General features: G+C 70.5%; 53 protein-coding genes, 1 pseudogene and 1 riboswitch (2 of these 55 only partly in view). Of the genes and pseudogenes, 30 read left to right on the top strand and 24 right to left on the bottom strand.

Annotation, left to right across the window (positions count from 1 at the left end):
• On the top strand, nt 1–274 hold the 3' end of the coding sequence (locus tag EER30_RS36770; RefSeq protein WP_240670531.1) for an aldo/keto reductase. It extends 719 nt beyond the left edge of the window; the window shows 274 of its 993 coding nt (coding positions 720–993); its start codon lies off the left edge, out of view; its stop codon occupies nt 272–274.
• Between the two features lie 4 nt (nt 275–278).
• On the opposite strand, the gene EER30_RS36765 is transcribed toward EER30_RS36770, so the two are convergent.
• Complete coding sequence (locus tag EER30_RS36765; protein ID WP_127505696.1) at nt 279–2339, bottom strand: sensor histidine kinase; 2061 nt, start codon at nt 2337–2339, stop codon at nt 279–281.
• An 86-nt stretch (nt 2340–2425) separates the two neighbouring features.
• Here EER30_RS36765 and EER30_RS36760 point away from each other — a divergent pair, with 86 nt between their 5' ends.
• Nucleotides 2426–3388, top strand: a complete 963-nt coding sequence (locus EER30_RS36760) for a LacI family DNA-binding transcriptional regulator (protein ID WP_127505694.1) — start codon at nt 2426–2428, stop codon at nt 3386–3388.
• 24 nt (nt 3389–3412) lie between these two features.
• Here EER30_RS36760 and EER30_RS36755 read toward each other — a convergent pair whose 3' ends face one another.
• Nucleotides 3413–3952, bottom strand: coding sequence for a snapalysin family zinc-dependent metalloprotease (locus tag EER30_RS36755; RefSeq protein ID WP_127505692.1), 540 nt, complete (start codon nt 3950–3952; stop codon nt 3413–3415).
• Nucleotides 3953–4031: 79 nt separating this feature from the next.
• The gene (locus EER30_RS36750) at nt 4032–4682 is read right to left on the bottom strand and encodes a TetR/AcrR family transcriptional regulator (RefSeq protein ID WP_127505690.1); all 651 of its coding nucleotides are present in this window, start codon (nt 4680–4682) and stop codon (nt 4032–4034) included.
• 109 nt (nt 4683–4791) lie between these two features.
• On the opposite strand from EER30_RS36750, the gene EER30_RS36745 reads away from it, so the two are divergent.
• Entirely contained in the window at nt 4792–7080 is a 2289-nt protein-coding gene (locus tag EER30_RS36745) for a putative bifunctional diguanylate cyclase/phosphodiesterase (RefSeq protein WP_127505689.1), read from the top strand.
• On the opposite strand, the gene EER30_RS36740 is transcribed toward EER30_RS36745, so the two are convergent.
• Both EER30_RS36740 and EER30_RS36735 read right to left on the bottom strand, forming a co-directional pair.
• Entirely contained in the window at nt 7058–8458 is a 1401-nt protein-coding gene (locus EER30_RS36740) for an Nramp family divalent metal transporter (protein WP_127505687.1), read from the bottom strand. The two genes, EER30_RS36745 and EER30_RS36740, sit on opposite strands and share 23 nt — an antisense overlap.
• A gap of 17 nt (nt 8459–8475) precedes the next feature.
• The gene (locus EER30_RS36735) at nt 8476–9297 is read right to left on the bottom strand and encodes a shikimate dehydrogenase (RefSeq protein ID WP_127505685.1); all 822 of its coding nucleotides are present in this window, start codon (nt 9295–9297) and stop codon (nt 8476–8478) included.
• Nucleotides 9298–9390: 93 nt separating this feature from the next.
• Here EER30_RS36735 and EER30_RS36730 point away from each other — a divergent pair, with 93 nt between their 5' ends.
• A complete protein-coding gene (locus tag EER30_RS36730) occupies nt 9391–9738 on the top strand; it encodes a DUF1304 domain-containing protein (protein WP_127505683.1) in 348 nt (115 codons plus the stop codon).
• Here the strand turns inward: EER30_RS36730 and EER30_RS36725 are convergent.
• Entirely contained in the window at nt 9693–10208 is a 516-nt protein-coding gene (locus EER30_RS36725; RefSeq protein WP_127505681.1) for a winged helix-turn-helix transcriptional regulator, read from the bottom strand. The two genes, EER30_RS36730 and EER30_RS36725, sit on opposite strands and share 46 nt — an antisense overlap.
• 573 nt (nt 10209–10781) lie before the next feature.
• On the opposite strand from EER30_RS36725, the gene EER30_RS36720 reads away from it, so the two are divergent.
• Genes EER30_RS36720 through EER30_RS47500 form a run of 6 tightly spaced genes read left to right on the top strand, consistent with a single transcriptional unit; the run spans nt 10782 to nt 15899 of the window.
• Nucleotides 10782–11930, top strand: a complete 1149-nt coding sequence (locus tag EER30_RS36720) for a protein phosphatase 2C domain-containing protein (RefSeq protein ID WP_164842605.1) — start codon at nt 10782–10784, stop codon at nt 11928–11930.
• On the top strand, nt 11927–12997 hold the full coding sequence (locus tag EER30_RS36715; protein WP_127505677.1) for a hypothetical protein: 1071 nt from the start codon (nt 11927–11929) through the stop codon (nt 12995–12997). Before EER30_RS36720 ends, EER30_RS36715 begins: the two co-directional genes overlap by 4 nt.
• Before the next feature lie 22 nt (nt 12998–13019).
• The gene (locus tag EER30_RS36710; protein WP_127505675.1) at nt 13020–13691 is read left to right on the top strand and encodes a vWA domain-containing protein; all 672 of its coding nucleotides are present in this window, start codon (nt 13020–13022) and stop codon (nt 13689–13691) included.
• Nucleotides 13691–13930: a hypothetical protein gene (locus tag EER30_RS36705; protein WP_127505673.1), complete on the top strand. Its 240-nt coding sequence runs from the start codon at nt 13691–13693 to the stop codon at nt 13928–13930. The genes EER30_RS36710 and EER30_RS36705 overlap by 1 nt, the downstream gene beginning before the upstream one ends.
• Before the next feature lie 12 nt (nt 13931–13942).
• Nucleotides 13943–15544, top strand: coding sequence for an AbeC-like domain-containing protein (locus EER30_RS36700; protein WP_127505671.1), 1602 nt, complete (start codon nt 13943–13945; stop codon nt 15542–15544).
• A 4-nt stretch (nt 15545–15548) separates the two neighbouring features.
• Nucleotides 15549–15899 carry a hypothetical protein gene (locus EER30_RS47500; RefSeq protein WP_164842604.1) on the top strand — a complete coding sequence of 117 codons (351 nt, stop codon included), beginning with the start codon at nt 15549–15551 and terminating at the stop codon, nt 15897–15899.
• A gap of 72 nt (nt 15900–15971) precedes the next feature.
• On the opposite strand, the gene EER30_RS36690 is transcribed toward EER30_RS47500, so the two are convergent.
• A complete protein-coding gene (locus EER30_RS36690; protein WP_127505669.1) occupies nt 15972–16691 on the bottom strand; it encodes an alpha/beta fold hydrolase in 720 nt (239 codons plus the stop codon).
• A gap of 150 nt (nt 16692–16841) precedes the next feature.
• On the opposite strand from EER30_RS36690, the gene EER30_RS36685 reads away from it, so the two are divergent.
• The 5 genes from EER30_RS36685 to EER30_RS36665 all read left to right on the top strand — a co-directional run bounded on the left by EER30_RS36685 (nt 16842) and on the right by EER30_RS36665 (nt 21306).
• Complete coding sequence (locus EER30_RS36685) at nt 16842–17711, top strand: RNA polymerase sigma-70 factor (protein ID WP_127505667.1); 870 nt, start codon at nt 16842–16844, stop codon at nt 17709–17711.
• A 75-nt stretch (nt 17712–17786) separates the two neighbouring features.
• The gene (locus tag EER30_RS36680) at nt 17787–19121 is read left to right on the top strand and encodes an NAD(P)/FAD-dependent oxidoreductase (RefSeq protein WP_127505666.1); all 1335 of its coding nucleotides are present in this window, start codon (nt 17787–17789) and stop codon (nt 19119–19121) included.
• Between the two features lie 14 nt (nt 19122–19135).
• A complete protein-coding gene (locus EER30_RS36675; RefSeq protein ID WP_127505664.1) occupies nt 19136–19489 on the top strand; it encodes a sigma-70 family RNA polymerase sigma factor family protein in 354 nt (117 codons plus the stop codon).
• 81 nt (nt 19490–19570) lie between these two features.
• The gene (locus EER30_RS36670; RefSeq protein WP_240670530.1) at nt 19571–20470 is read left to right on the top strand and encodes an SDR family oxidoreductase; all 900 of its coding nucleotides are present in this window, start codon (nt 19571–19573) and stop codon (nt 20468–20470) included.
• 2 nt (nt 20471–20472) lie between these two features.
• On the top strand, nt 20473–21306 hold the full coding sequence (locus EER30_RS36665) for a helix-turn-helix transcriptional regulator (RefSeq protein WP_127505660.1): 834 nt from the start codon (nt 20473–20475) through the stop codon (nt 21304–21306).
• A gap of 130 nt (nt 21307–21436) precedes the next feature.
• Here EER30_RS36665 and EER30_RS36660 read toward each other — a convergent pair whose 3' ends face one another.
• On the bottom strand, nt 21437–22177 hold the full coding sequence (locus EER30_RS36660) for an SDR family oxidoreductase (protein ID WP_127505659.1): 741 nt from the start codon (nt 22175–22177) through the stop codon (nt 21437–21439).
• A 223-nt stretch (nt 22178–22400) separates the two neighbouring features.
• Here EER30_RS36660 and EER30_RS36655 point away from each other — a divergent pair, with 223 nt between their 5' ends.
• On the top strand, nt 22401–22820 hold the full coding sequence (locus tag EER30_RS36655; protein WP_127505657.1) for a cupin domain-containing protein: 420 nt from the start codon (nt 22401–22403) through the stop codon (nt 22818–22820).
• A 521-nt stretch (nt 22821–23341) separates the two neighbouring features.
• On the opposite strand, the gene EER30_RS36645 is transcribed toward EER30_RS36655, so the two are convergent.
• Nucleotides 23342–23953, bottom strand: a complete 612-nt coding sequence (locus EER30_RS36645; RefSeq protein WP_127505655.1) for a TetR/AcrR family transcriptional regulator — start codon at nt 23951–23953, stop codon at nt 23342–23344.
• A 107-nt stretch (nt 23954–24060) separates the two neighbouring features.
• Here EER30_RS36645 and EER30_RS36640 point away from each other — a divergent pair, with 107 nt between their 5' ends.
• Nucleotides 24061–24414, top strand: a complete 354-nt coding sequence (locus EER30_RS36640) for a DUF1330 domain-containing protein (RefSeq protein WP_127505653.1) — start codon at nt 24061–24063, stop codon at nt 24412–24414.
• Nucleotides 24415–24734: 320 nt separating this feature from the next.
• Entirely contained in the window at nt 24735–24935 is a 201-nt protein-coding gene (locus tag EER30_RS36635) for a hypothetical protein (protein ID WP_127505651.1), read from the top strand.
• A gap of 77 nt (nt 24936–25012) precedes the next feature.
• Here the strand turns inward: EER30_RS36635 and EER30_RS36630 are convergent, their stop codons facing one another.
• The gene (locus EER30_RS36630; protein WP_127505649.1) at nt 25013–25522 is read right to left on the bottom strand and encodes a hypothetical protein; all 510 of its coding nucleotides are present in this window, start codon (nt 25520–25522) and stop codon (nt 25013–25015) included.
• 252 nt (nt 25523–25774) lie between these two features.
• On the opposite strand from EER30_RS36630, the gene EER30_RS36625 reads away from it, so the two are divergent.
• A complete protein-coding gene (locus EER30_RS36625; protein WP_127505647.1) occupies nt 25775–26287 on the top strand; it encodes an acyl-CoA thioesterase in 513 nt (170 codons plus the stop codon).
• A gap of 30 nt (nt 26288–26317) precedes the next feature.
• On the opposite strand, the gene EER30_RS36620 is transcribed toward EER30_RS36625, so the two are convergent.
• Together EER30_RS36620 and EER30_RS36615 are read right to left on the bottom strand one after the other, a co-directional pair.
• Nucleotides 26318–26836, bottom strand: coding sequence for a hypothetical protein (locus tag EER30_RS36620; RefSeq protein WP_127505644.1), 519 nt, complete (start codon nt 26834–26836; stop codon nt 26318–26320).
• A gap of 53 nt (nt 26837–26889) precedes the next feature.
• Nucleotides 26890–27504, bottom strand: coding sequence for a lytic polysaccharide monooxygenase auxiliary activity family 9 protein (locus tag EER30_RS36615; protein ID WP_240670529.1), 615 nt, complete (start codon nt 27502–27504; stop codon nt 26890–26892).
• A gap of 226 nt (nt 27505–27730) precedes the next feature.
• Nucleotides 27731–27908, top strand: a riboswitch (cobalamin riboswitch).
• 29 nt (nt 27909–27937) lie between these two features.
• Here EER30_RS36615 and EER30_RS36610 point away from each other — a divergent pair.
• The 4 genes from EER30_RS36610 to EER30_RS36595 all read left to right on the top strand — a co-directional run bounded on the left by EER30_RS36610 (nt 27938) and on the right by EER30_RS36595 (nt 31180).
• On the top strand, nt 27938–28906 hold the full coding sequence (locus tag EER30_RS36610; protein WP_127505640.1) for an ABC transporter substrate-binding protein: 969 nt from the start codon (nt 27938–27940) through the stop codon (nt 28904–28906).
• The gene (locus tag EER30_RS36605) at nt 28903–29886 is read left to right on the top strand and encodes an iron chelate uptake ABC transporter family permease subunit (RefSeq protein ID WP_127505725.1); all 984 of its coding nucleotides are present in this window, start codon (nt 28903–28905) and stop codon (nt 29884–29886) included. The genes EER30_RS36610 and EER30_RS36605 overlap by 4 nt, the downstream gene beginning before the upstream one ends.
• Complete coding sequence (locus tag EER30_RS36600) at nt 29886–30647, top strand: ABC transporter ATP-binding protein (protein ID WP_127505638.1); 762 nt, start codon at nt 29886–29888, stop codon at nt 30645–30647. The genes EER30_RS36605 and EER30_RS36600 overlap by 1 nt, the downstream gene beginning before the upstream one ends.
• A gap of 188 nt (nt 30648–30835) precedes the next feature.
• On the top strand, nt 30836–31180 hold the full coding sequence (locus tag EER30_RS36595; RefSeq protein WP_127505636.1) for a PepSY domain-containing protein: 345 nt from the start codon (nt 30836–30838) through the stop codon (nt 31178–31180).
• Nucleotides 31181–31265: 85 nt separating this feature from the next.
• Here the strand turns inward: EER30_RS36595 and EER30_RS36590 are convergent, their stop codons facing one another.
• Nucleotides 31266–31778: a GNAT family N-acetyltransferase gene (locus EER30_RS36590; RefSeq protein WP_127505634.1), complete on the bottom strand. Its 513-nt coding sequence runs from the start codon at nt 31776–31778 to the stop codon at nt 31266–31268.
• Nucleotides 31779–32223: 445 nt separating this feature from the next.
• Between EER30_RS36590 and EER30_RS36585 the strand changes: the two genes are divergently transcribed.
• Nucleotides 32224–32760 (top strand): hypothetical protein, encoded by a 537-nt coding sequence (locus tag EER30_RS36585; RefSeq protein WP_127505632.1) that lies wholly within the window; start codon nt 32224–32226, stop codon nt 32758–32760.
• 846 nt (nt 32761–33606) lie between these two features.
• Here the strand turns inward: EER30_RS36585 and EER30_RS36580 are convergent.
• Nucleotides 33607–33918: a hypothetical protein gene (locus tag EER30_RS36580; protein WP_205650573.1), complete on the bottom strand. Its 312-nt coding sequence runs from the start codon at nt 33916–33918 to the stop codon at nt 33607–33609.
• Between EER30_RS36580 and EER30_RS50095 the strand changes: the two are divergent.
• Both EER30_RS50095 and EER30_RS49045 read left to right on the top strand, forming a co-directional pair.
• Nucleotides 33910–34860 (top strand): annotated as a pseudogene (locus EER30_RS50095) (rhamnogalacturonan lyase family protein); the annotation flags it as partial. The gene EER30_RS36580 and the pseudogene EER30_RS50095 sit on opposite strands and share 9 nt — an antisense overlap.
• Nucleotides 34861–34948: 88 nt before the next feature.
• Entirely contained in the window at nt 34949–36028 is a 1080-nt protein-coding gene (locus tag EER30_RS49045; protein WP_349290906.1) for an ATP-binding cassette domain-containing protein, read from the top strand.
• Here EER30_RS49045 and EER30_RS36570 read toward each other — a convergent pair.
• Together EER30_RS36570 and EER30_RS36565 are read right to left on the bottom strand one after the other, a co-directional pair.
• Nucleotides 36002–38737 carry an AAA family ATPase gene (locus EER30_RS36570; protein WP_349290905.1) on the bottom strand — a complete coding sequence of 912 codons (2736 nt, stop codon included), beginning with the start codon at nt 38735–38737 and terminating at the stop codon, nt 36002–36004. The two genes, EER30_RS49045 and EER30_RS36570, sit on opposite strands and share 27 nt — an antisense overlap.
• 81 nt (nt 38738–38818) lie before the next feature.
• On the bottom strand, nt 38819–39424 hold the full coding sequence (locus EER30_RS36565) for a sigma-70 family RNA polymerase sigma factor (protein ID WP_127505628.1): 606 nt from the start codon (nt 39422–39424) through the stop codon (nt 38819–38821).
• Between the two features lie 195 nt (nt 39425–39619).
• Between EER30_RS36565 and EER30_RS36560 the strand changes: the two genes are divergently transcribed.
• Together EER30_RS36560 and EER30_RS36555 are read left to right on the top strand one after the other, a co-directional pair.
• Nucleotides 39620–43117: an ATP-binding protein gene (locus EER30_RS36560; RefSeq protein ID WP_205650571.1), complete on the top strand. Its 3498-nt coding sequence runs from the start codon at nt 39620–39622 to the stop codon at nt 43115–43117.
• A 47-nt stretch (nt 43118–43164) separates the two neighbouring features.
• Entirely contained in the window at nt 43165–45621 is a 2457-nt protein-coding gene (locus EER30_RS36555) for an excinuclease ABC subunit UvrA (RefSeq protein WP_127505624.1), read from the top strand.
• Between the two features lie 142 nt (nt 45622–45763).
• Here EER30_RS36555 and EER30_RS36550 read toward each other — a convergent pair whose 3' ends face one another.
• The 4 genes from EER30_RS36550 to EER30_RS36535 all read right to left on the bottom strand — a co-directional run bounded on the left by EER30_RS36550 (nt 45764) and on the right by EER30_RS36535 (nt 49352).
• Nucleotides 45764–46063 (bottom strand): hypothetical protein, encoded by a 300-nt coding sequence (locus tag EER30_RS36550; protein WP_127505622.1) that lies wholly within the window; start codon nt 46061–46063, stop codon nt 45764–45766.
• Between the two features lie 67 nt (nt 46064–46130).
• Nucleotides 46131–47255, bottom strand: coding sequence for a hypothetical protein (locus EER30_RS36545; RefSeq protein WP_127505620.1), 1125 nt, complete (start codon nt 47253–47255; stop codon nt 46131–46133).
• Between the two features lie 200 nt (nt 47256–47455).
• Nucleotides 47456–48361 (bottom strand): hypothetical protein, encoded by a 906-nt coding sequence (locus EER30_RS36540; protein ID WP_127505618.1) that lies wholly within the window; start codon nt 48359–48361, stop codon nt 47456–47458.
• A 40-nt stretch (nt 48362–48401) separates the two neighbouring features.
• On the bottom strand, nt 48402–49352 hold the full coding sequence (locus tag EER30_RS36535) for a winged helix-turn-helix domain-containing protein (protein ID WP_127505616.1): 951 nt from the start codon (nt 49350–49352) through the stop codon (nt 48402–48404).
• Nucleotides 49353–49477: 125 nt separating this feature from the next.
• Here EER30_RS36535 and EER30_RS36530 point away from each other — a divergent pair, with 125 nt between their 5' ends.
• Nucleotides 49478–50332 (top strand): CE1 family esterase, encoded by an 855-nt coding sequence (locus tag EER30_RS36530; RefSeq protein WP_240670525.1) that lies wholly within the window; start codon nt 49478–49480, stop codon nt 50330–50332.
• 12 nt (nt 50333–50344) lie between these two features.
• Here the strand turns inward: EER30_RS36530 and EER30_RS36525 are convergent, their stop codons facing one another.
• Genes EER30_RS36525 through EER30_RS36510 form a run of 4 tightly spaced genes read right to left on the bottom strand, consistent with a single transcriptional unit; the run spans nt 50345 to nt 55257 of the window.
• Entirely contained in the window at nt 50345–52243 is a 1899-nt protein-coding gene (locus EER30_RS36525) for a glycoside hydrolase family 127 protein (RefSeq protein ID WP_127505614.1), read from the bottom strand.
• A 7-nt stretch (nt 52244–52250) separates the two neighbouring features.
• Nucleotides 52251–53069: a carbohydrate ABC transporter permease gene (locus EER30_RS36520; RefSeq protein WP_127505612.1), complete on the bottom strand. Its 819-nt coding sequence runs from the start codon at nt 53067–53069 to the stop codon at nt 52251–52253.
• A gap of 3 nt (nt 53070–53072) precedes the next feature.
• Nucleotides 53073–53963, bottom strand: a complete 891-nt coding sequence (locus EER30_RS36515) for a carbohydrate ABC transporter permease (RefSeq protein WP_127505610.1) — start codon at nt 53961–53963, stop codon at nt 53073–53075.
• Nucleotide 53964: 1 nt separating this feature from the next.
• Nucleotides 53965–55257, bottom strand: coding sequence for an ABC transporter substrate-binding protein (locus tag EER30_RS36510; RefSeq protein WP_240670524.1), 1293 nt, complete (start codon nt 55255–55257; stop codon nt 53965–53967).
• 185 nt (nt 55258–55442) lie between these two features.
• Here EER30_RS36510 and EER30_RS36505 point away from each other — a divergent pair, with 185 nt between their 5' ends.
• Nucleotides 55443–55941: the 5' portion of a LacI family DNA-binding transcriptional regulator gene (locus EER30_RS36505; RefSeq protein WP_127505608.1), read on the top strand. 506 nt of this gene lie beyond the right edge of the window; the window shows 499 of its 1005 coding nt (coding positions 1–499); its start codon is at nt 55443–55445; the stop codon falls past the right edge of the window.

The following is a 55941-nucleotide window of genomic DNA, read 5'->3' as shown; positions in this document are numbered from 1 at the left end:
GGCCAACGAGGCCGTGGTCGACCTGCTGCGCCGCAAGGCCGACGACAAGGGCGCCACCCCCGCGCAGATCGCGCTCGCCTGGCTGCACGCCCAGCAACCCTGGATCGTCCCCATCCCCGGCACCCGACGGCTTTCGCGGCTCGAGGAGAACATCGGGGCCGACCAGATCGAGCTCACCGCCGACGACCTTCGCGAGATCGACGAGGCGGCCGCGGCGATCGACATCAGGGGCGCCCGCTACACCGAGAACGCCGAGCGCCTGACGAACCGCTAGAACCTCAGGCCCGTACGGATTCAGCCTCGTCGGCGGTACGCAGCCGCGAGCCGGGCGAGGCCCGCGGCACGGTGACCGTGAAGACCGCGCCGTGCGGGTGGTTCTGCTCGTACGACACATCGAGTCCACCGGTCTGCGCGAGCTGATGCACCAGGTAGAGCCCGAGACCCGTACCCGCCGTGGTCGTGGCGACGCCCGAGCCGGCCCGCGCGAACCGGTCGAACAGGTGCGGCACGAAATCGGCGGGCACGCCCTCACCGTGGTCGGCGACGCGGATGACGACCTGCTCCTCCGCGTTCGCCACGGTCACCTCGATCGGCGGACGGCCGTACTTGGTCGCGTTGTTCAACAGGTTGCCCAGGATGAGCTGAAGCTGACCGGGGTCGGCCAGGCCGGTCGTCTCGTCGGGCGCGATGACCGAGACCGGGGTGGTCGCGCTGACGTGATGGGCGACGACCGCCTCGCGGACGGCGTGCGAGACGTCGGTGCGCACGGGCCGGGCCAGCATCGCGCCCGCGTCGAACTGGGCGAGCATCAGGATGTCGGTCACGAGGTCGTTCGCCCGGTGCCCGGCGACGGTCATTCGACGTACGTCATTGGTCTTGGCGTGCTCGGGAATGTTGGCCCACTCCTCGAGCAGCAGTTCCCCCAGCCCGACGATCTTGGCGAGGGGCTGGCGGACGTCGTGGCTCAACATCGCCATGACGTCGGCCAGGTGTGTGTTGGCTTCCTGCAGCTCCTGGGCCCGCCGGGCAAGCTCGGCCCGGTCGTGGTCGAGTTCGCGCTCCAGGGCGCGGCGCTCGGTCGTGTCGATGATCTGGGTGGCGAAGTACAGCGGCCGGCCGTCCTCGTCGCGCAGCACCGAGGCGGTGATCGACGCCTCGACGACCTCGCCGTCGGCCCGCAGGTAACGCTTGTCGAGGTCGAAGCCGTCGAGCCGCCCGGCCAGGCAGTCGCGCATCGGCCCGGTGCTCAGCCCCGCGTCGTCGGGATGGGTGAAGTCCTCCAGCGGGCGGCCCAGCAGGTCGTCCTCGGCCCGCCCGAAGATCTGAACCGCGGCCGGATTGACCCGCAGGCAACGCCCCCGGGAGTCGGCGAGCACCATGCCGATCCGCGAACCGTCGAACACCTTGCGGAACCGGCGCTCGCTGAGCAGCAGGTCACGGCGGCTGGCCCGGGCCCGGCCGGCCGCGGCCACGACGGCCAGACCGACGACGGCTGCCCCGGCCAGAGCCGCCCGGCCGGCGACCTCGTTGTTGCGCAGCGAGCCGTAGAGCACGTCCTCGCGCACGGTGGCCGACAGCCGCCACGGAGTGCCGTCGACCTTCACCGAGGCGTAGCGCCACCAATGGCCGGCGCTGCTGTAGCGACCTTCGGCGGCGTCGCGCAACGCTTCGGCCAGCGCGGCGTCCTGGGAGGCGAGAGTCGGCGTACGGGTCGAGAAGGCCTCGGTGCCCGCGACGATGTTGCCGGCCGAGTCGTCGAGCTGGACCCGCGCGCCGGTCAGCGAGAGCGCGCTGGTGAAGTACGAGGCGAGCGGGCTGGCCCGGATCGGGATCGCCCCCGAGAACACCCGCCGCCCCGACGACGTCTCGAACGGTACGGCGAACGCGACGACCGGGATCCCCTCGGCGTCCGCGACGACCACCCCTGACACGGCAGGCCGGCCCGCGAGCGCGGAGCGCAGATGTTCGTAGCGGACGGCGATGTCCTTGCCCAGTTCCTTCGGGTCGGCGGGGGCGGTCTGCAAGGCACGGCCCTGGTCGTCGAGCAGCACAGCGGCCGGGTATCCGAAGCTGGCGACGGCCCGGTCGAAGTCCCGCTTCTGCACCACGGGGTCGGACAGGGAGGCGCGGGCCTGCACGCGTTCCCGCTCGAGCACGTCGGCGGCGACGCCGGTCATGAAGTCGCCGAGCACGCGCACGCCGTTGTCGAAGCGCATGGCCACCGCGTCGCGGCTGTTGTCCTGCTGCCACAGCAGCACACCGGTGCCCACGACGACCAGCAACAGCCAGACCATCAGGGGCACGGCTACCGGACGCCACCACTGACTGAGGCCGCGCATACCCCAACATCGGCAGCTTCCGGAAACTCCTGAGCCGCACCGAGTAGTCGCTGGGCCTGAACGGGACAAACGGCTACGTTCGCTTCATGGCGCGCATCGCTGACGTCGCGCGGGCCGCGGGCGTCTCCGCGAGCACCGTCTCCTACGTGCTGTCCGGCCGCCGCCCCATCTCCCCCGAGACCCGCGATCGCGTGCTGCAAGCCGTACGGGATCTGGGTTATCGCCCCGACGCCGCGGCCGGGGCCCTCGCCGGGGGCCGCACCCGCACGATCGGCCTGGTCGCCCCGCGCTGTGACGACCTGACCGCCGCGATCATCCAGCGCATGGTCGGCACGATCCTCGAGGTGGCCCGGCGCCGCGACCACGACGTCCTGCTCATCGATCCGCGCGAGGGCGCCGAGGGCCTGCGACGTGTCATCGGCTCGCGTCTCGTCGACGGCGTGATCCTCATGGACACCGACGAGACCGATCCCCGCGCCGGCCTGCTCGAACTCTCCGGCATCCCGGCTGTCGTGCTGGGCTCGCCGAGCGACACCGGCCTGCCCTGCGTCGATCTCGACTTCGCCGGCGCCGCCCGCCTGGCCGTCCGGCATCTGAGAGCGAGGAACGCCGACGGTGTCGCTCTCATGTCGCCGCCCGAGCTGATCGGCCCGCCCGGCAAGGGCTACGCCCGCCACACCGCTCACGGCTTCCAGTCCGAGGCGGGCCCGACCCATACCGTACGGGTGTGCGAGCCGACCTGGGCCGGCGTGGACGACTGGCTCGCCGCCGTCACCCGCGAGCTCGGCACCCTGACCGGCATCGTCGTGCAGCACGAGGCGGCCCTGCCCCCGCTGCTCGGCCTGCTGCGCCGCGAGCACCGTGACGACGTGACCGTGGTCCCCATCTGTCCGTCCGAGATCGCCCACCTGCTCGAGTCCCCCGTCGACCACGTCGAGATTCCCGTGACGGCCATGGCCCGTACGGCCGCCGAGACGCTCCTCGACCAGCTCGAGCACCCCGGCCCGGCCGAGTCACGGCTCTTCGAACCCCGTCTGGTCCTCGCCTGAGGTTCGAAGAGCCGTGCGCCGCGCTCAGGAGAGGGCGGGCTGCCAGACGTACGTCTGCGGGGCCGTCGCCACCGAGGTGCGGAAGTTGGCCTCGACCTGGGCCAGCTCGCGCGCGTTCGGGTACGAGTTGGTGCACGAGATCGGCGCGCTGCTGCCCGACATCAGATCCGCGCACAATCCCGTACGCCGGTCGGGCAGTCCGAGAATGTGGCCGAGCTCGTGGGCGGCGATCCGCGGCGGGTGGTAGCCCTGGTTGACCGCCTGGCGACCCATCCAGACGCGGCCGTTGCCCAGTGAGGTGGTCTGCGCCCGGGGCCAGCCGTTGTCGGCGTAGACGCGGATGTTGGGGGTGCGCCCGGCGGGGACCGGTTCGAGGCGCACGTTGGTGGCGCGGCTGTTCCAGATCTGCGCGCCCTGGTTGACCACGGCCACGAATTCCTGCGCCTGGCTCGCGTCGTAGTAGAGGACGCGGGGTGCGGCGCTGGCCGGTGCGGCGCCGGCGACCTGAACGCCGGCGATCGCGACGGCGGCCACGAATGCGGCCGCCAACCGTCGAAGAAGCATCGATGCCTCCTGAGGGGGTGTCGGGGCTTCCGACACTAGCCATCAAGAGACGTTCATCAATGCATTGGAGGCATACCGATTACGTCCTACCGTGCGTCACGTGGGCCACGACCAGGTCACCGATCATCTGTCGCAGGTGCGTACGCAGGCCCGGGTCGAGCAGGTCGCGGTCGAAGATGGCGCGGAACGTGTAGCGGTTGGCGCCGCGGAAGATGCAGAACGCACTGATGATCATGTGTACGTCGAGGGCGTCGAGGTCGTCGCGGAAAAGCCCGGCGGCCACGCCCCGGGTCATGATGCTTCGCAGCACGTCGAGGGCGGGCGCGGCCAGCCCGTCGCGGACCTCGGACTTCAGCAGATGCTGGGCGTAGTGGATGTTCTCGATCGCGACGAGACGTACGAAATCCTGGTGTTGCTCGTGGTGGTCGAAGGTCAGCTCGGCCAGCTTGCGCAGCGCCTCGACCGGCTCGAGATGGTCGACGTCGAGCTTCTGCTCGAGCGCGCGGATGTGCCGGTAGGCCTCTTCGAGCACGGCCAGGTAGAGCCCTTCCTTGCCGCCGAAGTAGTAATAGATCATCCGTTTGGTGGTACGGGTCTTCGCCGCGATCTCGTCGACCCGGGCGCCGGCGTAGCCCTGGTCGGCGAACTCGTGCGTCGCGATCTCGATGATCTCGGCCCGGGTGCGCTCAGCGTCCCGCACCCGCTCGCCGTTCGTCGCCTCGGACCCCATCCGCAACCTCCGCACTCGCGTACACGAGAACTGTAGTCAGGCGCCCGCTCTCAACTCGGCGGCGCACCGGCCGATATGCACCCTCGACGTTTTCGATCGAGGGGGCCGCATGCCGCGTTGGTTCTGGGCGCACGCCGTCGAGCTGGCGGGTGCGGTGCTGGTCGCGGCGAACCTCGTCTGGGTGCTCGTCGGCCTGGAGCACGAGTGGTCCTACCCGGTCATCGGCTGGCTGACGCTGCCCGTCGGGGGAGCCCTGGCCACGTACGCCTGCTGGAAAGCCGCCCGAGACCCGCGCACCCGCCGCTTCTGGCGCCACTTCACGCTGGCCGGAGTGTTCTTCACAGCCGGCACCGTCGGCAACACGATCGACGCCGTCGGCGGCCCTCAACCCTCGCAACTGATCAGTCCCGTCACCGTCGGCTTCTATCTGGCCGTGCTCGCGCTGGTGCTGTGGGCGCTGCTGCGCCTCCCGTCGTGGCAGCGCAGCCGGGCCGACTGGACGCGGTTCGGCCTCGACGCCTTGATGGTGCTGATCACCGTCGGGGCGATCGTCTGGCACCTGACGCTGCGCGACCACCAGCGCTGGGTGACGCAGACCGGCTCGGCCGCCTCGATGCTCGCCATCATGCTGGTGGCCTGCCTGGGCACGGCGACGTTCGTCAAGGTCGGTTTCGCCGGGGCCGGCGGCCTCGACCGGCGGGCGATCCACATCCTGGCCGGCGGTTGCGCGCTCAGCTCGGCGCTCGGCGGCCTCTCCCCCTTCCTGAGCCCCCTGCCCTACCTGTCGTCGAGCCTGCTGGCCGTGCCGGTCGCCGCGCTCACCATCAACCTCGCCGCGCACCGCCACGCCCGCAGCGGCCCCCGTGTTCCGGCGGCGCGCCGACCCACCAGAAAGATCACCATCCTTCCGTACGTCGCTGTGGCCGTCACCGACGTGCTGCTGCTCTCGACCGGCACCGGCGACCCGGTCGAGACCACCGCCATGCAGATCGTCGCCGTGGCACTGACCGCCCTCGTCGTCGTACGGCAGATCCTGGCCCTGCGCGACAACCAGCGCCTGCTCGGCACCGTCGACGCCCACCTCGACGAGCTGCACCGCTACCAGGACAAGCTCACCCACCAGGCGACCCACGACAGCCTGACCGGCCTGGTCAACCGCGCGATGCTGGAACGCCATGTGGAGGGCCTGCTCGCCGACGGCGCCCGGTTCCACGTCGCCCTGCTCGACCTGGACGACTTCAAGGTCGTCAACGACCGCCTCGGCCACCATGTCGGCGACCAGCTCATCAACGTCACCGCGCGGCGCCTCGCCGAGATCGCCGGAGAGCGGACGCTGGTCGCCCGGCTCGGCGGCGACGAGTTCACCCTGGTCCTCCCCGGCTCGGAGGACGTCGAGATCCTGCTGGCCCGAGTCATCGAGACCGTCGGCGCGCCGGCCGACCTGGACGGGCAGGTCGTGCTCACCGCGGCCAGCGTCGGCGTCACGACCAGCCGCCCGGGCGACGTGCCGGCCGAGCTGCTGCGCCGCGCCGACGTGGCGATGTACGCCGCGAAGAGCGCGGGCGGCGGCGTACGGCACTGGTTCGACCCGGCCATGGACGAGGCCGCCGACGACGCCGCCCGCCTCGCCGCCGAGCTGCGCCGCGCCCTGCCCGAGGGCCAGCTCTTCCCCCTCTACCAGCCGATCATCGCGCTGCCCGGCGGCGAGCCGATCGGGGCCGAGGTGCTGCTGCGCTGGCAGCACCCCGACCGCGGCCTGCTCGGCCCGGACACGTTCATCCCGCTCGCCGAGGCCAACGGCTTCATCGTCGAGCTCGGCCGCTGGGTGCTCGAACAGGCCGTCCGGCAGGCCGTCGAGTGGCGCGACCGCCTCGGCGACCGGGCCCCGAAGCGGATCAGCGTGAACGTCTCGGCCCGCCAGCTCGAGGATCCCCGCTTCGTCGACCAGGTCGCCGCCCTGCTCGCCGAGAGCGGGCTGGCCCCCGAGATCCTCATGCTCGAGGTGACCGAGACCGCTGTGCTCGCCGCCGACCTGGCCGTCGAGCAGTTGCACCGGCTGAAGGCGCTCGGCCTGCGCATCGCGCTCGACGACTTCGGGACCGGGCACTCCTCGCTGAGCCTGCTCATGGACTGCCCGGTCGACGTGCTCAAGGTGGACAAGTCGTTCGTCAGCGGGGCGACCGCCGGGCGGGCGGGCGCGATCATCGTGAACAACCTGATCGGCTTCACCGACGACTTCGGCATCGACGCCGTGGCCGAGGGCGTCGAGACGGCGGCCCAGGCGGCCCGGCTGCACGAGGCGGGCTACCGGTTCGCCCAGGGCTACCTCTTCGGGCGGCCGATGAGCGCGGCCGCCCTCGAGGATCTGCTCACGGTCACAGCTTCTGCAGCTGCGTGACCACCATCGCGACAGCGAAGAAGCCGTAGAACCCGATGGCGATGAGCATTCCGCCCAGCCGCCAGCCACCCAACCGTACGGCGGCCGGCAGGTCTTTGGTGTTGAGGCGCACGAGCAGAATCGAGTAGAGCAGCGTCACGACCGACGCCGCGCAGGTCGACACGATCAGCAGGCCCAGCGGCTGGGTGAAGCCGGCCAGCAGGATGATCGAGCCCAGCACGATCTCGGCCCACACGACGGTCAGGTAGATGCGCGGCTCGGTCCAGCGAGTCGAGTCCATCGTGTAGTTGCGCCGCAGGAAGTCCGACGCGACCCGCCCGATGATGTCGAGCAGCCCCATCGCCGCCGCCCACAGCGACACCACGGCGACCGCCAGGAACAACACCTTCAGCCAGCCGCCGACCTCGTCGCCCAGGATGCCGGCCTCGATGCGCAGGAACGACGTGTCGCTCTTGAGGTCGTCGCGCCCGAACAGCGTCTGGTAGGCCAGCAGGCACATGATCGTGATGGTCACGAAGCAGACCGCCACGAAGGTCGCCAGGTGCTCGGTGTTGGCCCGCTTCCACCACACCCTCCAGCGCGCCATGTTGGCCTCGTCGGTCGCGAAGGCGTACCGGTCGGTGCCCGCCGCCTCCTCCCGCCCGGTGATCGGGGAGACCAGCCGCGGCACGTGCGCGCCCATGCCGTAGCGCTTGTCCCTGATCCAGTTGCTGAGAACCAGATTGTGTACGCCACCCGCGCCGGCGGCACCGATGGCGCTCAGCAGCAGCGTGAACGTGATGCCGTCGGGGATCTGCCCGAACTCGGTGACCGTGGCCTTCGCACCCTCGCCCCACGTGCTCAGCGAAATGACGAAGATGACCGCGACGAGCAGGAAGAAGATGGTCAGCCCGACCTTGACCACCTCGACGCGCTCGACGGTCGTGTAGACCACTTTGGACACCGAGAGCAGGATGCCGATGACCACCAGCGTGCCCACGGTGATCCAGACCGGGTCGCCGCCGCCGACCAGGTAGGTCAGCACGGTCGAACCGCTGGTCGCCCAGCCCGGCCACACGTACTGGAAGGCCCCGGCCAGGCAGATCAGAATGCCCCAGCCTTTCCACCAGCGCGAGAAGCCGGCCACCACGGTCTGGCCGGTGGCCAGGGTGTAGCGCTCGATCTCCATGTTGATGACGAACTGGACGGCGAGGGTGCAGAAGGCCAGCCACAACAGGCCGAGGCCGCCGATCGCGGTCAGGTAGGGCCACAGAATGATCTCGCCGGCGGCCATGCCGATGCCGACGGCGACGACGCCGGGGCCGACCATGCGGCGCAGCGACAGGGGTTCGGGGAGGTCACGGGTCTCGGCTGGAGCTTGGGTCGGGGTGGGTCGCATGGGGGCTCCTGGGGGTTTCACGCGGCTTCGCGGTGCTTCAGCAGTTCGTCGAGGTGGCGCAGCATCCGCGGGAGGTCGGGGGTTCGCCCGGTGAGCAGCTCGAACGCGGCGGCGGCCTGGTAGGCGCACATCGCCGTGCCGCCGGCCGCCCGCAGTGCGGCGTCGCGGGCCGCGCGCAGCAGCGGCGTCTCGACCGGCATGTAGACGATGTCGGCGACCCACAGCCCGCGGTGGAGCAGGCGTGCGGGAAGAGGCAGTCCCGGGTGGGAGCGCATGCCGGCCGGGCTGGCGTTGACCAGTCCGTCGGCGTCCGCGATCGCCGCCGCCAGGTCGTTGGGCGCGGCGACGGTGAGGCGGGGATCGTCGAGACGGGCGGCGAGCTGCTCGCGCCGGCCCGCGTCCGGGTCGACGACGGTCAGGTGCTCGACGCCCAGGGTGAGCTGGGCATAGGCGCAGGCCGCGCCGGCCCCGCCCGCCCCGAGCTGCACGACGCGGCCCTTCACGAGACTGCGGTACGCCTCGGTGAAGCCGTACGCGTCGGTGTTGTGCCCGGTGCGGCGCCCGTCGGCGAAGACCACGGTGTTGACCGCGCCGATGGCCCGGGCCTGGGGGGACAGCCGGTCGACGAGCCCGACCACCCGCTGCTTGAAGGGATGGGTGATGTTGAGCCCGGCGAAGCCCTCGCTCTCCGCCTTGTCGAGCAGCCGTACGAGGGCTTCCGGTGACTCGGTGTCGAACAACTCGTACGTGAGGCCGAGGCCGTGACCACGGCCCTCCGCCTCGTGCAGCGCCGGGGACAGAGACGTGCCGATGCCGGCCCCGATCAGCCCACAGCGCATGCGTTCGCCTCGCAATTCATCAATGTACGAACTGGTACGTTAGTTATGCGCTGTGACCGGGGCCACTGTCAAGGGTTTGTGTAGCCTGACCCGATGATCATCGTGGCGAACGTGCTCGTGGCGCTGGTCGCGCTCATCCACGCGTACATCCTGGTCCTGGAAATGTTCCTGTGGACCACTCCGCGGGGGCAGCGCGCCTTCGGCCTGACCCCCGCGTTCGCCGAGCAGACCAAAGTGCTCGGCCTGAACCAGGGTCTCTACAACGGATTCCTGGCCGCCGGCCTGGTCTGGGGTCTGATCGCCGACAACTTCGGCGCCAAGGTGTTCTTCCTGTCCTGCGTAGCGATCGCCGGCATCGTGGGCGCGATCACCTCGAGCCGCCGCATCCTCTACATTCAGACCGTTCCGGCCGCGCTCGCCCTGCTCTTCGTGCTCCTGTAACGGGCCCTCATCACCCGACTCGCGGCCGGCCCGGCCGCGAAGACGTACGCGTCGGGGTCGTCCAGCGCCCTGCCGGTGTTGCGATCGACCACGACCGGGTCCACCTCGTCACCCGTCGCCGCTTCGACCAGGATCATGCTGCGCTCCTCGGGCGCGAGCCGGCTGTTGCCCCACGCCGCCAGCGCGACGACCACCGGCCGCAGCGAGCGCCCCAGCTCGGTCAGCACGTACTCGTATCGCGGCGGGTTGTCCTGATAGCGCCGCCTCCGCAGGATCCCCTCGGCCACCAGCGTCTTGAGCCGGCTGGTCAGCATGCTCGACGAGATCCCCAGGTTCGCCTCGAACTCGTCGAACCGCGTGAAGCCGTCGAAGGCGTCGTGCAGGATCAGCAGCGTCCACCACTCCCCCACGTGCTGCACAGTCGTGGACAGAGGGCATTCCCGGTCATCCCGCCGCACCCGAGCACCCATACTGCGAATTTAGCAGCCACTCACCGCCTCCTGAGGTCCCGCCGCACGCCGCCGGGCACAGACACTGGCCGGACGCCACCTAGACGGGCCACCACATGAACCTCCGGAAGAACGAGCAGCGACAAGCGGGCCAAGCGGCCGCCCGCGGCCGGCGGGGACAGCGGCCAGAGTGCATTCCTGAGAGGTAGTCCGCATTCTCAGGGCGCGTGCGTGACGGGTGATTATCGCCGCCCGGGTCGGTCAGGTCGATTACGTATTTCGGCGACGAGTCGGCGACGAAAGTACGACCCTTTCGTTCCATGAACTGTCGGCTTAGCGGCTTTGTGGACATTGATCTCCACGATGGACAACCTCTTCGATCAACGCGGGAACAGCCCGATGATCTGCCGCTCCTCGCTGACCAGGACCGAGGTCGGAGCACGTCGTCCGTCCACTTGCCTTTTCTTTTCGAGCGACCGGACAGCCATCCGAAATTCGTACGAACGGTGGATCTGGCTGTTTGCTAGCGTCCAGGCCATGGCACCTCGCGTAGATCGCGTGGCGGTGATCTTCGCCGTCCTTGTCCTTGGATTCTTGGAATTGCAGTTTTTCGCGAATGACCTTCTTATCACCCTGGCCGGAGTGGCGGCGATCCTGGCCGCCGGCGTGGCCCTGCAGACCGAGCTGATCGGCCCGATGATCGGTCAGCGCCGAGCCCCGTCGCCACCGTCCGGCGGCCACCCGCGGCACGCGCCGCCCCTGCCGCCGGCGCCGAGGGAGCCGGCGGCGAGGGAGCCGTCGCCGGAGAGGATTGCTCGTCCACTGACGGTTGCCACGGCCGGAGCGGCCGCGCCGGCCCCGGTCACCACCCTGACCCGCGAGGCCACCTACCCCGCTCCCCCGGTCTTCGGCCAGCGGCCCTCCCGCGCGCACGCCCTGCCGTGGCTGCTGCCCAAGCCGGTCGCCCAGCCCGGCGTCGCGGCCGACGAGGCCCGGCTCGGCGACCTCACCGTGCGCGCCGCCTCCCTGCTCGGTCCCGGCCACCGCTGCGAGGAACCGGCCGTCGCCCGCCAGGACGCGTACGCGCTCGGCCGTGACCCGACCGGCCGCTATCTCATCGTCGCCGTCGCCGACGGGCTGTCCAGCAGTTCACGATCCGACCTGGGCGCCGCCACCGCCGCCGAGGCCGCCGTCGACCTGATCGCCCACGCTCTCGGGCGGCGCCCCGACCCGGCCGCCCTCGACGAGAGCCGCATCCTGCATGACGTCTGCGCGCGGATGACCGACGAGGCCGCCCGGCGCGGGCTCACCGCACAGGACGTCTGCGCCGTGCTGATCGTCGCCGTCGTCGACACCCACTCCGGCCGGAACGGGCGCGACTGCTGGTTCACCTGGATCGGCGATGTGTCCGCCTGGCAGCTGCGCGGGGAGCGGTGGGAACCGTTCGCGGGTGATCTCAAGGCCGACGACGGCGGCATCGCCTCGAACGCGGTCAGCGCCTGCCTGCCGTTGCACCCCGGCCGGGCCGAGCGCCGGATCTACCGCTTCCCCGCCGGCGCTGTGCTCGCCCTGGTCAGCGACGGCGTCGGCGACGCCTGGACGATGATGTCCGAGGCCAACGCGTACTTCGCCCGGCAGTGGTCCGATCCGCCCGCGCTGGGCGCGTTCCTCAACGACATCGGGTACGACGCCCGCGGCTTCCAGGACGACCGCACCGCCGTCACGGTCTGGACCGGGCGGTGAACGCCCCCGCCGCGTGGCCGCTGGCCGCCGCGATCGACCTCGCCGACCTCGGCCCTCTGCCCGCCTCGATCAGCCCCGGCGCCGGGCAGAGCACCGGCATCCACCCGCTGCCCGGCCACGACGGCTGGCTCGCCAAGCTCTACCACAAGCCGGCTGACATGGACGCCGCCGGCTGCCTCGACTGGCTGATCGGCCTGCCCGCGAGCATGCCGCCGGCCGACCGTGACCGGGTCGCCGCCTCGACGTCCTGGCCGGTCGCGGCGCTGCTCGACGGCGGCAAGACCGTCGGCTGCGTGCTTCCGCGGGCGCCGGCGAGATTCCGGGCCGCCTTTCCGCCGGGCAGCGCCGAACGCTACCTCGAGGTCGACTGGCTGGCCCGGCCCGACGCCTCGTTCGCCCGGCGCGGGCTCACCCCGCCCACCTGGAAGGAACGGTTGCGGGTGAGCCACGACCTGGTCTCGGTGGCCGCGCTGCTCGGGCGTTACGGTCTCGTCTACTCAGACTGGTCGTACTCCAACGCCTTCTACAGCCCGGCCGACCACAGCGCCTATGTGATCGACGTGGACGGCTGCGGCCGGCACCGGATGACCAACATCTTCCAGCCCAACTGGGAAGACCCGCACGCCCCGCGCAGCAGCCCGGCCGACACCACCACCGACCGCTACCGGGTCGCGTTGCTCGTCGCCCGGCTGCTCACCGGCGAACGCGCCGCCGTGCACGTCCTGCACGCCCTTGACGACCTGCCCGACCCGGTCCTCGCCGAGATCCTGCGGGACAGCCTGCTGGCGACCGTTCCGGCCCAGCGCCCGGCCGCGGCCACCCTGCTCGCGGTGCTCGACTCGCGCCCGTACCTGCGAATGCCGGTGGATCGCATGCCGCTCCCGCCCCGCCCGGCCGTCACCGCGCAGCCGCCGCGCGTGCCATCCGCGACGCCGGTCACGCCGCCTGCTGCGCCGGTGCCCGGCCCGGCTCCCGATCTGTCCAGCTACTCCGGCCGCCGGGCCGCGGCCACGGTTCTCGTCCTGCTCATCCTGCTGGTCCTGGCCATCATCCTGGCCTCGAACTGAACTATCGAACGGAGTTCCGCCGATGACCGACGACATGCACCACATGCGGCAGAAGTGTCTGCCCACCTATCTCGTCATCGACGTGTCGACCTCGATGTCGCAGCACGAGCAGACCCTCAACCGGACCCTGCAGAAGCTGCACAGCACCCTCGCCAACAGCCCACGGGTCTCCGAGTTCGCCCACATGTCGATCATCGCGTTCTCCACGCAGCCGTGGGTCGTCATCGAGATGACCGACATGGAGTACGTGCCCGGCATGCCCGAGGTCGCGTGCGACGGGATGACCAACTACGGCGCCGCCTTCGACCTGGTCCGGGAGCGCATCGACATCGACCTTCCCGCCCTGACCGCCCAGGGCAAGGCCGTCCTGCGACCGATCATGTTCTTCCTGACCGACGGCGCGCCCACCGACGGCGAGTGGGAGAACGCCTTCCGCGTTCTGGTCGACAAGGGATGGCGCCGCCGGCCACACGTCGTCACGTACGGCTTCGGAGCGGCACAGGAGGAGGTGCTCGGCCGGATCGCCACCAAGGCGGCGTTCCTCGCCGACGGAAGCTCCGGGCAGGAGGAGGCGCTCGCCACCGCCCTGCACAGCGCGCTCAACTCACTGGTCGCCTCCGCCCAGGCCGACGAGCTGCTGATCCCCGCGCAGGCCACCGGATACAAGTCGGTCCCGCTGGAATACCTCGACTGATGGGCGCCTACCGTTCCCGCCGCGCCGACGCCACCGGTCTCGCGCTCGCCGCCGCCGTCGCCGCGCTGGCGTTCGGCGGGGTTCTGCAGACCTTCCGCATGATCGTGGACGATCCCCCGCCACCGTCGAAGACGCCCGCGGTGACGTCGACCGTCCCGTCCACGGCGCCGACGACAACGCGGCCCGCCCGTCCGGACGGATGCCTGCAGGCACGCGACTCGTGCCGCCGGACCGAGTGAGGAGAACGACCCATGCTCTGCACCTACTGCGGCGGCGACAACACCTCCGCCTACCTCGTCTGCGCCCTCTGCGGCCGGCCCCGCCTGATCACACCGCCGACCGGTGGGAACGCCACCGCCACGCGTACTCAGGCCACGGCGACCAGGCCGATGACCACCGCGACCGTCCCACCGATCACCCCGTTCCAGCGTCCGGCGCCCGTCGTGCCGACACCGGCCGCGGCCGCGGGCGCGCCGAACTTCGCGCGCGACGCCACCCGGTACATGTGCGCGGCCGTGCAACTCGACAGTGCGCTCAGCCGCCGCATCCTGGCCGGCACGGTCGAGCAGCCGCTCCGCGCGGTCGCCTCGTCCCCGGGCGTCGACCTCGCGACCGTCGTCAAGTACGCCGTCGCCGCCCGTCGCCGGCAGCGCGTCACCGACATCCTGCTGCTGTTGTTCCTGCCGTTGTGGCCGGTGTTCGGACTGGGCCTGCTGCTGGGCTGGCTGGTCGTCGCCCTCGAACGGTTCCGCACCTCGTACCGGGTTCTCGCCCCGAAACTACGGCGATCGGTCTTCGACCCGGACCAGGCCCCCGAACCCGCCTCCGACCACATGCGCCGCCGCATCGCCGACCTCGCCGCGCGCGACCGCGGCAACGTGACCGTCTACCCCGATTACGAACCGTTCCTCGGCTTCGGTGGACAGGAGAAGGAGTGGTCGTTCGTCGCCGACGTCAGCAAGCCCGCGATGGGCGAGACCATCCGCCGGTTCACCGTCGCCGAGGTGCACGACCACGTCGCCGGGGCGATCAAGGCGCTCAACCTGCCCGGCGTCACCGTCGACGACCGCCTCTTCGCGGCCGGTGACGATCTGCTCAACGGCTCGATGCCCGCGGTCGCGCCGGAGTTGCTGCCCGATCCGCTCAGCGCGCCCCGGCAACAGGTGGGCCGCGACGTGATCAGGCGGCAGTGGGACACCCCGCAGGACCGGGCCCGGCCCTACCTGGCGCTGCGGATCACCGGCTGGAGCGGTGAGCTGGTGATGACGATGTTCGTCCGGTTCGTGCAGTACCGCGACGAGCAGCTCTACGTCGAGGCCGACTACCGGCTGCTCGGCCCGCTGCGCAAGGACTACCACTCGGTCGACGACCTGCGCGAGTACCCGACGTTCCGCCAGGTCGGCCGGATCGTGGCGGCCACGCTACCGATCACGATCATCCGGCAGATCCGCTCCCCGTTCGTCGTCGTCGCCGAACTGTTCCGCCCGATGACGCTGCGCTCGGCGCTGCGCCGGGACCGCCGCGAGATCACCGAGGAGCGCACGTTCAACTACGGCGCCACGATCGCGCCCCGGGAGGAAGCGATGGACAAGCGCTACCACCGTTACTTCCAGGTCGCCGACAAGGAGCACTACCTGAAGATCATCGAACGGCGGGTGCTGGACTCGCTCGAACAGTTCCTCGACGCTCACGGCATCGACGCGTCGGACGTCCGCGAGCGGCAGACCATGATCCTCAACTACGGCCTCATGGCCACCGGTAGCAGCCAGATCAAGGCCGACAACATGGCTGTCGGCCTCAACGCCAAAGCCACGGCGATGATGAGCAAGGTCGCCGGCGGCGGAAAGGGCTGATCACATGTCCAACATCAACTACGGCATGCAGGTGGGCGGGAACGCCCGGATCGAGGCGGGCAACCTGGCCGCCGGGCTGGGCGCCCAGGCCACCCAGCACGGTGCCGGCGGCGACCAGGTGGCCGCCCGGATCGACGAGGTGCTCCGCCTGATCGAGGCGAACCGGTCGGCCCTCGACGAGCCCGACCTGGCCCGCGCCGAGGTCGAGATGGCCCGGACCGAGCTGGCCGCCCGCCAGCCCCGGCCCGACCGCGTCCTGGCCGCCCTGAAGCGAGCCGGCGAACACGTGGGCGCGGTCAGCGCGATCGCCGTCGCCGTGCAGTCGGCCGCCGCCGCCGTCGGCACCCTTCTGTAGACGATCGGGCCGCAACACGTGAGGTCGGTCATGCCCGTCGCCGGCCCCACGTGTTGCGGCGCAGCCGCCGGCTCAGACCGCTGCAGCAGCCTCGAGGATCGCCTCAGCCACCGCCTCGGGCCGGGACACGCTGAGAGCGTGGGACCCACCCGCGATCTCCCGGATCGACTTGGCCCCCGCCCGATCAGCCATCCACCGGTGCAGCTGAACCGGAATGTTCAGGTCACCGTCGCTGTAGACGAACCACGACGGCAGGTTCGCCCAGGCGGGCTCCGGCGACGACAGCCCCGTGGACAGCGCCGCCTCGGTGACCGGCCGCTGCGTAGCCGCCATCAGCTTGGCCTGAGCATCGGTGACGTCGGCCGCGAACTGGTGATGGAAGACGTCCGGCCGGATTGCGAACTCGTTGCCCCCCGTCGACACCGGGTACGCCGCCAGCGCTTCGCCGAGGCTGCTCCCCGGGAACTTCGTCGAGAGCTGGAACGCCGACTCCCCCGGCGCCGGCGCGAACGCGCACACGTACACCAGTCCCTTGACCTCGTCGTTGCCCGCCGCCGCCTCGGTGATGACCATGCCGCCGTACGAATGCCCCACCAGCAGCACCGGCCCACCGATCTCGTCCACCACGTCGTTGACGTACTGCGCGTCGCCCGCCAGGTTGCGCAGCGGATTGGCCACCGCGATCACGTCGAGGTCTTCTCCGGCCAGACGTTCGATGACGCCGTTCCAACTGGCCGACTCGGCGAAGGCTCCGTGGACAAGGACTACGGTCGGCTTGGTGATGTCAGTCATGGTCTCTCCCGGTTCAGGGGGGCGAACAGCCCCTTCACCAGGGCTGACCGGACGGGCAGGGCAACCGTGACGGAGGTGATCGTCACTGGTCCGGCACTGGCTTTCGGACTGGTCGCGGGGCCAGGATGAGATGCCGGGAGGGGGCGACGAATGAGCTTGGGGGACCTCGACGAGGCCACGAGGGTGTTCATGGAGGTGCGGCCGCGCCTTTTCGGGATCGCCTATCGCATGCTCGGGTCCGCCGCCGAGGCCGAGGACCTGGTGCAGGACGTCTGGATGCGCTGGCAGATGTACGACCGTGAGACGGTCGAGAATCCCGCCGCCTTCCTGGCCACCACCACGACCCGGCTCGCGATCAACCACCTGCAGTCGGCCCGGGTTCGCCGGGAGACATACGTCGGTCCTTGGTTGCCCGAGCCGATCGACACCAGCGCCGACCCCTATCTGGGCGCCGAGACCGGCAACGCCCTCGAGTTCGCCGTCCTGATGCTGCTCGAGAAGCTCTCCCCCACCGAGCGTGCCGCTTATGTGCTGCGTGAGGCCTTCGACTACCCGTACGGGCAGATCGCCGACATTCTGCAGAGCAACGAGCCGGCCGTACGTCAAATCGTGAGCCGCGCCCGGAAACATGTGGCCGGGGAGCGTAAGGCGCCGGTCTCGGTCTCGGCCCAACGGGAACTGCTTGCCACCTTCATCACCGCCGCCCGCTCCGGTGACCTGCAGGGTTTGGAGAAGCTGTTCGCCGCCGAGGTCGCCAGCATCACCGACGGCAACGGTGCCAAGAACGCCGCCCGCAAGATCGTCGTCGGGTCCGAGCGGGTGGCGAAGTTCATCGCCGCGTTCTCCACGTACTTCTGGGAGGGCATGGATGCGCGGTTCGTCACGACCAACGGGCGGCCCGGCGCCGTCTTCAGCCGTGACGGGGAACTCATCGTGATGGTGACCCTCGACGTCTCGGACGACGGCATCGAGCACATCTACTGGATGATGAACAAGGAGAAAATCGCTGCCTTCGGGTGATGGGTTGTCACAAACGGGCGGCCTGTCTTGTCTTAGCGAGCGACAAAGCCCGCATGCGAGAGAACAGAGGGCACAGTGCGCACGATCCTGGTGGTCGGTGGTGGCTACGCCGGCTTCTACACGGCCTGGAAACTGGAGAAGAAGCTTCGTCGCGACGAGGCCCGGGTGATCGTGGTCGACCCGCGGCCCTACATGACCTACCAGCCCTTCCTGCCCGAGGTCGTGGCCGGTTCGGTCGAGGCCCGGCACGCGGCCGTCTCGCTGCGGCGCCACCTGCGCAAGACGAAGCTGATCAACGGCAGCGTCACGAAGATCGACCATGCCCACCGTACGGTCGTCGTGCAGCCCGCCGTCGGCGAGGACTATCCCCTGTCGTACGACATTCTGGTCGTCACCGCCGGGGCGGTGACCCGCAAGTTCGCTATCCCGGGCGTCACGGAGCACGCGATCGGCATGAAGCATGTCGAGGAGGCCGTGGCGATCCGCGACCGCTTGCTGACCGCTTTCGACCAGGCCGCCACGCTCGAGCAGGGCCCGGAAAGGCAGCGCCTGCTGACCGCGACCTTCGTCGGTGGCGGCTTCTCGGGAGTCGAGGGCTTCGGCGAGCTGCTGTCGCTGGCCCAGTCGCTGGTCAAGAAGTACCCCGAGATCCACCGCGAGGAGCTGAGCTTCCACCTCGTCGAGGCGCAGGGACGCATCCTGCCCGAGGTGACCGACGGACCCGGCAAGTGGGTGGTCGACCAGCTCGAGAAGCGCGGCGGCCACGTGCACCTCAACGCCCAGCTGCGCTCGGCCGCGGACGGGCACATCGTCCTCTCCACCGGCGACGAGTTCGACTCCGAGCTGATCGTCTGGACCGCCGGCAACGGCGCGAACCCGCTGGTCGACAACCACACCGACCTGCCCGTGAACGCGCGCGGCCAGCTCATGGTGCGCGCCGACCTGCGCATCGGGACCGACGCCGAGCCGATCGAGGACGCGTGGGCCGCCGGTGACGACGCCGCCGTTCCCGACCTGGCCGTGCCGGGCGCCGCCACGGTACCCAACGCGCAGCACGCCGTACGGCAGGGAAAGCTGCTGGCCAAGAACCTGATCGCGGCGCTGCGCGGGGGCCGGGTCAAGGCGTACAAGCACGCCAGCCTCGGCGTGGTCGCCACCCTCGGGCTCGGACGGGGCATCTTCCAATGGCACGGCATCGTCATCAAGGGTTTCCCGGCCTGGCTCATGCACCGCGGCTACCACGTGCTCGCCGTTCCGACCTGGGAGAGGAAGGTGCGGGTCCTCGCGGTCTGGACGACGGCCGCTGTCTTCGGGCGCGACATCGTCTCGCTGGCCTCGGTGCAGCACCCTCGCCGCGCGTTCGAGACCGGCGGCGAGCCGGTGCGCGCGAGCGTGGGCGACCGTGGCTGACGTCCCCCCGATCGATGGAAGCCGCACGCCGGCTGGCCGGGGCCTGCGCGACCTGTGACCTGCCCGCCGTCGAGGCGCTGCTGGCCCACGACGTGGTCGCGCTGTGTGACAGCGGCGGGCTCGTGGAATCGGTTCACGAGCCCGTCGAGGGGGTAGCCGACGTCGCGGTCTTCACGCTGAGCGTGCTCGGGGGCCGGCCCGGGACGGCGGTGACGGTCGAGAACGTCAACGGGCAGCCCGGCATCGCGGTGCGCCTGATCGACGGCCGGGCGGTCGCGGTGGTCGCCCTGGCCTGCGTCGACGGCCTGATCACCGGCCTCTACATCGTGCTCAGCCCTCTCAAGCTGCGGGGCTGGCACCGGCCCTGAGCCTTGCCCCGGCAGAGCATGGTTCCGCTTCTCCCGCCGCGACACAGTTGAGTCAGACATCAACTGACCTGGGGGTTTCTCGTGAGTACCAAGCTGGCCGTGGTGACCGGGGCGAACAGCGGCGTCGGTCTCGGCCTGGCGACGCGCCTGGCCGCCGAGGGCGCCGACCTGCTGCTGCCGGTGCGTGACCCGGCCAAGGGCGAGGCAGCCGTGGCCCGCATCCGATCCGAGGTTCCCACTGCCCGCGTACGCCTGGCCGCGCTCGATCTCGCATCGCTGAACTCGGTCGCGGCGTTCGCCGCGACAGTCGACCGGCCCGTCGACATCCTGATCAACAACGCCGGTGTGATGGCCCCGCCGACCCGGCACACCACCGCCGACGGTTTCGAGCTGCAGTTCGGCACCAACCACCTCGGGCACTTCGCGCTCACCGCCCGGCTGCTGCCGCAGTTGCGCGCCGGCCGGGCCCGCGTCACGACGATGACCAGCAGCGCCGCCCGCAACGCGAAACTCAACTGGGACGACCTGCAGGCCACCTCGAACTACTCGGCGATCAAGGCGTACGGGGTCTCGAAGCTGGCCAACCTGCTCTTCGCGCTCGAACTCGACCGCCGCTCGCGCGCCGAGGACTGGGGCATCGTCAGCAACGCCGCGCACCCGGGCACGACCCTGACCGGCCTTTACGCCGCCGGGCCGAACCTGGGCCGCGACAAGCCCGGCAAGCTCGAGTCGGTAATGGCGCGCCTGGCCAAGCTCGGCCTCTTCGTCCAGGGCGTCGATCAAGGACTTCAACCGGCCCTGTACGCCGCCACGAGCGCGACGGCCCAGGGCGGACGGCTGTACGGTCCCGACGGCATCGGGCAGTTCACCGGCAAGCCGACCGAGCTCAAGCTTTACCGCCCGGCCCGGGACGCCACCGCCGCGGCCCGGCTCTGGACCGTCTCCGAAGACCTGGCCCGCGTGGACTTCGTGGCGGTCTGACGATGGACCGCGCGCTGCTGGCCGACTACCTGCGCACCCGGCGGGAGGCCCTGCAACCCGAGGATGTGGGCCTGCCCCGGGGCCGTCGCCGCCGCACGCGCGGTCTGCGGCGCGAAGAGGTCGCCGTGCTGGCGGGCATGTCGATCGACTACTACACCCGGCTCGAACAGCCGCGCGGGCCGCACCCGTCCGAGCAGATCCTCGAGGCGCTGGCCCGCGCGCTGCGGCTCTCGCTCGAGGAACGCGAGCACCTGTTCCGGTTGGCCGGCTACGCGACCGGGCGGCGGCCGGCCGACACCGACCACATCAACCCGGGGATGCGGCGCATCTTCGACGGTCTGCAGGGTGCGGCGGCCCAGATCGTCAGTCCGCTCGGCGAGACGCTGCTGCAGACGCCGCTGTCGGTGGCGCTGATCGGCGACGAGAGTGTTTTCTCCGGAGCGGCGCGCAGCAAGCACTACCGCTGGTTCACCGACCCGGCGGCGCGGCTCGGCTACCCCTCGGAGGAGCGGGACGAGCAGAGCCGGCTGATCGTGGCCGATCTGCACAACTCGTACACCCGGGACGGCAAGGAGTCGCGAGCCGGCGCGCTCGTGGCCGCGCTGCTGCGCCAGAGCCCGGAATTCGCGGAGCTGTGGCGGGAGCATCCGGTGGCCGGGCCGTACTGCAGCATGGTGCGGCTGGTGCATCCCGAGGTCGGCGAGATCGACCTCCACTGCCAGCGTCTGATCGACCCCGACCAGTCGCAGCAGCTCGTCGTCTACACCGCGACACCGGGGTCGCCGAGCGCCGAGAAGCTGGAGCTCCTTTCCGTCCTTGGAGCCCAGCGCATGTGAAAACGCCCGCACGACCTCATCGTCGTGCGGGCGCAATGAGGGTTGTTCAGGGCGGTTGAGACCAAGCGGTCAACCTGCGGCTGGGTGCAACTCGAGGTCGGCCCTGAACAACCCTCATCCAGCGAGCGGGCTACTTCTGCTGGGCGAGCCACTCGCGGTAGGTGGTCGTGGTGAGCGTGGCGTCGTCGGGGGCGGTCAGGACCGAGCCCTGCACCGCGCCGAACATGCCCGCCGACGGGTCGGTGACGATCTGCGTCGACACGCCCTTGGCCTGGGCCGCGATCCGACAGAGCTCGTCGAGCGCGAACACCTCGGGCCCGGCGACGTTCTTGACGGCCAGCAGGGGCTTGCCCGCGGCGACCTGGGCCACCGCGCGGGAGATGTCGGCCGAGGCGAGCGGCTGCACCGGCGTGGCCGGGATGTGGGCGACGTCGCCGTCCAGCCCCATCTTGATCACCGACGGGACGAACTCGAAGAACTGGCCCGCGCGGACGATCGACCACGGGACCGGGCCGGCCTTGAGCAGCTCCTCCTGCAGAACCTTGGCCTTGTAGTACTCCAGGTCGGGAACCTGGTCCACCCCGATGATCGACAGGATGACGGCGTGGCCGACGCCCTGACGCTCGGCCGCGTCGAGCATGTTGTCCATCGTCTTGTGGAAGAAGCCGGGCGACTTCTCGTCGAACGTGGGCGAGTTGGTCAGGTTGACGACGACGTCGGCGCCCTTGAGCCCGTTGTCGAGGCCCTCGCCGCTCAGCAGGTCCACCCCGTTCGAGGGGGACAGCGGCTCGGCGTCGTGCCCGTGCTCACGCATCAGCGTGACAACCTGCGAACCGATGAGGCCGGTCCCGCCCAGCACCGCGATCTTCATCTCGGTCACACCCTTCGTATCTGATTCCCCTGTCTCACCCCCTACGACCGGACAGCCCCCCGCGCTGTGACACGGCGCTGATCGTCCGCGGTCCCCGCGCCCCGCCGTGCCGCCGCCCCCACCTCTCGCCTTGATCGTTGACTGTCACCCAACTCACCGTCGCGGACCGCCTGGCCGGCAATACGATTTGTGGCAGCGGCGTCACCAACCGGGGGGATTCGCGATGCCTGATCATCAACCGGACCAGGCCGTCTTCCATGCGATCCTGCCGGAACAGATCAACTGGCAGCCGTTCCCCGCGTTTCCCCCGACGGTCCGCCTCGCCGTCGTGGTGGGCGACCCGACGAAACCGGGCCTCTTCACGATCCGGGTCAAGGTGCCCCTCGACGTCAAGCTCCAGCCGCACCGACACATCGAGGACCGCGTCTACACGGTCATTTCCGGCGTCTTCTACATCGGCCTCGGCGAGGAATTCGACGAAACACAGCTCCAGCCCTATCCGCCCGGCAGCGTCGTCGTCCTGCCCAGCGGAACCCCCCATTTCCACTGGGCCAGATCCGGCGAGTACGTAACTCAGGTCACCGCCATCGGCCCGCTCGGAATCGAGTACACGAACCCGTCCGACGACCCCCGCAACAGCTGAGCCCGCTGTTCGAACGGCCGAGCGCCTGCCCCGTGCGGGAGAGCATGACGCAGTTTCAGGCCACTGGCCGGCAGGGGGCAGCGGGGAAGGCTCGCCGCCCTCGCGAGACTGAGGGCGCGAGGCTGGCAGGCTCAACTGACCTGTACGGCTGCTCCCGTCCAGGTCGAGGGCCGGCTTCCCGGCGGCGAGCCCTTCTATTTCCGCGCTCGCCAACACGAAGCCTGCCTGGCTGTCGGCGGCCCGGATCCCGCCGATCTCCCCGACTGGGAACAGTGCAGCCCGCACTCGAAGGCGAGCTGTCTCCCCGCTGACGACGGCCTCGCGATCCTGTCGGCGCTCGCCGCCGCCTACCGGGAAGGACGCGAACTCGACGACTGACCGTTCCGACGGGCGAAGGCGTCGGTATTGAGCCGCCAGCCGTTGCGCTGCGGGTTCGCACTCGACGGCAGGGCGCGTCCGGCCTGCCACGGACTCGCTTTGCCGTGTACCCGCCCGCCGAGCGCATGTCGAGGATGATCAGCTCAGGCAATCGGTGGCGTGCTGAGGGGGACGTCGGTCTTTCCAGGGTCGGCCATCAACGTCTGCCGGACTGTCTCGAGGATCTCGTCGGATAGCGGCGTGCCCGCGGTTGCCCGGGCAAGAGAGATCGCGCCGACCATCGCCGCGAGGGTGTTGATCGCGTTCCGCCGGCGGTCATCGTCGTAGTAACTCTCCAGCTTCGTGAGTGTGGTCGTAATCCCGGTCCGGTAAGCCTCACGAAGGGGACTCCCGTCACCGGCGCGGGCCGCGTCGGTGGCCAGCGCGGCGTTGGCGCAGCCGGAGCCGGGATCATCGCGGTGCATGGTGGACAAATACTCAGTGAGCAGGGCTTCGCGGGCGTCGGCTGTGTCCGCCGCCTCGTCTCGCAGGCGCCCCATCAAGGCTAAAATTTCGCTGAACGCATCGGTCGCGGCCAGGCCGACGAGCTCGTCCTTCGAGCCGAACTGTTTGTAGAACCCTCCCTTGGTGAGGCCCGCGGCGGCCATCAAGTCGCTCAGCGGGACGCCCGTACCGTCACGGCGGATGAGCCGGGCGGCGTTGGTGATCACTTCGGCACGGTTTCGCTCCGCCACCGTCTTGGAGTTTCGGCTCATGTCGACTCCTGGCCCTCTAGTGCACTGACTGAGATTTAGATTACGTACGGAATCTTACCGCGGCCTGTTAGATTCCAAGCGTAATCCAAACGAGTGGAGGAGCTTAGATGGCTACTTACCTGATCAACCACCTGCGGATCCCCGGCGGCGTCCCGAACGAGGGCGCCCTGTCGTACCTCGAACAGGTCGACGCGACTCTCGCGGCGTTCGGCGGGAAGATCCTCGCCCAGAGCGACCCGACCGTCGTGGAGGGGGCGTGGCCCGGCAGCGTCGTGCTGATCCAGTTCGCCGACCGCGCGACCGCTGAGGCCTGGTACAACTCACCCGAATATCAGCGGATCCTGCCGTTGCGGACCAACAACAGCATCAACGACCTGATCCTGGTCGACAGCGTCGCCGACGACTTCACCATGGCCGGCATCGCTGGGTACGTCCGCAGCTTGCAGGCCGGCGCCGCCTGACCGGCCAACCCGGGCTCTGCCCAGGCAAGTCGTCCACGACGGCAGGGTTGGCCTGCACGCGGCGATGATGCCTGGCGAGCCCGGGGCGGCGTCCTGTTTCGGGACTTGCATCTGATACCCGGGTACAGGCTTACCGTCGGGTTGTGACCACGACCGACGACTGGGCTGCACGCCTCATACCGGCGATCGTTTGAAGAGCGGCGTTGCTCAAAGGGGACGTTCACCTCGGCGCTGGGATCCTGATCGCGCTGGGACCCGATCGCGCCAGTGTCAGGGATGGGCTGCACGATCTGACCGCAGGGCCTTGACTGGTGCAGAGAATGCACCCGGAGGATGGCCCGCCGGCGTTCGCGGGACTGTGTGAGATGTGGGCGGACCCGGCCAAGGAGAGCGATGATCCACACCGCTGGCTGTGGTCCGCGTCGATCATCACCCACCACGGCACCTGGCTCGTCAAGCCTTTTGAGGATTCGCCAGAATTCGACGCGCTCGTGCTGGATCTGACGCGGCGAGCCGTGTAGCGGCCGGCGACTGCAGCTCATCGTCGCCCTTCAGGAACGGTGGGATGTCAATCGTTTCGCGTAGGCTTCAGCCGGGGCTATCTACCTCTGTTGGGCGCTGGCAGGCTGGCCAACATGATGGGAGCATCTGGCGATTCCGGTCCCGGGCCTCGCGACGGGACCGGCCGCGCGCTGCCCGGGCAGTCCGGCGCGGTGAGGGGCCGCGAGGGGTCGGCAGCCTCGTTGGCTGCCGAAATGCGGGATCTTCCTGCTTTGGAGTGGCCGGTCCGGTCAAAGGGAGCGACCTCGTCGTACGTGACGTTCATCGAGGACGAGCCAGAGCTAGCCGACGCCGTGGCCGCGGCCCGTGTTTGGTGGCGGTCGCGCACCCAACTGTGGGTGGCGCGATAGCCCTGCGCCGCGGGCTGACCCAGCGCGTCGGCCTCGCGCACCAGCCGCGCTTGCATCACGAGCGCCGCCTGTTCGAGCCGGTGGGCCGCGCGCAGCAGATCGGCGATCTGATGCTCGGGCACCGGCCACAGATCGGCTGCGGCGAGCTTCGCCGCGTCCTGACCAACCTGCCGCATCGCTGTCAACACGAGGCCCATATTCGAACATCCGTACGACAAAACGCGGCCTCGCGGAGATCCATGTCCACCATCTGAAAGCCGCCCGCGCGGGCTGGGCCTTCGCGGCGAGCGGCCTGACGTTGTCGGCTTTTCGCGGGTCGGCACTGCGCGCGACCCGCGCCACAACGCCAGTTTCCGTGCCGGAGGGGGCCTGATCGCCGCGTTAGGATCGCGCTCGCCCGGGGCTACCGCTGCCGGGCAAGGCAAGGGAACACGAACGGAAGTGCCACGATGACCGATCACGGGCGACCCCCGTCGGCCTCGGAACTGACGCTGTCGCAGATCATGGACCAGCACCACACCAACCTGATGGGTACGGTCCACGGCGGGCGCATTCTCAACCTGATCGACTCGGTCGCCGGAGTCGTGGCGGCCCGCCACTCCGACGGCCCCGCGGTCACGGCCGCGATGGACGAGACTCTCTTTCTTCAAGCCGTACGGGTCGGCGACGTCGTTCACGTGCAGGCGCGCATCACGTGGGCCGGGCGCAGTTCGATGGAGGTCGCCGTACGGGTCACGGCTGATCGCTGGGACCGGGCCGTGCCCCCGACCGTCGTCGCCACCTCCCACCTGGTAATGGTCGCGGTCGACGACAATGGCGGGCCGCGTCCGGTGCCGGCGCTGCTGCCCGAGTCGGCCGAGGACCGGCAGGCGTTCGAGCAGGCCGAGATCCGCCGCCGCCACCGCCTGACCCTGCGCGCCGCCCTGGCCGGCCACAGCACGGCGGAGGGCGCGCTCCTCTGACAACGGTGATCAACGGACCGGCTGCGGGTGTCAGAGGCCGGCCGCGTCGTCGTAGCGGCCGCGCAGGTCGCTCATCTCGGTCGCGGTCAGGGCTTCCTTCGACGCCAGGTCCGCGTACTTCGGGGGGAACATCTCGCGCAGCCGGTCGACGTACCGGATGGTCTCGGTGGCCTCGACGACCTGGACGCCCGGCGGGTCGGAGGACAGGTCGACGATCACCGGCCCGGCCAGTTTGACGGCCACGTCCCACGGTCGGAGCGGCTCGGCGACCCCGCAGAGGTGAAAGCCATAAACCGTACGCACGTCAGCCAGCTCAGCGGCCTGGGCGGGTTCGAAGCCGTAGACGTGGACCCCGCACACCACCGGTGTCTTCTCATCGACGGCGGGCTGGGTGCCGTGGTGGTTGTGCCCCGCCGCGGCCGGTTGTTCGAGCGTGGTTCGCAGTCGGGTCAGCAGCTGCTCGGACACGTCGGGCGGGTCGGCTCGCAGCACGACCGCGCCCGCGCTCGCGACCAGCAGGATCGCCGCCGCTCCTAAGTAGCGTTTCATCGTCGCTCCTCGGCGGTCCAGCACACCGCACGATGTGCTGGACCGGTCCTTCACTAGGCGAACGTCACGTCGCTGCACCACATGTAGGCCTGGTCGAGGTGCGAGGCCTGCCAGATGACGAAGAGGATGTGATGTCCGGTGTAGCCGGACGTCGAGATGTTGAACGAGATGTTCTGGGCCGGCGCGTACCGGCCGGTCTGCGTGATGAAGTCGAGGTTGCCCCAGCCGAGTTTCTGGGTGGCCGGGTTGAACCCCTGCTTGCTGACGTAGACCCGGAAGTAGTCGGCGCCGTGGCTCGCCTGGTCGTACAGCTTCACCGTGAAGTTGCTGCTGATGCTGGTTCTCCGCCAGGCGCCGGCCTGGTTGAGGCTGTCGTTGCGGGACAGGCCGTTGCTGCAGAGCTGGCCGTCGGGCGTGCGCGCCTGGAACTGGGCGCCCAGGCCGTCGCGCAGCGCGCTCATCCAGTTCCACATGGTGTCGGGGTTGGCCTGGAACGCGTTCCAGCACATGGGGTCCTGCGTCTGCATGGCCGGGTTCATGTGCTGGTTGCCCCAGGACTGCCAGCACTGGTAGGCGCGGGACGCGGGGCTGACGATGGTGCCGTGGGCGTGGGCCGCGCCGGTGAAGGGCAGCATGCTCGCCACCAGGGCCAGCAGTAGGACGAACACGCGGCCGGACCGGCGGGATCTTCGGGGATGCACGGTCTGAGCTCCATTCTTCGGGGACGAGGGATGGGAGCGCTCCCAGAGCAGCATCGCACCGATCTGTCCGGATATCAATCCTTGTCGATTATTGGGGGCGAACTACTTCTACCTCATCTGAACCGGGAACCGACGGCGGCCGGGCGTCGTGTGATCATCACGCCTCCGGCAGGCGTGGCGGCGGCGCGGGGTCGTACAGTGGCCTCGCCGTGGTGCTCGGGAAGCCGGTGAAGAAACCGGCGCGGCCCTCGCCACTGTGATCGGGAAGCTGGAGGCCACCCAAGGTCACTGGGCTCGCAAGAGCCTGGGAAGGCCGGCCACCGGCGCACCACCCCGTCAGCCAGGAGACCGGCCACGGCACCGAACGACCCGTCCACGAGGTGCTGGAAGGCGGTCCGCTGTGCGGTCTCCTGTGTCCTGGCGCGTTTTCGCGCCGTCCATCGTCGTCGCTCTGCTCGTGCTTACCGGCTGCGCCTCCGGAGACAACTCCGGCAGGGATGACAAAGCCCCCGCCCCCTCGCAGGCCGCCCCGATCACCAACTGCGGCACCCCGGTGCCGGTCAGCAAGCCGCCGGCCAAAGCGGTCACCATGAACCAGTCGGCCACCGAGATCATGCTGGCGCTCGGCCTGCAGGACCGGATGGCGGGCACGGCCTACCTCGACGACAAGGTGCTCCCCGACTTCGCGGACGCGTACGGGAAGATCCCGGTGCTGGCCAAGGAGTACCCGTCGAAGGAGAAGCTGCTCGAGACCTCCCCCGACTTCATCTACGCCTCGTTCAGCAGCGCGTTCGGCGACGAGGGCGTCGGCGACCGGGCCGAGTGGCAGAAGCTCGGCGTGGGCACGTACATCTCCCCCGCCGGTTGCCCGAAGGGGAGCCAGCCGGCCAAGCTCGGCCTCGACGACGTGTTCGGCGAGATCCGTGACGTGGCCACGCTGTTCGGCGTCCCCGAGCGAGCCGAGAAGCTGATCACCGAGCAGAAGAGCCGGCTCAAGAAGGCCCCCGCCGCCACGAAGGTCCTGTGGTGGGACGGCGGCAGCGACGCCCCCAGCGTCGGCGCCTGCTGCGGCGCCCCCGGCATGATCATGGACGCGGCCGGGGTCACCAACGTCTTCGCCGACGTCAAGGGCAACTGGGGCGACACGAGCTGGGAGGCCGTGGCCGAACGCAACCCCGACGTCATCGTGCTGGTCGACGCGAGCTGGGACCCGGCCGACAAGAAGGAGCAGTTCCTCGAGAAGAACCCGACCCTCAAGGACCTGCCGGCCGTCCAGCGGAAGAAGTACGTGGTCATCCCGTTCTCGTCCACGTCGGCCGGCGTCCGCAACGTGAGCGCCGTCGAGGACCTGGCCGGGGCCCTGAGCTGAAGACGCTGCTCACGGCCGCGCTGATCCTCTCGATCGGCGCGGCCGTCACCCTCGGCCCGGCCGACCTGTCCCTCGGTACGGTGTGGACGGTCGTCGCCGGTCATCTCGGCCTCACCGAACCGTCCGTCCCGCTGCTGCGCGACCACATCGTGTGGCAACTGCGGCTGCCCCGCGCCCTGGGTGCGGCCGTGGTCGGCGCGGGACTGGCCGTCACCGGCGCCGTGATGCAGACCGTCACCCGCAACTCGCTCGCCGACCCGTACCTGCTGGGGGTCTCCTCCGGCGCCGCACTCGGGGCCGTAGGGGTGATCGTGCTCGGCCTGGCCCACGGCGTCGCCGCTCTGACCGCCGGCGCGTTCCTCGGCGCCCTGCTGGCCTTCGGCGTCGTCGTAGCCCTGGCCGGCGGCTCGTCCCCCACCCGGGTCGTGCTCGCGGGTGTGGCGATCGGTCAGCTCTGCGCGGCCGTCACGTCGTTCGTCGTCATCTGGGCGGCCGAGCCGCACGCCACGCAGAGCATCACGTTCTGGCTCTCCGGCTCGCTGGCCCGCGTCGACTGGACCGCTCTGGCCTGGGCCTCGGCCACGCTCGCGGCAACTCTGGGCGTCGTGCTTCTCAAGGCCCGCGCGCTCAACGCGTTCGCGTTCGGCGAGGAGGCCGCCGCTTCTCTGGGCGTCGACGTCGGCCGCGTACGGTGGCTGCTGCTGGTCACCACCGCGCTGCTCACCGCCGTGCTCGTCGCCATCAGCGGCGCGATCGGCTTCGTCGGCCTGATCATCCCGCACGCCGTACGCTTCCTGACCGGCCCCGACCATCGCCGCGTGCTGCCGGTGGTCGCTCTCGCCGGCGCCATCTTCCTCGTCTGGGTCGACACAGCCGCCCGCACGGTCTTCGAGCCGCGCGAGCTTCCCGTCGGCGTGCTCACCGCGATCCTCGGCGTACCCGCGTTCGCCTTTCTGCTGCGCCGCGGGGGGACCCGCTGATGCTCGACATCGACGACGTCTCGTGGTCGGCCGGCGCGACCCGCATCCTGTACGAGGTGACCGCGGCCGTCCCGCGGGGCAGCCTGGTCGGTCTGCTCGGTCCCAACGGCTCCGGCAAGACCACTCTCGTACGGGCCGTGGCCGGTCTTCTCCGGCCCGCCCGCGGTCGCGTGACCCTCGGCGAGGACGACGTGGCCCAGCAGCCCCGCGCCGTCATCGCCCGCCGGATCGCCCTGCTGGCCCAGCACGCCGACACCGATCTCGACCTGACCGTCACCGACGTCGTGCTGCTCGGCCGTTTCCCGCACCGCCGTTCCCGCTGGTCGGACGGCAGCGACGACCACGAGATCGTCGAACGGGCCCTGCGCCGCGTCGACCTGGACGGCCTGGCCCACCGCAAGTGGCAGACCCTCTCCGGCGGCGAGCGGCAACGCGCCCAGCTCGCCCGCGCGCTGGCCCAGGAGCCCGAACTGCTGCTGCTCGACGAGCCGACCAACCACCTCGACATCGGCCACCAACTTCAACTGCTTTCCCTCGTACGCCGCTCCGGCGTCACGACCCTGGCGGCGCTGCACGATCTGAACCTGGCCACGATGTTCTGCGACAGCGTCGTGGTGCTCGACCAGGGTCGTGTCGTGGCCGCCGGGGAACCCGCGAAGGTGCTGACCCCGGCACTGCTGTCCGACGTGTACGGCGTCAACGCCGAGATCCTCGACCACGACGGCCGCCCGGTCATCGTCTATCGGAGGCCGCCCGCGTGAGCCGCGTCGTTCTTCCGGTGGCCCGCTCGGTCACCCATCACGACGGCACGACGCCGTAGACCGGCTGGCCGCTTCGGTCGGAGCCACCGCCTGTTTTCTCGACGGCGCCGCGCCCTCGCTGCACGCCGTTCTCGACGCAGTGCCCGACGGCGACGAGGTGGTGGTGCTCGCTCGGGGTCAGCGCGCACCTGGGCAACCTTTTCGGGCCGGCCAACCAGGTGCTGCTGGCTCTGCTCGCGGTCGGCGTCCTCTGCGTGATCGTCTGGGGCTACCGCATGTGGTGGCAACGACGCCCCACCCGCGTAGGCCGCGGCGCTCTCGTCGGTGCTCCCCCGGTCCCGCGTGGCGCGTGGCAGCAGCTCCCGCCGTGGACGATCGTCGTGGGCGTCCCGCTCGTCATCGCCCTCGGCTGGGTGATCCCTCTGTTCGGCATCCCGCTGGCCGGGTTCCTGCTGGTCGACATCTTGGTGGGCGCGTGGCGCTCCCGCCGGGGCCGGGCCGGCGATCCCGGTCTCACCGCCGCCGGCGGGTAGCTGCCCCACTGCCAGGTGGAGCCTAATCCGTCAGGCTCCACCCCGGCCTCGGCTGCGCGGTCCAGGTGCCGCTCAGCCTTCGGCATCACTGCTCCGGAACGTACGCGGCGGCGATGGGCGCAGCCACTCTCCAGCCGAGGGTTTCGTAAAGGTGGCGACCGTCGTCGGTGGCGACCAGCACGCCGGAGTCGGCGCCGAACTGAAGGCCGTGGAGTGCCAGCGTGCGCATGACAGCGCTGCCCAGCCCGCGGCGCCGGTGTTCGGGCGCGGTCTCGACCTGGTCGACGATGCCGAACGGGCCCGCGACCGCGAGCCTGCCGGACGCCGCGATCTGCCCCTCGTGACCGAGGATCGCAGCGCTGATGACCTGGCCGTCGATCTGGACGCTTGTGGTGTATGGCGGGGAAGGTTCGTCGGAGGCGGCACGGTATGCCGCGGTCATGAGGTAGCAGGGCTCTGCCGTCTTCCACTCGGGGGGAAGAGCGGCGCGCAGGTACGCCGGTTCCGTGGCGGCCTTTATCCATGTCCCAGGGGCGTTGTGACGGGCGCCGAGCCGCGCCAACGCCTGCTCGTCCCGGTCGTGAAGCACGTAGCGCATGCGGTGCGCACGTAGCCCCACGTCGACACGCCAGCCACCCGGAAATGCGGTGGGTGCGGGCGTTCCGCGAGAGATGGCCCAACCGTGGACCCACGCACTGACCAAGCGCGGCAGGGCGTCGGGAGAGTTCGCGCTTCCTGCGGTTGCCTCTACTTCGTGCTGCACGATCGTCCCACCTTGCTCGGCGATTCTTCAGACCGCGATCTTATTGCAAACTATTGGCAACAGAGCTGCGCGGTGATTCATGGCATCGAGCGTGGCGGATCGGACCAGTCCTCAGCACAGTCCTCAGCGCAGCGGACGAGCCGATCAGGTCTGAGATGGAGCCACGATCTCAGGTGCCGGCCCTCGGTTGCGCACGGTGGCCGGCCCGGGCGCCCGCCTCACACTGAACTGCCGAGAATCAGATGGCTCCGCAGCCGCGGTCACCGTTATCGTCCCAGGCATGGTGGTTCATGACGAGTCGGAGTGGCTGGCGGTGCTGCGAGCCCTCGACGAGCCCGGAGCACTGGGGCAAGCGGTGGGCCTGGAGTTTCCCCGCGACTTCGACCGCGCGGCGACGCAACTGCGATTCGAGCAGCTCACGACGCGGTTGAGTGACATCTTCGGCGGCCCGCTCATCCCCGGGCAGGGAGCGCACCAGGATTCTTCCCGCTTCGGCGAGATTCGCATACCGCCCGAGTACACGACGACACGCGCCAAGCGCACCCGTATCCGCTTTCCGGTCATCGTGGGCGTGAGCAACTTCGGCAACCTAGCCACATGCTGGGCGGGACGAGATTCGCTGTCGCCAGACACCCTGACGGTGCCCGCGCCGCCGCTGCACCTCGACGACCGCGCCCGGGTCGAAGAGGCACTGACCGACCTTGGCTATCGTTCCGTCCCCCACGGCATCCTCCAGACCGGGTACGACGGGCCGAACCAGTGGGTCTTTGGTGATCGAAACGAAACGTGGTTCATCCGATACTTCGCCGAACTCTGACGCCTGGACGGCATCCGGACCTGCCGCTGAGCGGGCGCGGCGATTCAACGGGCGGTGACGCTCGTTCATCGGCGTCAGGCTGCCCGACGTGTTGAAGTGCCAATGGCCGACGCAGCGGTTCTCGCCGCCGCGTGACTGCCGGTCTGTTCAGCCTCAGCGTGACAACCGGGGTGGATTGTGTCGACGAGGCCGGGGCATGGTGATCCGATGAATCCCGCCTTCGTTCTCGTGCACAGTCCATCGGTCGGTCCGCGGACGTGGGCACCGATAAAGACCAGACTTGACGTCAGTGGCGCGGTGACGACGGTGCCGAGCCTCGTGGGCGTCGCCAATGCCGGACCACCGTTCTGGAAAGAGGTTTCCCGGGTCACTCGGGAGGCCATCGACCAGCTACCGGCTGATCAGCCGATCGTGATCGTGGCGCACAGCAACGCCGGTCTGTTTGTTCCTGTCATCGTCACCTCGGCGCCGCGCCCTGTTGCCGGGTGCCTCTTCGTCGATGCGGCATTGCCGTCAGTGCCCGGCCCTACGCCTGTGGCGACGCTGGAACTCTTGGAGTTTCTGCGCCCGAAGGTGGTCGACGGGCGGCTGCCGCAGTGGACGGCATGGTGGGACGAAGAGGACGTCGCACCCATGTTCCCGGACGCCGATGTGCGCCGAGCGGTGTCCGCTGAGCAACCTCGACTGCCGCTGAGTTACTACGAGGAACTGGTGCCCGTGCCTCTCGGCTGGGACACCAACCCATGCGGTTATCTGCTGTTCGGTCCGCCGTACGAAGCGATGGCGCGCGACGCCGCGCGACGCGGGTGGCTCGTCGAGCAGATTGAAGGGCTGCACCTTCACGCACTAGGTGTCGTATTCGCCGTTCCACGGCTCATGGAATCCAAGTCCCTGTGGGTAGAGCTCGGCCCATGGCCCGCCATGGCCCTCGTCCGGGTCGTCCGTGGTCTCATCGATGAGGCCAAAGACGACGTTGTCGAAGTCGACGCGGAAGGGCCGGATGGCGATATTGCAGTTCGTGACCGCCTCGAGGCCGGCCAGCCAGTCCGACAAGACCTGCTCGGCGGCCTCGACGGCTGCGGGGCTGTCGCCCCTGAAGCCGGTGAACCGGAGGTTCGAGCCAGTGTGGTGCCCGCTTTCGTCGAAGAGATGGAGCACCGCGTAGATCCGCTGCTGGTTCCGCCAGTCGTGACCTGGCCTGACGCCTTCCTGGTAGGCGCCGGTGATGTCGGCGAAGAACTGTCCGCCCGCATGCCGTCCGATGCGGCCCGTACGGTAATCGGGCTCGTACTTGATCGGGATGACGTCTGGGAGTCGCACGGCGCGGATCATAGCCAGTATCGCCCGGCGTCCGCTCATAGCCGCAGACACGAGCTCGACGGCACCCTGCGGCATCGCATCGATCTCGGGGTCGACATCCGGGCCGGGGCGCACTACACCCAGTTCCTCGTCTACGACTTCGACGGCGACGGGCGGGCCGAGATCATGATGAAGACCGCGCCGGGCACCCGGGACGGCCGGTCGCGTTTCGTCACCATGCCGGCGGCCGACGTGCGGGCCGGCCGGAAGCACACCGACGACTACCGCCTCAGCGCCGCCGGCTACTACCAGCATCTGGTCACGATGTTCCAGGGCTGGCACGCGCACCCCGAAGTGGTCGCTCAACGATGGCCGCGCACCCTCGAAGAGGCGTTCGGCATCGCACCCGCCTACCCCTATCCGCTGAGCCGCGCCGACGCCGGGAAGCTCGCCGACCATTTCATCGACGTCTACGCCCCGGCCCGCAGCGCCCGCAACAACCTGCGCGCCTTCGAGGGTTTCGTCGTCGACGGCCCCGAATATCTGACCGTCTTCGAGGGAGCGACCGGCCGCGAGCTCGAGACGATCCGTTACAAGCCGGGACGCCACGACGACGGTCTGATGTGGGGCGACTACGCCATGCCGCGCATCGAGCCCGCCAACCGCGTCGACCGTTTCCTGGCCGCCGTCGCCTATCTCGACGGCCGCCACCCGAGCGCCGTTCTCGCGCGCGGCTGTTACACGCGTTCGACCCTGGTGTCGTACCGATGGAATGGTCGCCACCTGGTCGAGGACTGGTTCGTGGACAGCGGTTTCGTGCCCATGACGAACCCGTTCAACGACACGCCGCACGGGTCGCGACGGGAGCCTGCTCTATTCGTCGTTCGGCGTGCTCCCCGAGGGCAGCGCCGCGCCGGGGCAAAGCGTACGGCTGGGGCATGGAACGCCATGCACGTCACCGACATCGATCCCGACCGCCCCCGGCCTCGAGATCTTCACCGTGCACGAGAACGGCACCTCAGCCCCGTACGGAATGGCCATGCGCGACACGAGAACCGGGGAGGTGCTGTTCGGGTCGTACTCGGGGCGCGACACCGGGCGCGGCATGGTCGGCAACGTGCTGCCCGAGGAGCGCGGGATCGAGGCGTGGGCGAGCATGCCGGGCGGCTCCGAGGCGCTGGGGCTGCACACGGCGAAGGGTGTCGTACGGCCGGGCGCGATTCCGGGCACGAATCAGAGCATCAGGTGGGCCGCTGATCTGACCACTCAGATCGTCAACGGCGCGGGCGAGGTGACGCCGACGATCGACGACTGTCGGCGCGGCCCGCGGCTTCTATCTCGCGTCGGACACCGACTGGGGCAGGATTGCGGCGTGACCCTCGTACGCGTGGTGGATGTGACCCATCGGGTCCTCAGCGACGTCAGCCTGTCTCTGCCCGCGGCCCGGCTCGCCGCGCTGGCCGGGCGCTCCGGGTCGGGCAAGTCGACGCTGTTGCATCTGATGGCGGGGCTGATGGCGCCGGTGAAGGGCGAGGTGACGATCGCGGGCGAGCCGGCCCACCTGGTGAACGACTGGGCGAAGGTGTCGCTGCTCCCCCAGCGCGCGGCCCTGGCGCCCGAGCTGACCGTGGCCGAGAACGTGCTGCTGCCCGCCCGGCTGCGCGGCTACGAGCCCGATCCCGAGCTGTTGCCCCGTCTGGGTCTCGACGCGCTGGCCGACCGCCCGGCGCACGACACGTCGCTCGGCGAGCAGCAACGCACCGCGCTGGCCCGCGCGCTCGTGCTGTCGCCGGTCGTGGCGCTGCTCGACGAGCCGACCGCCCATCAGGACGACGACCACGTCGAGCTGGTGACCACCGCCCTGACCGCCGCTGTCGCCGCCGGCACCCTGGTCGTCGTGGCCACCCACGACCGGCGCATCATCGACCTGGCCGACGAGCTGCTACCCCTGAGAAATGGACGAGTCTAGGGCCGACTTGAGCTCCCGCCGGTTCGCGATGCCGAGCTTCGTGAACACCTTGCGCAGGTGCCATTCGACCGTGCGGGCACTCAGGAACAGCTCGGCGCCGATCTCCGCGTTGGACTGGCCGTCGCGCGCGCGGCGGGCGATCTGCCGTTCCTGCGGGGTCAGCTCGACCGGGGTCACCGCCGTCGCCGGGCCGCGCACCTGGTCGCGCAGCTCGCGGCGGGCGCGCTCGGCGAACGCCGCGGCACCGAACGAGCGGAACATCTCGTACGCGGTGCGCAGTGGAACGCGGGCGGCGGCGGTGCGGCCCGACGCGTGCAGCCACTCGCCGTAGAGCAGGTGGGTCCGGGCCGCGAGGAACGCCGCGCGGCAGCCTTCCAGAATCACGATCGCCGACCGGAAGAGGCGTTCGGCCTCGGGCCCGTCGGTGAGCAGGGCGCGCGAGCGGGCCTCGGCGCCGCGGCCCCAGTCGGTGTCGCTCGGTCCGGTGCGCGAGGTCAGCCGGTCGAGGGCGGCCAGCGCACCGTCACGGTCGCCGCTGAGCGCGGCCGCCTCGACCAGTTCGACCAGGGCCCAGTTCGCGAAGCCGGTCTCCGGCCGGTACGCGGTGGCGCGCTCGGCCGCCGCGCGGGCCTCGGTGTAGCGGCCCAGACCGTTGTTGAGCACCGCGGCCGACAGGTGCACCACGGTGAAGACCGACCCCTCGCGTCGTTCGGTCACCCCGTCGCCGACCAGCGGGACGAGCCGGTTCACGGTTTCCTCGTCGCCCTGCCAGGCGGCCACGGCGAGGGCCGCGCAGGCCGGCTGCACGTCGCCGGTGGCCACGCCGACCGACTCGACCTCGTCGACCAGGGCGCCCGCCTGGGCGAGTTCGCCCTGGTGCAGGTGCAGGGCGAGGCGCTGGTAAAGCAGGTACGACATGGTGGCGAGCGCGCCGGTGCCGCGGGCCATCCGCAGGTTGCGGGCGGTCAGCGCCTGCCAGACCTCGTCGTCCCAGACGGCGTGGGCGGCGTGCGAGACGACGTAGCCGAGATGCAGGGCCTCGCCGGGGGTGAAGTCGCCGTCGCGGAACCCGGCCAGGGCCTGCCGCACGAGCGGGGCGCCCTTGTCGAACCCGTCGGAGAACAGGTGGGCCAGGCCGTCGAGCAGCCGGTCGGGCGGGCCGGGTTCGCCGGGCGCGGGTGGGGCGTCCAGTGCCGCGGCGGCCACCTCGGCCAGTCCGACGTCGGTGGCGAACCGGCCGACCAGCACCGCGGCCGCGAACGCCTCCAGGTAGGCCTCGCGGGCCAGGCCGGCGTCGAGCGGTTCGAGCCGGCGGGCGGCCGCGATCAGCAGGCCGGGCGCCTCGGGCGTGCGGGACGAGGCGAACGCCATCTGGGCCCGCAGCAGGCCGACGCGGGCGGCCCGGGCCTCGCCGGGCGGGCCCGCCTCGGCCCGCGCGAGCAGCGTGGACGCGGCCTCGGGGGCGCCGGCCTGATATTTGGCGCGGGCCGCGGCGAGCTGCCGTTCGGCGCCGCGCATGGGGTCGGCGGTGAGCTCGGCGGCCCGCTCCAGGAACGCGGCGGCCGCGGCCAGCCCGCCTCGGGCCTGGGCGCGGCCGGCCGAGGCCTCCAGCGCGGCGGCCACTGCCTCGTCGGCACCGTCGGTCGCATAGGCGCGGTGCCAGACCTGCCGGTCGGGGTCGACGGTGGGGAAGGTCGCCTCGGCCAGCGCGTGGTGGACGCGCCGCCGCTGTTCGGGCGACGCCGCGCCGTAGACGGCCGAGCGCACCAGCGTGTGCCGGAAGACCACGCGGACGCCGATCTGCAGCAGCCCGGCCGACTCGACCTCGTCGCCCGCCTCACGGCCCAGCCCGAGCAGCCGCGCGGCCCGCCAGAGCAGGGACGAGTCGCCCACCGGGTCGGCCGCGGCGAGCAGCAGCAGCGTACGGGCCGGCTCGGACAACTCCTCGGCGCGACGCTGGAAGCTGTCCTGGATGCAGCCGGTCAGCCGCGGCAGCCGGAAACCGCCGGCCAGGCTCACCGGCGACCAGCGCAGCGGCAGCTCGAGCAGGGCCAGGGGGTTGCCGCGGGCCTCGGCCAGGATCGCCTCGCGCACGCCCTGGTCGAGCGGCCAGCGTACGACCGAGGCGAGCAGCTCACGAGCCTCGGCGTCGCGCAGACCGCCGACCGGCAGGCCGGGCAGGCTGCGCAGATGCTGGACGGCGTCGCCGGCGGGTTCGCGTACGGCGAAGAGCATGAGGATCGATTCCGCGCCGAGGCGGCGGGCCACGAAGGTGAGCGTCTGCGAGGAGGCGAGGTCGAGCCACTGCGCGTCGTCGATCACGCAGAGCAGCGGCCGCTCGGCGGCGGCCTCGGCGAGCAGGCTGAGCACGGCCAGGCCCACGAAGAACGGGTCGGGCGCGACCCCGGCCCGCAGGCCGAACGTGGTGCGAAGGGCGTCGCGCTGCGGGGCCGGCAGCCGGTCGAGGTGGTCGAGCAGCGGGCCGCAGAGCTGGTGCAACGCCGCGAAGGGCAGCTCCATCTCCGACTCGATGCCGGCGACCCGGGCCACCCGCATGCGGCGCGCCGCGGCGGTGGCCACCTCGTCGAGCAGGGCGGTCTTGCCCATGCCGGCCTCACCCAGGAGCACCAGGGCGCCGCTGCGGCCGGCCGCGACCGCGTCGAGCAGTCCGTTCAACGCCGCCTGCTCATGACCCCGTCCTCGCAACACCGGGACATCTTTGCCCATCGCGCCCGCCCCGAGCAACATAAGAGCAGGTCAGGGCAGTGATGGCGGCCGATGGGGCACAGTTCAGCCGCGGGCCAGCAGGGCGAGGGCGGCCGGGTCGCCGGTGCGGCTCACCACGAGGAAGGCGGCGAGCAGCCGTACGCGGTCGTTGGAGGCGGCGGGCTTGCCGCGGCCCTCGTTCAGGCGGGTGCGGGCGCGGCGCACGAGCTGACGGGTGTTGGTCTCGGTCAGGCCGAGCGCCTCACCGATCTGCCGGTGCGGATAGCCGAACGCCTCCCGCAGCACGAACGCGGCACACTCGCGCGGGGTGAGCCGTTCGACCAGCACGAGCAGCGCGGCCCGCAGCTCCTCGGTGCGTTCGAGTTGCTCCGCGGGGTCGGCGCCGCGGTCGGCCCGTTCGACCGGCCATTCGCCCGGCGAGCCGCGGTGACGAACGTACGCGGTCTGGATGGCGTTGATCGACAGGCGGGTGGTCGTGCTGGTCAGGAACGCCGGGACGTTGCGGATGACGGTGCGGTCGGTGTGGTCCCACCGCAGCCAGGCGTCCTGCACGACGTCCTCGGCATCGGACTCGCCGCCGACGATGCGTCGCGCCGTATGCAACAGCCGGTCGCGCACCTCGAGGAAGTCGTCGAGGTGGGCCGGCCGTTCGAGCACTGCTTCTGACACAGGTTTCTCCCCAGGGTGACGGTGACGCTCAGGACGCTAGGGAGACGCAGGTCAGAAGCAGTGCTTCGGGAAGTGACGAACGAGTGACACGCGATGTGCCGGGGATCACCACCACGGATGTCACAAGCGCGGAGGCCACCGTGTCTGCGCTGCAAAAGGAACGCCTGCACTGCACCCGAGTGGACGGAGGAAACGGTGACGGTCGTGAAGTTCCAGATCCTCGGTCCCGTACGGGTGCGGCGCGGCTCGGCGGACCTCGACCTGGGCGGCCGTCAGCAGCGCCTCGTGCTCGCGATGCTGCTGGCCAACGCCGGTTCGGTGGTCAGCGTGAGCGAGCTGGTCGACACCCTCTGGGAGGAGGAGCCGCCGACCAGCGCCGTCAACGTCGTGCACCGCTACATCGGCATGCTCCGCCGCCTGTTCGAGCCGGGCCTGCCGATCCGGGCCACGGGTGACTATCTGGTGCGGCAGGCCGCCGGCTACCAGCTACGCGTCGACGACGATTCCCTCGACCTGCTCAGATTCCGTACGCTCGTACGCCGCGCCCGCGAAAGCGGTGACCAGCTTCGCGCCGTCGCCCTGTTCACCGAGGCGCTCTCGCTGTGGCAGGGCCGGCTGGCCGCCGGGCTGGAGCCCACGTCGCAGACCCATCCCGTGTTCATCGGGGTCGAGGCCGAGCGGGCCCAGACCGTCCGCGAGGCCGCCGACACCGCGCTGCACAGCGGCCAGGCCCGGCTGGTCATCCCCGCGCTGCGCCAGGCCACCGGGCAGGACCCGCTCAACGAGGCGCTGCAGGCGCGGATGCTGCTGGCCCTCGCGGCCGACGGCCGGCAGGCGGAGGCGGTCGACCTGTTCCGGGCCGTACGGGTGCGGCTGCGCGACGAGCTGGGCATCAGCCCGGGCGCCGAGCTGCAGGACGCGTACGACCGTCTGCTGCACCAGCGGGCCGGGGCGAGACCCCTGCCCGAGCCGTACGGGGTGGCGCCCGCCCCGGCGACGCGGTCGGAGCTGGTCGGCCGCGACGAGGAGCAGATCGTGCTGCGCCGCCTGCTGACCGGCGCGACGGCCGGGCGTGGGGCCGCCGTGCTGGTCACCGGCAGCGCCGGGGTCGGCAAGTCGGCGCTGCTGCGTGCGGCCGGCAACGAGGCCGCCGAGCGCGGCTTCACCGTGCTGTCCACGGCCGGGGTCGAGACCGAGCGGTGGTTCCCGTTCGCCGCGCTGCACCTGCTGCTGCAACCGTTGACCACCGCCATCGACAGCCTTCCCGAGTCGCACCGGCTGGTGCTGCGGGGCGCGTTCGGGGCGGTCGACAGTCAGCCGGACGCCTACCGCGTCGCCTTCGCCGTGCTCGAACTGCTCGCCGACGCGGCCGACCGGCAACCGCTGCTGCTGCTCTGCGACGACCTGCAGTGGTTCGACACCCCCAGCCGTGAGGTGCTCGGCTTCGTCGCCCGGCGGGTCCGCGACCACGCGATGCTGGTCGTCGGCTCGGTGCGCGGCGAGGCCGCCGACTGGCTCGCCGGCACCGACTATCCGCAGCTCGACCTCGCGCCGCTGCCGCTCGGGGAGGCCACCGAACTGCTCGACTCGCGGGCGCCCGAGCTCACGCCGCCGGTGCGCGCGCTGATCCTGGAACGGTCGGCCGGCAACCCACTCGCGCTGGTCGAACTGCCCAAGGCCGTCCACGGGGGCGCCGAACGTGGCTACGACCTGCCCCTCACCCAGCGCCTGGAGGCCGCGTTCGCCGCCCGCACCGGTGAGGTGAGCGCCGCTTGCCGCACGTTCCTGCTGGTCGCCGCGGCCGAGCCGACCGCGCCGCCGGCCCGGCTGCTGGCCGTGGCCAGCCGCCTCGTCGGGTCCCCGGTGACCTGGGAGACGGCGCGCGAGGCGGTCGAGTCCGGAATGTTGACGCCCTCACACGAACGGATCGAGTTCCTGCATCCGCTGATGCGCTCGGCCGTGCACAACCGGGCCACCCTGGGCGACCGGCTGGCCGCGCACCGGGCCCTGGCCGCCGAGTTCGCCGACGACCCGGAACGCCGGCTCATCCACCTCGCGGCGGCGTCGTTCGGCCCCGACGACGGCCTGGCCGCCGAGCTCGAGCAGTTCGCCGACGGCGCGCAGGACCGCGGGCAGGTCGCGGCGGCCGTGCCCGCCCTGAGCCGGGCGGCCGGCCTGGTCACCGACCCGCGCCGGCGCACCCGCATCCTGATCCGCGCGGCCGAGCTGGCCGGCGACCTCAACGACCGCTACCAGACCCGGCTGCTGCTCGAACGGGCCGACCTGGCCGAGGTCGGGCCGATCGAACGGGCCCGGCTGCTGCTCGTCTCGGACAACGCCGCGTTCGACCCGGGCGAGCCCAGCCGGCGCATCCACGACATGGTCGGCGCGGCCGCCGGGGCGTACGACGTGGGGGCCCGCGACGTGGCCGAGAACCTGCTGTGGCGGGCCGCGGCGCGCTGCTTCTTCCAGGACGGCGACGAGCACACCCGGGCCGAGACCGGCGCCGAGCTGATCCGGTCAGGGGTCGACCCGGACAGTCCGCTCGCCGTGACGATCCGCGCGTACACCGAGCCCTACCGCCACGGCGTCGACGTCCTCGACCGCCTGCACCGCTTCACCCCGGACCCGCAGGACGGCCGCAGCCTGCACTTCCTCGGCTCCGGGGCGATGGTCATCGGGGACTTCACCCACGCCGGGCGCCACCTCGAGCAGGCGGCCGCCGTCTGGCGCGAGCAGGGACGCCTCGGGCTGCTGGCGCGCTCGCTGGCCGGCTCGTGGCCGCGCGTCTACCTCGGCGGGCTCGAACAGGCCCGCGACGAGTCCGAGGAAGGCTACGGGCTGGCCCAGGAGACCGGCGAGACGATCGCGCTACTCGGGCTGACCGCCACGAAGGCGCTGTCGGCCGTGCTGCGCGGCGACTCCTCGACGGCGGAGCAGGCCGTCAAGGAGCTGCGCGCCGACGCACTCTTCCCGCACATGCCGTTCGCCACCGTGATGGCCCAGCAGGTCGACGGTCTGCTCGCGCTCTTCGGCGACCGGCCCGAGGAGGCGTACGAGATCCTGGCTCGCGTCTTCGACCCGGCCGACCCGCATCACCACTCGGTGAGCTGCTGGCTGGTCGCCCCCGACCTGGCCGACGCCGCCGTGGCCGCCGGGGAGACCGCGCACGCCCGCAAGCTGCTGGCCGACCTGCCCCGCCTGGCCCGTTGCCTGCCGTCGGAGATGATGACGTCGGCCGCCGTCTACACCGCCGCCGTGCTGGGCGAGGACGACCGGCTGTTCGACGCCGCCCTGCCGACCGGCTGCCGTCTGGTCCGCGCCCGGCTGAGGCTGCAACACGCGCGCCGGGTCGGCAACGCTCCCGAGCTGCTGCGCGCGGCCCGCGACGAGTTCGACCTGATGGGCGCCCGCCCGTTCGCCGAGGCGGCCCGCGACGAGCTGCGCGCGACCGGCGCGGACGGCGGACGACGCCGGCCGGTGCTGAGCGAGGGCCTCTCGGCGCAGGAGATGCGGATCGCGCTGCTCGCCTCGCAGGGCATGAGCGACGAGGAGATCGCCCGGCGCCTGTTCATCTCGCACCGCACGGTCGGCTCGCATCTCGACCAGATCTATCCCCGGCTCGGCGTACGCGGCCGCGGTGATCTCGCAACCGCGCTGCCCCGAGCAGCCGTGCTCCCCCCGGCCGTGTGACGGGAACTACTGCGCGTCACCGCCCGGACCGGCTATGACCGATAGCTATGAAGCTGCCGCCGCTGCCCGACACGCTGCCCCGGTTCATCGAGGCCCGCGGCGTCCGGCACAACACCCTGCGCGACCTCGATGTCGACGTGCCCCTCTGGCGTACGGTCGTGGTCGCCGGGGTGTCCGGCTCAGGCAAGACGTCGCTCGCGATGGGCACGTTGTACGCCGAAGGGCTGCACCGCTTCCTCGAGGGCCTCAGCACGTACAGCCGAAGGCGCCTCACCCAGGCCGAACGGCCCGACGCCGACCGCATCGACCACCTGCCGCCCGCCCTCGCATTACGCCAGCGCCCGCCGGTGCCCGGCCCGCGCAGCACGGTCGGCACGATGAGCCAGGTCCTCAATGTGCTGCGGCTGATCATGTCGCGGCTGGGGACGCACATCTGTCCCAACGGCCACGAGGTGCCACCGTCGATCGCCACCCAGGCGATGGAGATCCACTGCCCGACGTGCAGCATCGCGTTCGAGGCCCCGGGCGCGGAGTCGTTCGCGTTCAACTCGATCGGCGCGTGCCCGCGCTGCGGCGGCATCGGGACGGTCTTCGAGGTCGACCCGGTGCTGCTGGTCCCCGACCAGGACAAGACGATCGCCGAAGGAGCCGTGCTTTCCTGGAACGTGGGCGGCCGCCGGCTCAGCATGTACGCCGCGGGTGAGCTGGGCGTCCGGCTCGACGTGCCGTACCGTTCCCTGACCGGCGACGAGAAGAACCAGGTCCTGCACGGCGAGCCGGTGAAGCAGATCGTGACAGTTTCCGGACGCAACGGGCGGCAGGTGCAGCTCAATGTGACCTACGACAACGCCATCACGGCGGCCGAGAAGTCTTCGAACAGCAAGTTCCTGGATTCGCACACGTGCCCGATCTGCCATGGCACCCGGCTCAGCCCGAAAGCGCTGCGGTCCCGGCTCGACGGCCGCAGCCTCGGCGAGATCAGCGCCCTCGACCTCGACCACCTGCTCGGCTTCGCCCACGGGCTGCCGCCGCTCATGCCCGACGAACTGTCGCGCATGACCACCGGGCTGGTCGGCGAACTGACCGGGGCGATCGGCCCGCTGCTCGACGTCGGGCTCGGCTACCTGGGCCTCGACCGGGCCGGCTCGACCCTGTCAACCGGCGAGCGGCAGCGCATCGAGCTGACCTCGACCGTACGGGCCAACACGACCGGCATGCTCTACGTGCTCGACGAACCGTCGGTCGGCCTGCACCCGAGCAACGTGGAGGGTCTGCGCAAGACGATCGGCGCGCTCGCCGGCAACGGCAACTCGGTGGTCGTCGTCGAGCACGACCTCGACATGATCCGCACCGCCGACTGGATCATCGAGATGGGTCCCGGGGCAGGCCGGCTCGGCGGGACGGTCGTGGCCGAGGGGACGCCCTCCCAGATCGCCAAGAACCGCAAGTCGCTGATCGGCCCGTTCCTGGCCGGCGGCCCGGCGGTGACCCGGCCGCCGCAGCCGCTGCCGTCGACATCGGTTCTTCTCGCCGTCTCGGACCTCTACAACCTGCACGACGTGACGGCCCGCTTCCCGATCAACCGGCTGACCGCGCTGGCCGGGCCGTCGGGGGCGGGTAAGACCGCGCTCGTGCTCGACAGCCTTGTGCCCGCACTGCGCGCTTCCCTGGGTGGGGCTGCGCTGCCGGGTCACGTCGCGTCGCTCGACCCCGCTTCCGTGCGGCAGGTCGTCGAAATCGACGCCACCCCGATCGGGCTCAACGCGCGCAGCACTCCCAGCACCTACTCGGGCGCTTTCGACGCTGTTCGCGCCCACTTCGCCGCGGCGTCGGGCCTCACCCCGGGCCACTTCTCGTTCAACACCAAGGAAGGCCAGTGCCCGACCTGCCGCGGGCTCGGCACCATCGACCTCGACGTGCAATACCTGCCCGACATCAACGTCACCTGCCCGACATGTCACGGCCACCGGTTCAACCCCGCCAACCCGGTCGTACGGGTCGACGGCCTCACGATCAGCGACGTCCTCGAACTGACCGTCCGCGAAGCCCTCGACCACTACGCGGACACGCCCGCGATCGCGCGGCCGCTGCGCCCGATCGTCGACGTGGGACTCGACTACCTGCGCCTGGGCGAACCCACCCCGTCCCTGTCCGGCGGCGAGTCCCAACGTCTGCGCATCGCGGCCCGCCTGCGCAGCAGCCAGCGCAACGTCCTCTACGTCCTGGACGAGCCTTCGACGGGTCTGCACCCGCTGGACATCCGTACGCTGGTAGGCGTCTTCGATCGTCTCCTGGCCGACGGTGCGACCATAGTCGTGATCGACCACGACCTGGACGTCCTGGCCGCAGCCGACCACATCATCGACATGGGACCCACCGGCGGCCCCGACGGCGGCCGCATAGTCGCCCAAGGCACCCCCGCTTCCGTCGCAGCCGACCCGCACAGCGTCACCGGCCCCTACCTGGCCTCCCACCTGAGCCGCGACTCCCTCGACCGGCTTTAAGATGCGGCCGTGACATACGTCCTCGCCGAGGCCGACCTGGTCTGGAACCGGGCGATGTCCGATCACCCCCGGCGGCGGCGTCGGGGATCGCCATCTGTGGGCGATGGCCAAACCGTACGCGCGCATCATGGGCAGCGGTGTATCAGCGCGAGCTGCGGGATGAACAACGGCGGCGGCGCCATCTGCTGATCGCATGCACTGTGCTGACGGCCATCAGCACCATTGCCGGCACAAACAGGTATACCCAGTAGCCACCGAGCAGCAAAGCGACGCCGAGCAGGGCCAGTCCGCCGCCCTCGGCCACCACCAGCGCACCGGGGGTGGCGGTGGAGTCCTGGGTGGCCGTGCGGCCGGGCCGCACCAGGCCGATGCCCCGCCACAGCCCGAGACATCCCAGCAGAAGACAGATCCAGCCGGTGACCACCGCGAGCCAGTCGGGCACTCTTGCTCCTCCGCTCGCGCCGCGCTGTGTCGAGACGGGAGGACTGTAACGCGGGCGAGCCCGGTGATCAGAACCGGCGGTCGCGATCGAACCACTCGCGCACCCGCGCCACGGGGATCAGACCGGCGGCGAGCTCGGTGCAGACGGTCCAGGCGTGCTCCCGGTAGACGGTGTCGATATCTTCGCTGATGGCGTTCAGATCGGCCACGAAATCGCCGAGCGCCTGCTCCACCGCCCGCAACCCGTCCGGCGGGGCGGCGTCGATCGCCCGCCGGGCCCGGGTGTACGCGGCGCAGGCGGCCCGGCCGAACGCCGGGGACTCCTCCACCCAGTCGCGGAACGGGTTGTCGAGATGCTCGGCCAGCCACGACTCGGATTTCGTGCGCCGCGCGGACACCGCTGTCGGGCTCCCCCGGAACCGGCCCCGCAACCTCACGGCCGTGGTCCGGCGAGCGCCCTCCAGCACCAGGCTGCGCAGCTGGGGCAGGACCGGCAGCGACGCTGGGTCCAGGCCGTACGCGTCGCCGAGTTCCAGCCTGTGCAGGTGGGGGTGCTCGCTGAGGCGTGCCGGCTCGGTGATGACGCCCGGCGTGGCGTCGAAGGTCAGCCTCAGGTCGCGCAACTCGGCCAGGGTCGCCAGCGCGGCGGCGGAGAACTCGCCGCCGACGCTGATCCAGATCTTCGACGTGCGGCGCAGCCCGGCGGGAATCTCGACCCGCGCGCCGTGCTGGAACAGGCGCAGCTCCAGGTCGGCGCCCTCGCTCGGCGCATCGACTCGCAGGCCGTCCGGCGGTTCGAACAGAAGTAAAGTCTCGATGCCCTGGGGCAGCCGCACGCTACGGAGGCGAACGCCGTCGAGACGCACGGTGCCCAGGTGGGTCCGCCGAAGATCAAGGTCACCTTCGGCGTCGCTCCAATAGAGGAAACGGATGCCGGGGCGGGCGCTGACGGCGTCGCTGATCCCGCGATCGGGGCCCGACCAGTACACCGTCAGGCAGTCGGGCAGCAGATCGAGCTGCGTCCAGTCGACCGGCCCCACACTCGGCACCAGCCCGCCGGCCGGCCTCAGGTTGAGCACCCGCGCGCCGGGCACCATCTCGCGCGGGCCGCCCCCGAAGTCGACGGTGATGCCACCGCTGGGCTCCCGCGCGTCACGAACCGATCGGAAGGTCCGCCAAGAATCCGCTGACACGCGGCCATGCTAGAGAGCTTCGCCGCGGATTTCTGCCCTCAGCTATCCCGGGTCGGAGATTCCCCCGGGTCGGGCATCCGCTTCCCGTGGCCGGTCACAGCGGCACGGTGGTCACTGAGACTTTCCAGGCAGGCCGGCGTCGTGGTGCCGCGCGGTGCCGCCGGTTGCGGTTGCGCGGCTCCCCGAGCCGGAACAGGAGGTCACCGGGGGGCGAGGTCCACGGCCGGGGATGTCGTGGACGACAACGCCGTGACTGACTCGGGGCGGCGGCGGGCGATGCCGGCTAGCAGGTCGGCCAGTTGGACTCGGGGGTCGTCTCGGGAGTCGACCATTGTCAGGCCGGTCAGCAGGGGGCGGCCGGCGCTGTGCAGCACCTGTTGCAGGCGGGTCAGGCGGTCGGCGGTCAGGGCGCTCTGCTCGTCGTGGACCACGTGGATCGGGCGGGTGCCTCGGCTCCAGAAGAGGACCGTCTCGGCCAGGGCGGGTAGCAGCGGTTCGAGGGGTGGCGGGATCGAGCGGTCGTCGTTGTCGAGGCGGGTCACGATCGAGCGCACGTGGGCCGGGTCGAGACCGTCCAGTTCGGCGCGGGCCAGCGAGTCGCGCAGGCGGAAGAGGCGGGCCAGGGCTACGTCCAACGGCGGCCGGCGTTTGGGTCGGACCAGGTCGACGAAAGCGTCCAGGAATTGGTCGCCGCCGCGAAGAAGCGCAAGCGCGACGGCCCGGTGCTGCGGCGTCAGGCTGGTGCCGGCGGCGTAGGTCGGGGCGGTCAGCAGCAGGTCGACGATGCGGGTGGCCACGAAGTAGCGCTTGTCGATCAGGTGGACGTGGGCTCGGCCTCGCAGCGCGGTCAGCAGGGCCGGGAGCGGGTCGCCCGCTCGGCGCAGGAACGGGCCGGACTTGAGCTCGTGCGGGGGCAGCCGGAGGGACGCGATCAGGGTCGCGGCCTCGTCGACGGTCAGGTCGACGCTGGCGTGGGTGATGACCGGGGCGTCCGAGCGCAGCAGGTTCGTGCCCGAGAAGCCCGATTCGTCGCAGGCGATCTCCAGCACCGGGCCGGCCACCGGGCCAGAAGGCGGCAGCCCGCCCTGCAACGGCGTTCGGCGCACCCCGACATGGTTGCCCGCGACCGTGAAAACGTACAAGCGATTATGGGTTGACCAGGTCGCGGCAGAGGGCGGTGACGCTGTGGACGATGGCGCCACCGTCGCGACGACTCGAGACCAGGCCGGCGGCCCGCAGAGCGGACAGGTGCTCCGACGAAGATGACACGCTGATGCCGACCTGCCGGGCGATCGTCGAGGTGGTGTGGCGTCCGGGACGCGCCGCGTGGTGCAGCACCGCGCTGCGGGTGCGGCCGAGCAGCCCGGCCAGGGGGTCGGTCTCGGGTGACAAGACCGGGATCGGCGGGACGGGATGGACCACCAGCGCGGCGCGTTCCGGCACGACCAGCACCCGGGGGCGGGGGCCGGCGAAGACCGAGGGCAGCAGGATCAGGCCGTGGCCGCCGAGCCGCACCTCGCCGTCCTGCCAGGTGTCGACCTCGAGTACGGGTGCCCGCCAGCGGATGGACGAGTGCAGGTTCGCCAGGACACCGTCAGCACCCGAGAACGTGTAGTGGTTCGCGGCCTCGCTGACGATGCGGCGGTGGGTGCGGTTCAGCGCGGCCCAGTCCGGGGCGAGCACCTGGTCGAAGAACGAGCGCATGGCGGTGAGCAGCGCGGAGAGGACCTCGGGGTCGGCGTCGGCGAACCGGCGGCGGGCGTGGGTCACCGCGACGCGACCGTACGCCGAGGTCACCTCGGCCCGGATCCGGCGTGCGGGGGTGGCGCGGATCGCGGCCAGGCCGCCGTCGATCGAGGAGCCGCCGGTGAGGGGGGTCAGGAAGTCGGGCACGAAGCCTTCGGCCGGGGTCAGATGATGCAGCGGCCGCACCACCGGCAGCGACGATGTGACCCGGCGGGCCAGCGTCGGCAGTGAGGCCGCCACGGACGGTTGGCGCAGGGCCTGGCTCGCCAGCAGAACCGTGCCGGCCGGGTGCAGCCGGTCGGCGAAGCGGATCCGCGCGAGGTCCGCGGGGCTCAGCCACAGACGCAACATCAGGTCAGCTTGCCAGCATTTCGGCCGGGGCCGAAACCGTTGACCGCCCGGAAGCTGATCACCGACCCTCCAGGGATGGCGGTCGAGAGAGACGGGGGACAACCGTGCGGCGTACGGTCGTGATCATGAGCGCCCTGCTGTTGCTGGCGGCGTGCGGCGGCAACGGGGAGCCGCCGGAGGCCCCGGCGGCTCCGACGACACAGGAGGCAGCGCAGAAACCGGCGGCGGGCGATCACAAGATGACGCTCGACTTCGGCGGCCAGAAACGTACCTTCCTGCTGCACGCCCCGCCCGGCTACACCGGGGACAAGCCGGTGCCTCTGGTGGTCGCCATGCACTTCTTCCCGGGTGACGGCGCCGCCCTGCGCGACATGATCGAGATGGACGCCAAGGCCGACAAGCACGGCTTCCTGGTCGCCTACCCCGACGGGGTGTCGGCCGCGTTCAACGCGCTGATCTGCTGCGGCGCCGAGGACGACGTCGGCTTCCTCAAGGCGCTGACCGAGAAGCTGGTCGCCGACTGGAAGGTCGACCCTGACCGGATCTACGCCACCGGCATCTCGAACGGCGCCGACATGAGCTTCCGCGCCGCGGTCGAGGCGTCCGGGGTTTTCGCCGCGGTCGGACCGGTCAGCGGCGGCCTCGGCGGCCCGCTGGCCGACAAGTCCGACTTCGTGCCGAAGGAGCCCGTCTCAGTGCTGACCATCGTCGGCGCCAACGACCAGTACTACGACACCTTCCAGGCCGGCCTGACCAAGTGGCGCGAACGCCTCGACTGCAAGCCGGTGGAGACGAAGGGCAAGGGCTTCACGCGCTCCAAGGCCAAGTGTGCCGACGGCTCGGACGTGGAGGTCTACGTCGTCACCGACATGGGCCATTCCTGGCCGGGCGCGAAGAAGGGCCCGATGGCCATCCCCGACGCGCCGATCGTGGCCACCGACCTCCTGTGGGCCTTCTTCGCCGCGCACAAGAAGCTCTGAGCGCAAGAGGCTTCACGCCAGCGGCAACCACACCCGCATGGTCGAGGGCCCGCGTGACGCCCAGGAGTGGTAGGGCCGCAGCGTGACGGTCGTCTTGTCGAAGACCGGTTCCGGGGGGTTCGACGCATACGGCCAGTCGCCGTCGATCGGTGCCAGAATCCGGCACGACGCTGTCACCGCCCCGGACCCGTCGTCGGTCAACGGCTGCGACGGGTCCAGCTGCAACGCGTCGACCGAAACACCCGCGGGCAGGTCGACCGACTCGGCACAGTAGACGACCGGTCCTCGTTCCACCGCCACTGACCCGCGTACGGCATCCACGCGCGGATCGGGGAACGTCAGCCGCGGCTCGACCGGCAGGTGCAGGAAGACCGTGTCCCCCTCGTCGAGCCCGTGCCTGATGCTGATCCACCCGGGCGTGGCCTCCTGCACCACTCCCCCCGCCGAGATCGTGGCCCCCGCCGCCCATGGGGGAATGCGCAACGTCAGCGTCCACGGTGTGTCGGGCGCGCGGCGTACGCGGATCGTGATCTGCCCGCTCGCCGGGTAGGACGTGTCGACGTCGAGCAGGACGTGGCGGTCGTCCGACAGGGTGACGTCGAGCGACGCGGCGGCGTACTGGTGAATCTGAATGCCGCCGTCGTCGGCCGTGGCCAGATAGGTGGCGAGCGACGCGAACGTGCGGGCCAGGTTGGTCGGGCAGCACGAGACCGTGAACCACGGCGCGCGCAGGTTCGACGAGGCGCGCGGCACCATCTCGTCGGCCGGCGGGAGCACGCCGAGGGTCCGCTGGTGCAGCGTGTTGGTGTAGAAGAAGCGTTTGCCGTCGTCGGCCGGCGACGTCGCGATGACGTTGAACAGGGTGCGCTCGATCAGGTCGGCGTACCGGGCGTCGCCCTGCGCGAGCAGCAGCCGCCACGCCAGCATGACCGACCCGACACTGGCGCAGGTCTCCGAGTACGCCCGATCGGGCGGGAGCACGAAGTCGTCGCCGAACGCCTCGTCCTGGTGCCGGGCGCCGACACCCCCGGTCAGGTAGACGCGGCGGGCGACCGTGGTGCGCCATTGCTTCGCCACCGCGTCGAGCAGCGTCGGATCGCCGGTCTCCACGGCCACATCGACCGCGCCCGAGGACAGATACATGGCCCGTACGGCATGCCCGCGCAACACGGTCGCGTCCCGCAGGGGCAGGTCGTCCTGGAAGTAGGCGCGGCCGAACTCGATGTCGCCGAGGGTCTGCCGCCCGCGCCGCTCGATGAACAGCCGCGCCTGCTCGAGGTAGCGCGGATCGCCCGTGACGCGATAGAGCTCGACCAGCGCGGGCTCGACCTCGGCATGCCCGCACACCGACTCGATGCCACCCGCACCGAACACGTCACACAGGTGATCCGCCGCGCGCACGGCTACGTCGACCAGTTCGTCCCGGCCGTACGTCCGGGCTCGGGCTACGGCGGCCTGAATCAGATGCCCGTACGAGTAGAGCTCGTGCCCCCATTCCAGATCGCTGTAGCGCGACGGCTGTCCCGTACGCCCGAAGTTGGTGTTCAGGTAGCCGTCCGGCTGCTGGGCCGCCGCGACCTGTCCCGCGATCGCCCGGAACCGCTCGTCGATCGCCGGGTCGCCCGTGCGGCCGTACTCCCAGGCCAAGGCCTCGAGGAACTTGTAGACCTCGGTGTCCGAGAACTCGCGTCCCTGCCGCTGTTCGGGTGCGGAGGTGAAGTTGCCGAGCCAGCCGGACTTGGTGAGCCAGTGCTCGATGTGGTCGAGGGAGGCCTGCCGGTTGACGTCCTGGTGGTGGCCCCAGAATCCAGGCTCGCGCAGGACGACCTCGCGCAGGCCGAGGGGTCGGAAACGGCCCTGCGAGGGGGCGGCGGGCGTGCCGCCGCGACCGGTCCAGTCGGAAGTAGGCATGTGCGCGTCAACCCTTCAGTGCGCCGGACATGAAACCGCGGACGTAGTGCCGCTGGAGGGCGAGGAACAACACGATGCAGGGCAGGGCGAGCACGACCACGCCGGCCTCGGTCGCGCCGTAGTCGACGATGCCCATGACCTGCTGGCGCATGTTGGCCACGGCCAGCGGCAAAGGCACCTTGTCGGAGTCGCTGATCAGCACAAGCGGGGTGATGAAGTCGTTCCAGGCGGCCAGGAACGCGAACAGGCCCACGGTGATCAGGCCCGGTTTGGCCGCCGGGATGAGCACGTGGCTCAGCGCGCGGAACGAGCCGCAGCCGTCGATCAGGGCCGCCTCGCGCAGTTCGCCCGGGACGGCCTCGAACGAGATGCGCATCATGAACGTCGCGAACGGCAACTGGAACATCGACAGCACCAGGGCCAGACCGATCAGCGAGTTCTGCAACCCCAACGAGTTCAGCAGAACATAGAGAGGGATCAACAGCGTCGCGTACGGGACCATGAGGATCGCGAGGGTCAGCAGGAACAACGCGTTGCGGCCCGGAAAGCGGAACACCGCGAACGCGTAGCCCCCGGTGACCGAGGCGAACAGCGTGAACGCCACCGTCATGAGCGAGACGGCCACGGAGTTGACCACGTACTGGAAGACGCCGGCCTGATAGTCGGCCAGGGTCACGTAGTTGGCGAGGCCCCAGCCGTCGGTCTGCTGGGTGCCGGCCTGCGGCGAGACCGAGGCCACGGACGCCCAGACGAGCGGGAACAGGAAGATGAGAGCGAGGCCGCCGGCGAGCACATGCTGCGGCGTACGGGAGAGGGTTTTCAACAAGGGTCAGCTCTCCTTGCCGCGCAGGCCGCGGAACTGGAGGACGTTGACGACGAGCAGGGCGGCCAGCACCAGGATCGACAGGGCGGCGGCGCGGCCGAGGTCGTTCTGGCCCTGGAAGGCCATGTTGTAGACGAGCTGCACGATGGTGACCGTGCTGTTGTCGGGCCCGCCCTTGGTGAGGATGTAGAACTGGTCGAAGGCGAGCAGCGAGCCGGTGACGCAGAGAATCGTGCAGAGCGCGATCGACGGGCGCAGCAGCGGCAACGTCACGTGGCGAAACGTCTGCCACCGATCAGCGCCGTCGAGCCGCGCGGCCTCGTACACGTCGCCGGGAATGCCCTGAAGACCGACGAGCAGCAACAGCATGTAGAAGCCGGCGAACCGCCACACGATCAAAGCCACGGTGGACCAGAGCGCGGACCACGGCGTACCCAGAAAGGAAGTGTCGCCCGGGAACGGGCTGCTCTGCGGCGAATAGAGCGCGTAGAACAGCAGCGACGCCGAGGCCAGGCCGAGTGCGCTGGGCACGAGGAACGAGGTACGCAGAAAGCCCGTCCACCGGTTCGACTCCTGCACCAGCAGCGCCAGGCCGAGCGCGAGCCCGAGCAGGATGACCGTGGTGATGGCGGTGTATTTCAGCGTGAACCAGACCGCGGGCCAGAACAGCCGGTCGTCGACGGCGTCGGTGAAGTTCTCCGGCGCGTTCAGTCCGCGGTTGCCCGCGAACAGACCCCAGTCCGATACCGACATCCGGCCGACCAGACCGATCGGCAGGACGAAGAAGATGAGCACGAACAGGGCCGTCGGAGCGGCATAGGCCAAGCCCGTCAGCGCTTTCCAGCGGCGCGCCGGCCGACGTCGTTCGACGGCCGGCGCGATTGCCTGCGAAATCACCCTACTGACCCAGGATGTCCGTGAGCGCGGCGTTGTCCTTGGCCAGGCCGGCGGGATCGCCGTAGACCTGGTTGCGGAACAGGGTCATCCAGGGGCTGCCCGGGGCGTTGAAGGCCTGCTGGAAGTTGACCGCCACCGGCGTCTTGCTCTGCGGCGACCCGGCGACCTGGTTGACCGTCAGGACGCGCGGGTCCTTCTGGGAGTACTTGTTGTCGGCCAGGTCCATGCGCGAGACCGTGCTGTCGTTGGCCGCCAGCACGTCGACCTGGCCCGCCTCGGAGGTCAGCCAGGCCATGAAGTTCCAGGCCTGCTGGGCCTTCTTGGAGTCCTTCGAGATGCCGATGCCGTCGCCGCCGACGAACGTCGAGGCACCCCCGTCAGCACCCGGGATCGGGACGACGCCGACGTCGACCGTCTTGGAAGCCGTCGACAGCAGCGTCGCCGGGTACGGCATCACGCCGATCTTGCCCTCTTGGAAGGCGGCGACCCAGGTCGGGCCGGTCTCGTCCTTCGAGCCCGGAGCGATCGCGCCCGCGGCCTGCAGCTCGCGCCAGGTGGCGTACACCTTCTGGGCGGCCGGGCTGTCGAGCAGCGACTTCGTGCCCTCGGGGTTCATGACGTCCTGGCCGCCGGCCCAGATCATCGGGAACCAGGTGAACACGTTGCAGCCGCCGCAGTTGCCGCCGAAGAAGGTGCCGTAGACGTCTTTCTTGCCGAGCTTCTGGACGGCGAGCGCCTGCTCCTTGAACTCGTCGAGCGTCGTCGGGCCCTTCTCGGGGTCGAGGCCGGCCTCCTTGTAGAGCTTCTTGTTGTAGAAGATCACCGACAGATCGAGGACGTACGGCAACACGTACCGCTTGTTCTCGAAGGTGCCCGCGGCCAGGTGCCCCTGGTTGATCTTGTCGGCGTACGGGAGCAGTTTGATGCTCTCGGTCAGGTCGGCGAACAGACCCGCCTTCGTCCAGTTCGGAACGTAGACGATGTCGGCCGCGAACAGGTCGGGCAGATCGCCGCTGCCGGCCGCCGCGCCCACCTTGGCGACGTAGTCGTCGTTGGGGACGATGGTCAGCTTGACCTGGTTCTTGTGTGATTTGTTGTACGCGTCGACCAGCGCCTTGGCCTGGAGCTCCAGCGGCGCACGGGTCCACAGGGTCAGTTCCGAGCCGTCGTCGGTGCCCTCGGCGGTGATCCCCGCCGTCCCACTTCCGGTGTCACTGTCGTCGCCTCCGCAGGCCGCCACGCCGGCCAGCAGGCCCGCGATCGCGATCGCGGCCACCGCTCTGCGTATGGTCAAGGTGCTCCTCCGTATTTCGGGTTTCTATCAAGGCGTTTCGCTTCGACGTACCACGGGGAGTATGTTGACAAGCAAGATCGCAGCTCAGGCCGGTTCCTAGGCCGGGGTCCGAGTTGCCGAAAAGGTTTTCAGGAACGTAATCCTGTGGGTATTTTGCTGTCAAGACTTTTGGTAGGAGGTCCAGGTTGGAGCGCGCCACTCTGCGCGACGTCGCCCGGCTGGCCGGGGTGTCGGTCGCGACCGCGTCGAAGGCCCTGAACGGCCAGCCCCAGGTGCGTGCGTCGACGCGGGCCCGGGTGCTGCAGGCGGCCTCCCAGCTCGCCTTCTCCCCCAACACGCTGGCCCAGGGCCTGGTCACCCAGCGCACCGGCACGGTCGGTCTGCTCACGTCCGACCTGGAGGGTCGCTTCTCGATCCCGATCCTCATGGGAGCCGAGGACGCGTTCGGCACCGACCAGACCTCGGTGTTCCTGTGCGACGCCCGCGGCGACAGCATCCGCGAGAAACACCACGTGCGCGCCCTGCTGTCCCGCCGCGTCGACGGCCTCATCGTCGTAGGGGCCCGGCCCGACAGCCGCCCGTCATTGGGCCACGATCTGCCCGTCCCGGTGATCTACGCGTACGCCCCGTCGGACGACCCGCGTGACCTGTCGCTGGTCGTCGACAACGAGGGCGGCGGCCGCC

Source organism: Actinoplanes solisilvae (assembly GCF_003999975.1).
Classification (GTDB): domain Bacteria; phylum Actinomycetota; class Actinomycetes; order Mycobacteriales; family Micromonosporaceae; genus Actinoplanes; species Actinoplanes solisilvae.
Note: the sequence above shows the minus strand (reverse complement) of the source record. Positions and strands in the feature narration are given on the sequence as shown.

What these genes read in the sequence shown, in the direction of transcription:
- EER30_RS36600 (WP_127505638.1), top strand. Translation starts at nt 29,886, where the DNA reads ATGCTCGACATCGACGACGTCTCGTGGTCGGCCGGCGCGACCCGCATC.
- EER30_RS36725 (WP_127505681.1), bottom strand. Translation starts at nt 10,208, where the DNA reads ATGGGTGCTCGGGTGCGGCGGGATGACCGGGAATGCCCTCTGTCCACG.
- EER30_RS36535 (WP_127505616.1), bottom strand. Translation starts at nt 49,352, where the DNA reads ATGTTGCGTCTGTGGCTGAGCCCCGCGGACCTCGCGCGGATCCGCTTC.
- EER30_RS36750 (WP_127505690.1), bottom strand. Translation starts at nt 4,682, where the DNA reads ATGGGGTCCGAGGCGACGAACGGCGAGCGGGTGCGGGACGCTGAGCGC.
- EER30_RS36620 (WP_127505644.1), bottom strand. Translation starts at nt 26,836, where the DNA reads ATGAAACGCTACTTAGGAGCGGCGGCGATCCTGCTGGTCGCGAGCGCG.
- EER30_RS36745 (WP_127505689.1), top strand. Translation starts at nt 4,792, where the DNA reads ATGCCGCGTTGGTTCTGGGCGCACGCCGTCGAGCTGGCGGGTGCGGTG.
- EER30_RS36530 (WP_240670525.1), top strand. Translation starts at nt 49,478, where the DNA reads ATGAGCGCCCTGCTGTTGCTGGCGGCGTGCGGCGGCAACGGGGAGCCG.
- EER30_RS36640 (WP_127505653.1), top strand. Translation starts at nt 24,061, where the DNA reads ATGGCTACTTACCTGATCAACCACCTGCGGATCCCCGGCGGCGTCCCG.
- EER30_RS36700 (WP_127505671.1), top strand. Translation starts at nt 13,943, where the DNA reads ATGCTCTGCACCTACTGCGGCGGCGACAACACCTCCGCCTACCTCGTC.
- EER30_RS36665 (WP_127505660.1), top strand. Translation starts at nt 20,473, where the DNA reads ATGGACCGCGCGCTGCTGGCCGACTACCTGCGCACCCGGCGGGAGGCC.
- EER30_RS36590 (WP_127505634.1), bottom strand. Translation starts at nt 31,778, where the DNA reads ATGCGCTACGTGCTTCACGACCGGGACGAGCAGGCGTTGGCGCGGCTC.
- EER30_RS36555 (WP_127505624.1), top strand. Translation starts at nt 43,165, where the DNA reads ATGAAGCTGCCGCCGCTGCCCGACACGCTGCCCCGGTTCATCGAGGCC.
- EER30_RS36645 (WP_127505655.1), bottom strand. Translation starts at nt 23,953, where the DNA reads ATGAGCCGAAACTCCAAGACGGTGGCGGAGCGAAACCGTGCCGAAGTG.
- EER30_RS36705 (WP_127505673.1), top strand. Translation starts at nt 13,691, where the DNA reads ATGGGCGCCTACCGTTCCCGCCGCGCCGACGCCACCGGTCTCGCGCTC.
- EER30_RS36625 (WP_127505647.1), top strand. Translation starts at nt 25,775, where the DNA reads ATGACCGATCACGGGCGACCCCCGTCGGCCTCGGAACTGACGCTGTCG.
- EER30_RS36685 (WP_127505667.1), top strand. Translation starts at nt 16,842, where the DNA reads ATGAGCTTGGGGGACCTCGACGAGGCCACGAGGGTGTTCATGGAGGTG.
- EER30_RS36635 (WP_127505651.1), top strand. Translation starts at nt 24,735, where the DNA reads ATGCACCCGGAGGATGGCCCGCCGGCGTTCGCGGGACTGTGTGAGATG.
- EER30_RS36740 (WP_127505687.1), bottom strand. Translation starts at nt 8,458, where the DNA reads ATGCGACCCACCCCGACCCAAGCTCCAGCCGAGACCCGTGACCTCCCC.
- EER30_RS36735 (WP_127505685.1), bottom strand. Translation starts at nt 9,297, where the DNA reads ATGCGCTGTGGGCTGATCGGGGCCGGCATCGGCACGTCTCTGTCCCCG.
- EER30_RS36760 (WP_127505694.1), top strand. Translation starts at nt 2,426, where the DNA reads ATGGCGCGCATCGCTGACGTCGCGCGGGCCGCGGGCGTCTCCGCGAGC.
- EER30_RS36585 (WP_127505632.1), top strand. Translation starts at nt 32,224, where the DNA reads ATGGTGGTTCATGACGAGTCGGAGTGGCTGGCGGTGCTGCGAGCCCTC.
- EER30_RS36525 (WP_127505614.1), bottom strand. Translation starts at nt 52,243, where the DNA reads ATGCCTACTTCCGACTGGACCGGTCGCGGCGGCACGCCCGCCGCCCCC.
- EER30_RS47500 (WP_164842604.1), top strand. Translation starts at nt 15,549, where the DNA reads ATGTCCAACATCAACTACGGCATGCAGGTGGGCGGGAACGCCCGGATC.
- EER30_RS36730 (WP_127505683.1), top strand. Translation starts at nt 9,391, where the DNA reads ATGATCATCGTGGCGAACGTGCTCGTGGCGCTGGTCGCGCTCATCCAC.
- EER30_RS36675 (WP_127505664.1), top strand. Translation starts at nt 19,136, where the DNA reads ATGGAAGCCGCACGCCGGCTGGCCGGGGCCTGCGCGACCTGTGACCTG.
- EER30_RS36755 (WP_127505692.1), bottom strand. Translation starts at nt 3,952, where the DNA reads ATGCTTCTTCGACGGTTGGCGGCCGCATTCGTGGCCGCCGTCGCGATC.
- EER30_RS36655 (WP_127505657.1), top strand. Translation starts at nt 22,401, where the DNA reads ATGCCTGATCATCAACCGGACCAGGCCGTCTTCCATGCGATCCTGCCG.
- EER30_RS36765 (WP_127505696.1), bottom strand. Translation starts at nt 2,339, where the DNA reads ATGCGCGGCCTCAGTCAGTGGTGGCGTCCGGTAGCCGTGCCCCTGATG.
- EER30_RS36690 (WP_127505669.1), bottom strand. Translation starts at nt 16,691, where the DNA reads ATGACTGACATCACCAAGCCGACCGTAGTCCTTGTCCACGGAGCCTTC.
- EER30_RS36710 (WP_127505675.1), top strand. Translation starts at nt 13,020, where the DNA reads ATGACCGACGACATGCACCACATGCGGCAGAAGTGTCTGCCCACCTAT.
- EER30_RS36660 (WP_127505659.1), bottom strand. Translation starts at nt 22,177, where the DNA reads ATGAAGATCGCGGTGCTGGGCGGGACCGGCCTCATCGGTTCGCAGGTT.
- EER30_RS36630 (WP_127505649.1), bottom strand. Translation starts at nt 25,522, where the DNA reads ATGGGCCTCGTGTTGACAGCGATGCGGCAGGTTGGTCAGGACGCGGCG.